Below are 54,227 nucleotides of genomic sequence, written 5' to 3' on the forward strand. Positions count from 1 at the left end.
GTCCTGCGTTCTTGAGTTGCTGTCCGGCTTGGACCAACACATCCAGATCAGCACCAGGGCGCTGGGCTTTCTCCCCCAGCTCCCGCCGCCAGTGCCTTGCACCACGGACACCTTCCACGAGTTGCACCAGGTGACGGCAGAGGTCCCACAGCCGGCCCCCTCGTTCGAGATGAGCCTCTGCATGGGGAAGTAGACCCTCCACAACCTCTGACGCCAGGATCTGGCGTGACTCCTCCCCGAAAATCAAGGCATCGATGCTGGTCCAGCGCAGGGGATGGCTGTAGGCAGCTCGTCCCACCATGGCGCCATCGCACCCTTCCAGTGCCTCAAGGCAGTCTTCAGGGGATTCCAGCCCCCCGTTGAGTTCAATCACCAGATCTGGGCGGCGTTGTTTAAGAGCCACCACTCGGTCATGCTGCAGCGGAGGAATCGTTCGGTTCTGCTTGGGATCCAGGCCCTCTAGCCAGGCTTTACGGGCGTGAACTGCGAAGCGGCTGGCCCCTGCCAGAGCCACTCGATCCACGAAGTTCGTAAGCAGGCTATCGCTGTCGAGATCGTCTATGCCGATCCGATGTTTCACAGTCACAGGGAGTTCCCCTGCGTTCACCATGGCCTCCACGCAGCGGGCGACCAGATCCGGTTCCGCCATGAGGCAAGCCCCGAAATTCCCGGCCTGCACCTTCTGGCTGGGGCAACCCACATTGAGGTTGATTTCGTCGTACCCCCAGTCCTGCGCCAGTCGTGCCGCCTCGGCCAGCAGGGCTGGATCGTCTCCCCCAACCTGCAGGGCGATGGGATGTTCCACCGGATCGAAATCCAGCAACTTGTTGCGTCGTTTGCTGTGGTGCAGCGCCTGGGCTACCACCATTTCGCTGTAGAGCAGGGCTCTACGGCTGATCTGTCGCATCAGCACCCTGAAATGGCGGTCGGTGCAATCCAGCATCGGCGCCACACTGAAGCGGTAGGCAGTGGTGGATCCGGCGGCAGTCATCAATCCATTAGAACCGCCCGTGATTCCTGCTTCAGCGTCGATGAGCTTGAGTGCCGCCGTTCTGTCCCGACGATCGCTGTTGTTGGCAGCAATGGCAGGGGTGTTTGGCAGTCTTTGGAGACCTCAGCCTGTGTTGGCGGCGTCCAACGCTGGTGATCCCTCTTGGGATCTCAAACCCGAGCAGTGGCGTGAGCGTTTGTCTCCTCAGGCCTATGACGTGTTGCGCAATGAGGGAACGGAACGTCCCTTCACGAGTCCGCTTAATGGAGAGAAGCGTTCCGGTACCTATCACTGCGCCGGTTGTGATGCAGCGTTGTTTTCGTCAGAGGCCAAATTCGACAGCGGCACCGGCTGGCCCAGCTTCTGGCAGCCCCTAGATGGTGCCATCGCCACGAAAGTAGATTTCAAATTGATCCTGCCGCGCACGGAATACCACTGCAGCCGTTGTGGTGGGCACCAGGGCCACGTTTTCAATGACGGACCACGACCCACTGGCAAGCGCTACTGCAACAACGGTGTCGCCCTCCGCTTCCAGCCCGCTTGATCTGATTGTTGTTGGTGGTGGTCCTGCCGGGTACATGGCAGCAATCACTGCAGCCGAGCAGGGGGTTCGGCATGTGCTGGTGCTGGAAGGCACCCCTGAGCCCCTCCAGAAGGTACGTATCAGCGGTGGCGGTCGCTGCAATGTGACCCATGCCTGTTGGGATCCCCGTGAACTGGTAACCCATTACCCCCGTGGCAGTCGACCCTTGCGGGGGCCTTTCAGTCGCTTCGCCTGCGGCGATGCGATCGCCTGGTTTGACGAGCACGGGCTCACCCTGGTGGAGGAACCCGATGGACGGATGTTTCCGCAGCAGAACCGTTCTGAGGTCGTGATTCAGTGCTTGCAGAGGGCGGCAAGGGCCTCAGGTGTAGAGCTGCGCACGAAGGCCATGGTCCAGCAGGTGCGCGTTCACCCGGAGGGGGGGTTTGTGCTCGAGGGCCGCGGCTTGGAGCCTTTGCATGGGCGCTGTTTGATGCTGGCCACGGGGGGGCATCCCAGTGGCCGAAAACTGGCGGAAGCCCTTGGTCACCACGTGGTGCCGCCGGTGCCATCGCTGTTCAGCCTCACGCTGCAGGCACCGGCCCTTACGGCCTGCAGTGGCATTGCCATCGACGATGTGGGCCTTGATCTGAAATTAGGCAACCAGCGCTTCCGTCAGACCGGGCGGGTGCTGATCACCCACCGCGGTCTGAGTGGTCCGGCCACGCTCCGGCTCTCAGCCTTTGCGGCTTGTGCCCTGCATCAGACCCGTTACCAGGGTGAACTGAACGTGGACTGGAGTGCAGGCCTGGGTCGTCAAGGGGTGGGGCAGCGGCTGCAGCAGTGGCGCCAGGAGCAGGCACGGCGAACCCTTTCAGCAGCAAAGCCATTCGAGCACTTGCCGCGGCGGTTGTGGCAAGCCTTTTTGACCATCGCTGGGGTGGAGCTAGAACGCCGTTGGGCCGATCTGCCGATCAAGGCGGAGCGTCGATTGGTCGAGCTGCTCTGCGCGCAGGGTCTGTCGATCCAGGGACGTGGGCCGTTCGGGGAGGAGTTCGTCACCGCCGGCGGTGTCGCCTTGGGGGATGTCAACCTGGTCACAATGGAGAGCCGCCGCTGTCCCGGTCTTTACCTGGCTGGTGAACTGCTGGATGTGGACGGGGTGACCGGCGGTTTCAACTTTCAGGCTTGCTGGAGCGGCGGTTGGTTGGCGGGCCAGGCCATTGCCGCAGTGCTCACTGGATCTGATCAAACACAGTGAAAATCGGCAGATACATCGCCAGCAGGATGGATCCCACGATTCCGCCCACCACCACGATCATCGCGGGCTCGAGCATCGATGTGAGTGCTTTGACCATGGCGCCGACTTCGTCTTTGTTGAAGTCGCCACCTTGCTGAGCATTTTGTCCATCTCACCGGTTTCCCCGCCGATGGCCAGCATGTTCAGAGCTATGTCGGGCAGCACCTTGTGGCGAATCTCGTGGTGGCGCTGGGTTCCCGTCGGCATGCAAGGTCCGCTGCAGATCCGCTTCGATGGCAGGGTGCAGGCGGATCGTGCGGTGTTGGTCCGGCAGCTGATCGATTAGGTGTTGCCATTCCTGGTCTCGCCATTGGCTGGTGATCGCGATGTCCAGGTGGTCAGCACCGACTGCGATCGGCATGGCCTGGAGCGAACGCCACTGATCTGGGCCCACCTCCGGCAGAGCGTTGTTGAGCAGTTTGCGACTTGCCAGCAGCAGCTCAGGCCCCGGAACCGACTGCTGCAACAGCAATTCAAGGGCGAAACGCTGCCGTGCCGTGTCGCCGGCATCGGGGGTGAGCAGCGTCTGAGTCATGGGTTGCGACCGAGGTGCGGGCTTCCGCAGCTTGTGGGAGGTAAGCGTTGCCCTTCAACATGTCTAGACAGCAATCCCTGAGCGGTCAGCATGAGCGGCGACGCCTCCACCCCAGAGCAGGACCAGACCGTTGAGTCCGGTGCTGTTCCAGCCACGCCGGAGTCTGCTTCTGATGCGCCAGAGGTGACGTCTGAACAGGCTCCTGCAGCGGTGGATCCGGCGGAGCGGATGCAGCAACTTGAGCAGGAGTTGAGCTCGCTGAAGCAGGAGCACGAGACGCTCAACAGCCAGTACATGCGCATTGCGGCGGATTTCGACAACTTCCGCAAGCGGCAGAGCCGCGACCAGGACGACATGCGTCAGCAGCTGGTCTGCTCGACCCTCACGGAGATTCTCCCTGTCGTTGACAATTTCGAGCGGGCCCGTCAGCAGCTCAATCCCGAAGGTGAGGAAGCCCAGGCGCTGCATCGCAGTTATCAGGGTCTCTACAAGCAACTGGTGGAGGTGCTTAAGCAGCAGGGGGTAGCCCGGATGGAGGTGGTCGGTCAGGAGTTCGACCCGAACCTGCATGAGGCCGTGCTCCGGGAGGAAAGCAGTGAGTTCGCTGAGGATGTGGTGTGTGAGGAGCTTCAGCGCGGCTACCACCGCGATGGTCGTGTGCTGCGTCACGCCATGGTGAAGGTCTCGATGGGTCCAGGTCCATCCGATCCAGCGTCAGCGCCTGCTGAAGCAGCACCGGATCAGACGGCGGAGGAGGCCTGATGGCCGACTTCTACGACCTGCTTGGCGTCAGTCGAGATGTGGATCCCGACAGCCTCAAGCAGGCTTATCGGCGCATGGCGCGTCAGTACCACCCCGACATCAATAAGGATCCCGGCGCTGAAGACCGTTTCAAGGAAATTGGCCGCGCCTACGAGGTGCTCAGTGATCCCCAGACTCGGGCCCGTTACGACCAGTTCGGTGAAGCCGGTCTTGGTGGTGCGGCCGGTGCTCCGGATATGGGCGACATGGGCGGATTTTCTGATCTGTTCGAGACGTTTTTCCAGGGCTTCGGTGGACCCGGCGGTGCCGGGGGTGGGCGGCCGCGGCGTCAGGGCCCCCAGCAGGGGGATGACCTTCGTTACGACCTGACGATCGATTTCGAGCAGGCGGTGTTCGGTCAGGAGCAGGAGATCAAGATCCCGCATCTGGAGACCTGCGACACCTGCGGCGGCAGCGGTGCCAAAGCGGGAAGTGGGCCCACCACCTGCGGCACCTGTGGCGGCGCCGGGCAGGTACGCCGTGCCACGCGGACTCCCTTCGGCAGCTTCACTCAGGTCGCCGAGTGCCCCAACTGCGGAGGCACTGGCCAGGTGATTTCGGATCCCTGCGGGTCCTGTGGTGGCCAGGGTGTCAAACAGGTGCGTAAGAAGCTGCGGATCAACATTCCAGCCGGGGTAGACACCGGAACACGGCTTCGCGTGACTGGCGAAGGCAACGCGGGACCCCGAGGAGGCCCGTCCGGTGACCTTTACGTCTTCCTAACTGTTCGTAATCACCCGCGCTTGCAGCGGGATGGTCTGAACATCTTTTCGGAGGTCAAGGTCAGCTACCTCCAGGCGATTCTTGGCGACACCATCGAGGTGGAAACTGTGGACGGCAGTAAGGAGCTGGATATCCCTGCCGGCACACAGCCCGGCACGGTGCTCACCCTGCCGAACCTGGGCATTCCCAAGCTCGGGAATCCTGTGGCACGGGGTGATCAGCGCGTGACGGTCACCGTGGACTTGCCGAAGCGGATCAGCGAAGTGGAGCGTGAGCTGCTGGAGCAATTGGCGGGTCACCATTCCGCCCGCGGCAAGCAACACCACCATCACAACAGTGGTCTGTTCGCTCGCTTGTTCGGTCAGAAGGGATGAACAGGAGTTCCCTGGATCTGCGGGGAACGCCCTGTCCGGTGAATTTCATTCGCTGCAAGCTCACCCTCGAGCAGATGAGCCGCGGTGACTGTCTGGAGGTCTGTCTCGATCGGGGGGAGCCTGAGGCCATGGTGCTTCCAGGCCTGAGGGATGCAGGCCATCGTGTTGAGTGCATTGATCAGACGCCGGATTCCGTCACCATTAATGTGATCTGCGGTGGCTGACACCGGCAGTTCGGCGGCTTCCGGGATGGTGGTGGCGCTCCAGGCCAACTACTTGGAGGTTGAGCTGGATGCCGCACCTGACGGATGTCCAGGCCGGCTGCTCTGTACACGCCGCACTCGGCTCAGCCATCGGGGTGAAGTCGTTTACGTGGGCGATCGGGTTTGCGTCGAGGCGATTGATCCAGGCCAAGGGCGGGCTGTGGTGGCCGACGTAGAGCCACGCCAAAGCTTTCTCACACGCCCACCGGTGGCCAACGTTTCCTTGGTGGCTGTGGTGTTAGCGGTGGAACAGCCCAGCTTTGACCCTGATCAGGCCAGTCGCTTCCTTTTGACGGCGGAACGGACTGGGCTGGAGGTGATCCTTCTGCTCACCAAGACAGACCTCATCTCAGCCGCAGCGCTCGACAGGCTTGTGGCCCGGTTGCAGGGGTGGGGTTATGACCCGCTGGCGCTTTCGAGTGAAGCTGGAACAGGCATCGACGCTCTGAGGCAGCGCTTGGCTGGTGCGCAGCTGTCTGTGCTGTGTGGACCTTCCGGGGTGGGCAAGAGCAGCCTGCTGAACCAGCTGCGTCCTGATCTTCAACTGCGTACTGCTGCGGTGTCCGGTCGACTGCAGCGCGGGCGCCACACCACCCGCCACGTGGAGCTGTTTCCCCTGGGTCCGAGCGCGAGGGTGGCTGACACCCCCGGCTTCAATCGTCCAGATCTGCCAGATGACCCCCAGGAATTGGGGGTGCTTTTCCCGGAGCTCCGGCAGCAGCTTGATCCCTGGCCTTGTCGGTTCCGCGACTGCTTGCATCGCGGTGAGCCCGGCTGCGGTGTGTCCAGTGACTGGGAACGCTATGCCCTTTACAAGGCCGCATTGATCGAGCAGAGCGGCCTCAGCCGCCCATCCCGGGGAGGTTGAGGTTCAGGCCACCGGTGAGTTCTTCCATGCGGCCTTTCATCGTGGCTGTGGATTGCTCATAGGCTGCTTGCAGGGCTTCCAGGGTTGCCATTTCGCTGGCCTGTTGGCCCTCTTGCAGCAGGGCTGGGTCCAACCGCACCCGTAGGGGTTGCTGGTTGCCCGACAGCCAAACGCTGGCACGCCCATCACTGCTCTGGCCTTCGATCTCCATCCCATCCAGTTCGTCCTGCAGTGCCTGTGCGTTCTGCTGAATCTCCTGGGCTTTCTTGAAGGCTTCGGTGAGCTGGCCGAAATTGGGGAGTCCGAACCCTGCCATGGCGATCCTGTGGGAGCCGGAAGGTTAAGCCGCCGAAGCGAATCCTAGCCGCTTCACTTCGGGGTGCAGACGGATTCCGTGCTCGGTTTCGACGCGGTCCTGCACCAGGTGGATTAGCTGGGCTATGTCCTTCGCCTGGGCATGACCGGTGTTGACGATGAAATTGGCATGCACGGTTGAGATTTCAGCGCCGCCGATCCGGGTTCCCTTCAGCCCCTGCTCTTCGATCAGCCGTCCGGCCTTGAGCGGTTCGGGATTGCGGAAGACACTGCCGCAGCTGGGTTGTTGATAGGGCTGCGTGGTAGTGCGGTGGCTGAGGTTCGCGCTGGTGACCCGCTTCAGTTCATCCGGATCGTGACCGGGCTCCAAGCGGAATCGTGCGGACAACACCACGAGGTTGCCATCTTGCAGACGGCTGTGCCGGTAGGCGAAGTCCAGTTGATCCCTGTGCAGCTCAAAGCAGTCGCCCCCCTCCAGGGGCATGACCCGTACCGACTCCAACCATTCCGCTGTGCAGCCTCCCTGGGCTCCTGCATTCATCACAGCAGCACCGCCAGCGGTTCCCGGGATGCCAACCGACCACTCCAGACCATGCAAACCAGCGCGTGCAACGCGTCTTGCCAGTGATGGGATCGGTTCGCCAGCGAGCACCTCCACGGTCCCAGCGATTTCATCAAGCTGCAGCCCCTGAAGTTTGCGTAGACAGAGCGATAGCCCGGGCAGGCCGTCATCGTGAATCAGCAGATTCGACCCAGCTCCGATTACGCGGCAGGGCATGCCCTGTTGAGCGGCCCATTCGATCCAAGCCTGGGTTTCCTCAAGGCTGGCGGGTTCCGCAAGCCATTCGGCGGCTCCTCCAACACGCCAAGTGGTGTAGTCCGCCAGGTTGACTCCGGCCTGGGGCAGGCGGGCATCGCACTGGGTCATGACGTCAGCCTTGACCACAGTCCATTCACATCGCCAGCACCCATGGCCAGAACAAGATCGTTCTCGCGGCTGTGCTGGATTACCAGGTCGGTGAGTTGATCGAGGTTATCTGCGACGGCGATCTCAAGATCCGGTTTCAGGCTGCGCACCCGATCCGCCAGAGCGTTGCTGCAGATGCCCTGCAGCGGATGCTCTCCAGCGGAATAGACGGGAGCCAGCAGCAGCAGATCACAGTTCTGCAGGGCCTGGGCGAAGCCATCGAGGAACTGCTGGGTGCGGCTGTAGCGGTGCGGCTGGAACACCGCCAGGAGCCGTTCTGGTGCTGTAGGGAGCGGGCTGCGACCACTGCTCACCATCAGGCGTGCCATGTCCAGGGTTGCCTTCACCTCACTGGGATGGTGGGCGTAGTCATCAACGATGTGACGGCCATTCCATGTGCCCCGAAGATCGAAGCGGCGGCCCGGTGCCTTCAGGCCAGCGAGTCCCTCCACCAACTGGTCAAAGGGGAGACCTTCCATCCGGCAGGCGGCCATGGCGCCTGTTGCGTTGCTGAGGTTGTGCAGCCCTGCCATCGGCAGGGTGAAGTCACCGACGGGGTGGCCGGCTTCGTAAAAACGGGCGATGCAGCGATCCCCTTCAAGGCTCAGGGGCAGGGCCGCGAAGTCAACGGATTCGGCGCTTTGGTTGGACCACCAGGCCGTTGGCTGGAAGTGTTCCTGCAGGATCGGGCAGTCGTGATTGGCCAGCACGCGATCGCAACCCCCTGCGAACCGTTGCAGGGTGGAGATCAGGTCGTCGAGGCTGGAGTAGTGATCGGTGTGATCCAGCTCCAGGTTGGTGATCACCCCCAGGCTTGGACTGAACTTCACCAGGGACCCATCGGATTCATCCGCCTCGGCCACGAGCAGCTTCCCCTGGCCAGCGTGACCATTGCTGCCGAGGCTGGGAACGATGCCTCCAATCACAGCGGTTGGGTCTTGATCGGCCTCCAGCAGCAAGGTGGTGATCAAGGTGCTGGTGGTGGTCTTGCCGTGGCTACCGGCGACGGCAATGGAGGGTTGCTGCTCGATCAGAGCCGCCAGAAGATCGGAGCGATGCCAAATCTCCAGCCCCTGCTGTCGGGCCCGCTGCAGTTCGGGATTGTTCTCGGGGATGGCTGTGCTGATTACCACCACCGGTGAACAAGCGTCTTTCGCTGCTGAGACAGCGTCAATGCAGGTTGCGTCCTGCTGGCGGAAGACCTTCACCCCAAGGGTCTTCAGTTGTTGTGTTGTCGCATTTTCACGCGGGTCCGAGCCGCTGACCGAGTGACCGCGGTCAACGAGAATCCGAGCCAAAGCCGACATGCCAATTCCGCCGACACCGATGAAGTGGACTGGTGTCTGACGATCGAGCAGGCGCGACAACGTAAGGCTTCGGTCTGGAGAAAGATAAGTCAGTTGCCGCTGCTTGTCTGCCGTGCGGAGGGCAGGATCGAGCTGATTGATGCAGGGTCGAACGAGGTATTTCTGCTGATTTCTGTATGATCGGCGGCCAAAACCCCTGCGCGGCTTTGCCGCTTCTTCCATGACCCTGCGCGTTGCGATCAATGGATTCGGCCGGATCGGTCGCAATGTTTTGCGGGGATGGATCAGCCGGGGCGCTGACACTGGCTTGGAAATCGTGGGGATGAACTCCACCTCCGACCCCGCCACCAGCGCTCACCTGCTGACCTACGACTCCATCCTTGGACGCCTTGATCCCTCCGTGGACATCAAGACCACGGACAGCTCGATGTTCGTCAACGGCAAGGAGATCAAGTTCTTTGCTGACCGCAACCCCCTCAACTGCCCTTGGAAAGAGTGGGGCGTTGACCTAGTGATCGAGTCCACCGGTGTTTTCAACACCGATGAGAAGGCCAGCATGCACATCCAGGCTGGTGCCAAGAAGGTGATCCTCACCGCTCCTGGCAAGGGTGACGGCGTCGGCACATTCGTGGTGGGCGTCAACGACGATCAGTACCGCCACGAAGACTGGGACATTCTGAGCAACGCCAGCTGCACCACCAACTGTCTTGCCCCGATCGTCAAGGTTCTGGACCAGAACTTCGGCCTCGACTGGGGTCTGATGACCACCATTCACAGCTACACCGGCGACCAGCGGATCCTGGACAACAGCCACCGTGACCTGCGCCGCGCTCGTGCTGCAGCCCTGAACATGGTCCCAACCACCACCGGTGCGGCCAAGGCTGTGGCACTTGTTTATCCCGAGGTGAAAGGCAAGCTCACCGGTTTCGCCATGCGCGTTCCCACCCCGAACGTCTCCGCTGTTGACCTCACCTTCGGCCCGTCCCGTGGCGCCAGCGTTGACGACATCAAGGCCGCGATCAAGTCGGCTTCCGAGAACGGCATGAAGGGGATCATCAAGTACAGCGACCTGCCCCTGGTGTCCACCGACTACGCCGGCACCAACGAGTCCACCATCTTCGATGCCGACCTCACCTATGCGATGGGCGACAAGGCTGTGAAGATCCTGGCCTGGTACGACAACGAGTGGGGCTACAGCCAGCGTGTTGTTGACCTTGCCGAGGTGGTGGCCAAGAACTGGAAGTGATCGTCAGCTGATAGCCCTTTTTGATCCCTCCCGGCCTGGGGGGGATTTGTTTTGCACAGGCTCCGTCGCTTTGGGCTGCTCAGGGCTGGCCGAAGTGCTCAAATCCGCTTGTGACCACTGGCTTGTGGTTGTGGCCCCAGCGGATGACGCCCGCTTCAGTATTGATCTGGCCGATGCGCTGGCTTTCGGGGACGCATTGCTGCCAGACATCGGCCCAGTCTTCGGGAAGGCTCAGCACCAACTCAAAGTCCTCTCCTCCGGAGAGGCACCAATCCATCCATGGAGCTCCATCAGGCCAGCCTTCGGCCGTTGGAAGCTGATCGTTCCGCAGCATCGCTCCACAGCCGCTGCTGCTGCAAAGGCCTGCGATAGCAGCGAGCAGTCCGTCGCTGCTATCGGTTCCTCCGGCCCGCCAGGGCAGATGCTTCGGTTTGCAGGCCAGCAGCTGTTGGACTTCCTTCAGCCGAGGTGTCGGTCGTTGGTGGCGTGCGATCGCTTGGTCCCGCAAGGTTGAGCGCAAAGCGATGTCACGCAGGCTTGGGTCGTCCTGCAGCAGGGCGAGGCCCATTCGGCTGAGCCCATGGGGCCCACTGGTGACCAGCACATCGCCAGGGCGGGCTGCATTGCGATGCAGACGCAGGGGTCCGAGACGGCCGAGCGCTGTGATCGAGAGCAATCTTTGCTCTCCTTTGGAGCAGTCACCCCCCAGCAGAACGCCGCCGTACCGCCCCAAGGCGGCACTGATGCCTTGATACACCCCGTCCACCCAGTCCCAACTGGTGTGACCTGGGGCGACAAGGGCCACGGTGATCCCGTCGATGTCGACAGCACCACTCGCGGCCAAGTCGGACAGGTTGGCGGCAACGGCACGCCATCCCACATCCATTGACGTTGTGGTGGCATCGCTGAAATGGACGCCATCCACGAGAACGTCGGTGTTGATCAACAGCGGCCGGGCGTCGGCGGCCAGGGCTGCGGTGTCGTCACTGAGCTGATTGGGCGGAGCGAAGCGAGCCAGCCGCCTGAGCAGCTCCGCTTCAGTTAGCTCCGCCAGGGTTGGGCTCATGCGTGGGGTTTGAGTTGCTCCGCTCCCTCAACCACCTTCACGGCGGTGATCCGGTCATCGACGCCCAATTCCTCTAGAACATCGAATCCATCCACCACGTAGCCGAAAGCTGCATTGCGGCCATCCACGAGGTTCAGACCAGCCGGGGTGAGCTCCGCCTCGTAGAGAAACATGAAGAACTGAGAGGATCCGTCGTCGAGGTCCTGGTCTGAATGGGCCCAGCCAAGGGTGCCCAGGGTTGCGAACGGAAGGGTTGGTGTGGCCATGAACAGGCCTACGTCTTCAAAGGTTTGGTTGTAAATAGTGTCGTCTTCGCTCGGCACGCGTATCTCAAGGGGGACGTGGCGCTCCTGCTTGGTCTTCGGATCCACGTAGCCAATTTCCGGCCCTTCAGGATCACCGCTCTGGAGCACGTAGAAGTCCTCGGCTCGGATGAAGGGCAGTCCGTCGTAGAAACCCTTAAGGGCGAGATCGACGAAGGCACCTGCGGTGAGTGGGGCGTTGAAGCCATCCACCACGGAGATTAGCTCCCCCTGGGTGGTGCTCACGCTGAGGGTGGCTCTTCCCTGCAGCCGTGGCAGGGCATCGAACTCTGCGGGGATTTCCCGTTCAAAGCCGTCGGGCACCAATAGAGCTTCCACATCACCGATGGAGCGCAACGTCCGGCGTCGATCGGCGATGAAGCCTGGTTTGTCAGTGGCTTTGACTTTCTCTTTGAGTTCTTCAAGCCCCTGATCCACGCTCTCAAACAGCGCTTCAGCCGTACCGCGCTTGGCTTCAGGGACCGCGTTCAGGATGGTGTTGCGGCGGGTGTTGAGCAGTGCTTCAGTGCGCGACACCGTCTTGCCGAGAGCTGTCCAGCGTTTGGCCCGCAGATCGTCACTGGTGAGTTCCAGCCGATGCTGCAGTTCCCTGATGTCGTCCTGATTGAAGGGAAGCGCGTCCCGAAGAATCGCGGCTGGGTCCTTCACAGCATTGCCCTGGGGCAAGGCGGCCCAGGCAGGGGCGGCGATTGTGATCAGAGCAAAGCTGATCAGAGCAGCAAGGACGGCGCTTAAACGCTGATGAACCAAGGGGGAACCCCAGTGCTGACGGGACTTTGGCACAGCCGTATAGTCCGGTGAACCGTTCGGTGGGAATGATCTCCAGTAACGACTTCCGCACCGGCACCACGATTGAGATCGATGGGGCCGTTTGGCGCGTTGTCGAGTTCTTGCACGTCAAGCCCGGCAAGGGATCTGCCTTCGTGCGCACCAAGCTCAAGGCCGTGAAGTCCGGCAACGTTGTGGAGAAAACCTTCCGCGCTGGGGAAATGCTTCCCCAGGCGATGTTGGAGAAATCCTCTCTTCAGCACACCTACATGGAAGGTGAGGACTACGTCTTTATGGACATGGCCACCTACGAGGAGACCCGCCTTAGCGCTGCCCAGATCGGAGAGAGCCGCAAGTACCTCAAGGAAGGCATGGAGGTGAATGTGGTGTCTTGGAATGACAATCCCCTCGAGGTTGAACTTCCCAACTCCGTGGTTCTGGAGATCAAAGAAACTGACCCTGGTGTCAAAGGCGACACCGCCACGGGTGGCACCAAGCCCGCCATTCTGGAGACCGGCGCACAAGTGATGGTTCCGCTCTTTCTTTCTGTGGGAGAAAAGATCAAAGTGGATACCCGCAACGACAGTTACCTCGGACGCGAAAACGGATGACCATGCAGCTGGATCACGAACAACTGCACCGCTTGCTGGAGGCACTCGGTGAGAGCGACATCCAGGAGTTCCGGTTGGAAGGGGATGATTTCCGTCTGGAAATCCGTCGCAACATGCCGGCCCAGGCCGTCATGGCTCCGGTCATGCCCGCTCCCGTTGCTGCGCCCGCTCCCGTTGTGCCCGCCGAGCCTGCATCTGCGCCGCCTGCATCCACCGCAACGCGCAGCGACCTGCTTGAAGTCACGGCCCCCATGGTGGGCACCTTCTACCGTGCTCCCGCTCCTGGCGAACCTTCTTTTGTTGAAGTGGGCAGTCGGATCAATGTCGGCCAGACGGTCTGCATCCTCGAGGCGATGAAGCTGATGAATGAGCTGGAGTCGGAGGTTGGCGGTGAAGTGGTGGAGATCCTGGTGGACAACGGCACGCCCGTTGAATTCGGTCAGGTGCTGATGCGAGTCAAGCCGGCCTGAGTCAGCTCAGGTCCCAGGCGGCCTGAATCGCTGCAGTCGTGCTCTCAGGGCTGGCGATTCCTTCGGCTGCGATGTCGAAGGCGGTGCCGTGGTCGGGGGAGGTGCGTAGGAACGGCAGTTCCAAGGTGGTGTTCACCGCAGCGTCGAAGGCCAGCAGCTTCACTGGAATGAGCCCCTGGTCGTGATACAGGGCCAAAATCCCGTCAGGACCTGGCTGGTTTTGGGTCTGCCAAGCCCGAGCAGCGCTGATCCAGCAGGTGTCTGGAGGAACGGGGCCCTCCAGCTGCACCTGAGGATGGTCCTTTCGCCATTGATCCAGTAGCGGCAGCAGCCATTCGGCTTCTTCGCGGCCCAGCTGACCGGCTTCGCCGGCATGGGGATTGAGCCCGGCGATGCGCAGATGTGGTTTGGTTGTGAATCGTCGACAGAAGACTTCCAGCACGTTCAGTTTGTGGTGCACCAGGTCTGGGGTCAGCGCATCAGGGATCTTGCTCAGGGGGATGTGGGTGGTGGCCAGCAAGGTATTCAGGCGCCAACCGCTGGTTGGAGAGACGGCGGTGAACAGCATTGAGGAGCGCTGTCGTCCAGCCAATTCAGCCAGCCGTTCGGTCTGCCCGGGATAGCGATGGCCGGCCGCATGCCAGAGATGTTTGGCGATGGGGGCGGTGACCAGGGCGCGGGACCCCCTTTCCTGCAGCAGTTCGACGGCGCGGGTGAGCCAGCGAAACCCTGCATCGGCTCCGCTGGTAGTGGGTTGTCCTGGATGAACACCGGCCTCCAGCGGTTGGTCGTCGATCCTGAGTGCTGCAGGGTCGGCAAGGGGGTGGCTCGTTTGCTGCCGCAGTCGCGCGTGGGTGCTGATCAGCGTGCGTCGGCAACACACCAGCAGGGGTTGGAGCTCTGGGGGGAGCGTGGGTGAGGCGAGGGCCTTCAGCACCACTTCCATGCCGATGCCCGCGGGATCGCCAAGAGCGATCACCAGCTCATGCCTAGGGTTCGTGGAATCGTGGGGGCCCATCGCTGTGCTGCGCTTGCTGCTGCTGGGGTGACTGTTGGTGGGTTTGGCCTCTGGCTTGAGCAATGGCTGGATCGAACTGAACCTCTCCCGTTTCCTTGAGGATGTCAGGGTTTCCCAGCCTGAAGACGAGGCTTCGATTTCAACCGTTGGCTGATCGAGGGGGAGAACGCAGGTCAGATGTAGTGAGTTTGTCCTGGTTCAAGCAATCCTGCAGCCCGACGCGGTAGTTCGGATGCAGCAACGCGTAACCGAGCTCGTGGCAGAGCTTGTGGTTGCTGACGCGGCGGTTCTCGCTCCAGAACGACTGAGCCATCGGACTCATGCTGTCCACGATCTGGGCGAACGGCTCCAGTGGCGGCAGGGTACAACCCAATAGGGCTGCCGCATGTCGCATCAGCTCGGCTGTGGGAGCCGGGAGATCATCCACCACATTCACTACGGCTGTTTTCAACACAGTCCCGTCTCGCATGGTCGCTGGAGCTCCCTGCTCAGCGCGATGCATGAGGTGCCAGCAGGCTCCGGCGATGTCCTCCACGTGGATGCGACAGAACACCTGGCCGGGCTTGTCGATCAAGCGCGCACGCCCTTGCTTTAAGCCGTTGAGCACCGATCGGCCTGGGCCATAAATGCCGGGCAGACGCAGAATCTGGATCGGCAGACCTGATCGCAACCAAGTTTTTTCGCAGTTGAGGCGGCGCATGCTGCGGTCCAGCGCCGGCGCTGGATCGTCCTGCTCCGACACCCAACCACCCTGACGATCGCCGTAAACCCCGGTGGTGGAGAGATAGCCCGCCCAACGCAGCGGCAGGCTTCTGAGCGCTGGCAGCAGCTTTGACAAGACCGGATCGTTGCCTTCGTGATCCGGGGGGATGGTGGACAGCAGATGGGTCACGCCCTCCAGGTCAGCCGGGTCGAGCTGCTCTTGACCGTTGCTATCGAAGAGCAGATCAGCCTCGGCAGAGTCGAGGGAGCGGCGGGTGCAGAGCACTGGTGTTCCCAGGGCCAGGGCTAGGCCGGCTAGACAACGTCCGCTGTATCCGCCGCCCAGCACCAGCAACTTGGACTCAGCCGCCAGCGGCTGCGACCGCTTGACAAGATCGGCAAGCATCAGTACACCTGTATTAGATCAAATGTACTGTTGTGACGTCGTCCTTTCTCCATCGCTCCCGCTCCGGGGCCATTGTGCTCCGAGCCATCCTGACGGCTGCCCTGCTCGCCAGTGCCATCGTGCTGGCACCTGAAGACCCAGGTGTTCAGGCCTCCATTTGTCAGAGGCACCACTCGTCAGATGTCTGCCGAGTTTGGTGAAACTTAGGCGGCTTGAGCAGCGATCGGGAATTCGTCGGGATCATTGATGGGGTGATCCGGTTGGGCCCACTGCAGAAGGCGAAGGGCGAGTCGTAAGTCACCATCCATCCAGGCTCGAATCGCCATGGCGCGACGTGGGTCATAGAAGCGCTGTCGCCGGTACCAGTCGAAAACGTCGGCGTCAGATTTTCGGCCGTTGCAAGACAAACAGGCCGGTACACAGTTTTCAGTAACGCTTGCCCCCCCTTTAGCCTGCGGGTGAATGTGATCTATTGATTCAGAAGGTTTGCCGCAGTAAATGCAACTTTGACCGGTAAATGTGTGAAGGGACTGTCGCCATCTTCGGACACGCAATTTGGGGCAGAGTTCGTCGAGAAAAACTGCGTCCCTGCTATGCATCCGAATGCATCAGTTGGTGCAATTCTGCCTTGAACGAAAAGACAGTCAATGTGTCGAGCGCTGCATTTTTGACAATTTTTTGGCCTGAGATGTGAATCTTGATCTCGGTGCTTGCGTGTTGATCTGAGTTCACTAAAGTGACTGTTTGTGGGGGGGCTTTAGGTGCCATCAAATCCCACATTGACTTGCTGCCTGGATCTCTCTCCAGCAGGTCTGATTCGCGTGGTCAGCCCGTTTGATGCGGTGACCCAGTCCCAGTTGCGTCGGATTAAGCCCAGGGGGCGTTGGATCGGCCCCGGCCATGGCTGGGATTTTCCCTTGGCCGCAGCCGATGCACTTCAGCAGGCCCTCGGGCGCCGTTTCTTTGTCACCTCTGCTTTGCAGCAGTGGCTTGATTGGTGCCAGCACCCCCTGCCCCCGCTGCCCCCGCACCGGACCCTTGTGGCCGCAGCAGATCTTGACGAAGCTCTGCAGGATGGTCGTCGTCCTCTGCGCCATCAACGCTCCGGTGTCCGTTGGCTCCTGGCACGTCGCGGCGCCGTTCTGGCCGATGAGATGGGGCTAGGAAAGACCCTTACAGCTCTGTTGGCGGCCCGTGCCCTGATGCGTTGCGCTGAGGTGCGGTTGCTTGTGGTGGCTCCCGTTGGTCTGCATCCCCACTGGCGGCGGGAATCAGAGGCCCTTGGGGTTGAGCTTGAGTTGGTGAGTTGGGCTCGCCTGCCCGACACCCTCCCGCCAGCGGGAACGCTTCTGGTGGTGGATGAAGCGCATTACGCCCAGTCACTGCATGCGCAGCGCACGGCTGCTTTGCTGCGTCTAGCCCGTCATCCCCGCTTGCGGGCGATCTGGATGCTCACCGGAACCCCAATGAAGAATGGTCGTCCGTCCCAGCTGTATCCCCTGCTTGCCGCCATGGACCATCCAATTGCGCGGGATCAACGCCAGTTCGAGGAGAGGTATTGCCAGGGGCACTGGCGGGAGGGTCGAACCGGCAAACGCTGGCAGGCTTCCGGGGCCAGTCAGCTGGAGGAGCTGCGTCGCCTGAGTCGACCGTTGATCCTTCATCGCCGCAAGCAGCAGGTGGTCGACCTTCCTCCCAAGCAGCGACGTCTTCACCCTGTGCTGCTGTCGGAGGCTGAGCTCACAGGCTTCGACCATCGTGTTGAGCTGGTGCTGGATGACTACCGGCGTCGGGCCCGTCTCGGAGAGGTGAGACGGGATGCTGAGCACCTGGCTCTCCTCACCTCCATGCGTCAGATCTCTGCGGAATTCAAATTGCCGGCGGCCCAGCAGCTGGTGGAGTCACTGCGCCGGCAAGGGGAGGCAGTGGTTCTGTTCAGTGGCTTTGTGGCCCCATTGCAGTTGTTGCAGCGAACCCTTGGCGGCGAGTTGTTAACTGGTCGCCAGCGCCCTGCTGAACGTCAGGAGAGTGTGGATCGGTTTCAGCAAGGTCAGAACGATTGTCTGCTGGCCACCTTCGGCACCGGTGCTCTCGGCTTCACCCTGCACCGGGCCCGTCATGTGGTGTTGTTGGAACGCCCCTGGACGCCAGGCGATCTCGACCAAGCCGAAGATCGCTGTCATCGTTTGGGTATGGGGGATGGCTTGACCTGCCATTGGCTGCAGCTCGGCGCAGCGGATCAGCTTGTGGATGGTTTGTTGGCGAGCAAGGCGGAACGGATCGAGGTCTTGCTGGGGCCTCGGCGCTTGTCGCTGCAACGTCAATCACTCTCCGCCATGGTGCGGGATTGTTTGCAGGTGCTCTGACGCACCTGGAGTTCGTGCTGCAGCATCGGGTCGACTGGCTGCCTCGACCGTTTCAGCAGCGACAGTGCCAACTCAACGTCCTCGCAGGCTTCGGCTTGATTGCCAAGCAGGGTCAAGACAAGGGCGCGGTCCCGATGCAGATCGGCCTGATCTGGTGTCTGCGCGATGGCCTCATCACAGCGTTCAACCATCAGCTTCAGGTCATCCATGCGGAAGTTGCCGAGGCAACTGGAGACGAGTGGCGTCGGTGTGTTGGCAGGTGTCGAGGGTTGTTTGCTTTGGCAGCCAGCCATCAACACAGCAGCCAGGAGAGTCAGACCCAAAAGCACTGAGGGATCAGTAGCTGTAGCGCGCGGTGTCTTCAGTGCTCTCGATGGTGCTTTCGGTGACGGAAGTGGAGGTTGCAAGGGCGGCAGCGGTGGCTGGTTGGGTGTTTCCGCCGAACAGATCACCAAGGAACTGGCCACAGTCGGGGAAATTACCGGGCTCCTGGACGACGGCTTCCGTAATCATCACCGAGGCATGCTCCGGGGATGTTTTGAACACGCCGCTGCGCTGGCGTTTGATCACGGCGTAGGCGGCTTTCCAGCTCACCTCGTGGTCGTTTCCGCTGGAGCGCATGTAGCAATAGATCCTGGCGCCCTTGTCTTCGGTGGCTTTGGCCGCTTGCAGAGGGTGAGCCACGCTACTGAGAGTGCCGATCAGGGCCGCGGCGGACAGAACCAGCGATGACCTGATGGGACCCATGACGTCAGTTGTGGAGTGGCCCCAAGGTATCGATCAGCTTCCGGCTGTCGAGGGGACGATTAGTCGTACCACCAATGGCAGCACCAGCAGCACGGTGATCAACCGAACGGCATGGAGAGCGGCCACCGCGGCACCGACGCCGAATTCTGCGCCCACAAGGCTCATGCCACTGATGCCACCTGGGGCAGCGCCCAGCAAGGCCACGATCGGATCAATGCCGAGCAAGCGGCTGGTCCACAGTCCGACGACCAGTCCCGTCAGCACCAGCGCCAGGGTGATCAGCACTGCTGGTTTCCAGAGGAGTTGCAGTTGTTCCAAGGACGCTCGCGTCAGGCCGGTTCCAATCACGGTGCCGATGCCGATCTCAAGAACGGTGCGCGTTCCCGCTGGCCATGTGGCTGGTTCCAGCTGGCCGCTCATGCTGACAATGCCTGCACCCAGCAGAGCACCTGCTAGAGGTGCAGCGGGAATGCCGCTGAACAGAGCCAGCAGTCCGATGGCGGTTCCAGCCAACAGGTATAGCGCCAGCGTTCCCAAGGAAGGCATCGGTCTCGATCGCGTCATGTCAGCTTGATCTTGAGACAGCGGCGCTCCTGTGCTGTCATCAGCGCAACCACCAGCTTTTCGGTGATGACGTCCTCCGTGTCCTTTCGGATCACCCGCACTGCGGAAGATCTCGCCCAAACCATCACAGCTCTATCCCAGCGCTTGGTGAAAATGGAACAGCGTCAGGAAGCTCTTGAGCTCCAACTGCGCCAGCACCAGAAGGATCTGAATGCTGTCCCGGACGAAGAGATCTCCACTCTCGAAGGCGTTGAAGCTCTGTTGAGAGAAACGCGGGAGCTGTTGGAGAGCACAGCTCCGATGCCTGAGGCTGAAATGCCTGAAGAGTCCTCCCAGAACCATGCTTGGGGTCAGGAGGACGAAACAGAAGCGAGTCGCGATGTCGCGTAGGGGTGGCGCGCGGTGCCAAAATGAGAAGAAAGGCAACTATGGCGATCACCATCCCTGCCTCTAGTGCTTGCGCTTCACGCACATTGCACGGCATGACCATCTGGACCCGTTCAGGTTTCCTTGAAGGTGGGCATCAGCTCGAAAAGTTGGAGTTCGCGCTCGCCCTCGCTGAAGCCAAAGGCGATCAACGCCGCTGCTCTCAGTTGAGGGATCGGATTGCGGATCTGGGGGGCAACGCTGAAGAACCTGGTACCTGAACTGATCCCAAGGAATTGAACAGTTGTTGTTCGGCAACTCCGCAGATAGCGTGTTGTGTAGTCTAAATATCAATTAGAGCTACTATTTTGTTGATAAGGGAACTCAAACGTTGACCCTGACGCTTACGAAAACAAAACAATCTGAGACGGCTGCTCAACAACGTCAGGATCACGAATCAGCTGCGCAAGCCTTGTTCGCCAGGGCTCGCCAGTGTGCTGAGGATGGTCGAATCAATGAAGCAGGTTCGTTGATCTTGCAGGCCTTGAGTCATGAACGCCGTGCTGGATCTGCCGGCCCCCAGGTTCTTCAGCTCATCAAGCCTCGCACTTGATAAGCGATTGAAATTTGCTCAAGCGGGTGACCGGATTCGAACCGGCGACGTTCAGCTTGGGAAGCTGACATTCTACCACTGAATTACACCCGCAAAGAGGCGAGATCGCTCTCACCACTTGTGTTTTAGCCAAGAGCAGCGGAGGCTGCAGCGACCCCTGCTCCCATGCTGGCTTTGTGCAGGCCAAGGGACTGAAGGGTGGATTCAATCGCAGCGACGGCGGTCAGAACATCCCGGTCGCAGACATAGCCGAGATGGCCGATGCGGAACACCTGACCTTTCAGGTGGTCTTGTCCTCCAGCCAGAAGAATGTCGAATTTCTCCTTGACGGCTTTGCGCAACTGTTCTGCATCGATGCCTTCGGGGGCCACTGCGGTGATCGCCGGGCTGCCGTAACCCTCGGCAGCAAACAGGGGCAGGCCCATTGCCTTCATGCCCGCCTGGGCGGCGGCGCGATGGCGGGCGTGGCGGGCAAAAATCGCCTCCAGGCCTTCCTTCTGCATCATCTCCAGAGCAGCTTCCAGGCCGAAGTAGAGGTTCACTGCCGGTGTAAAGGGGTTGCTGTCCTTCGCAGCTGTTTTCCGATAGGGGCCCAAATCCAAATAGAACTTGGGCAGATCGGAGCGCTCGTAGGCCTCCCAGGCCTGTGCGCTCATGGCCACAAAACTCAGGCCTGGGGGAAGCATGTAGCCCTTCTGTGCACCTGAAGCCACCACATCCAGTCCCCACTCGTCCATCGGCACGTTGGTGGCACCAAGGCTGGTGACGCAGTCCGCCAGGGTCAGCGCTGTGCCGTGGGCCTTCACGTGACTGGCAATGCTTTCCAGGTCATTGATCACCCCTGTCGAGGTTTCCGAGTGAGTGAGGATAACGGCCTTGATCGCTTTGGCGCTGTCGGCTTCCAACGCCGAGCGGAAGGCCTCCGGATCGAGGGGCTGGCCCCACTCCGCCTTGATCACCTCAACATCGAGTCCGTAGGCGCGGGCCACCTTGACCCAGCGTTCGCCGAACTTGCCGTTGTCACCGCAGAGCACCTTGTCGCCGCGGCTGAGGGTGTTGATGATTCCCGCTTCCATGGCGGCGGTACCGCTGCCGGTGATCACCAGCACGTCGCTCGTCGTCTGGTGCAGCCACTTCAATTGTTCGGTGGTGCGCCGCACGATGGCCTGGAATTCCCCGCTGCGGTGGCCAATGGGGTGACGACCCATGGCCTTTAACACCGTTTCCGGCACCGGGGTGGGGCCCGGAATCATCAGGGTGAGCTTGTCCTGCATGGCGCGGGGGATGCCAATCGGCGACTCTAGAAAACAGCTTGTCTGGTTCCATCGCCCCCTCCAGCTCTGGATTGACCCTGCCGGTGTGGGTGGCGGCGGCGGCCAAGGCGGCCCTGCAGGTGTTGCTTGGTGGGCCGTTTAACGCTGAGCAGCAGTTGAATCAGGGGTCGGATCGACCCTCTTTGCAAGTGCCTGTTAGCTCGGCAGCCCCCTTGGCGGATGGCCAAGCCCTGGGCATCAGCCGTTGTGATCCAGGGCCAGGCCTTGATCTGACGCGGGATCTTGAGGTTTGGGTTCGGGTTGCCTGGATCGCCGCAACACAGCCGGTGCTCGAGCTGCAGGCCGGAGAAGGGGTGGGCCGTTTTGGGCCTGAGGGCGACGTTTGCCTCTCAGGTTTTGCCCGTGAGCTGTTGGAGCGGAACCTGCTGCCTCTATTGCCGCCCGGTCGGGGCTTGCTGGTGCAGCCGATTCTTCCGCAGGGCCGCACCCTGGCCGAACGCACTAGCAATGCCGCCTTCGGGGTTGTGGATGGTCTGGCTTTGATCGGCACCCAGGCGGAGGTGCAACGCAGCGCTGCACCGGATCAATTGCAACAGGTGTTGGCGGACCTGAGGGCGCTCGCTGCGGATCACGCGTTTCAGGGACGCCTCGTTCTGGTGATTGGTGAGAACGGCTTGGCTCTGGCCCGCCAGCAGGGTCTCGGGCCCGTGCTGAAGGTGGGGAACTGGGTGGGGCCGGTGTTAGTGGCCGCGGCGGAGGCTGGCGTTCAAGATCTGCTGCTACTGGGTTACCACGGCAAATTGATCAAGCTGGCCGGCGGAATCTTTCACACCCATCACCACCTGGCCGATGGCCGTCTGGAGGTGTTGGTGGCCCTGGGATTGGATGCTGGCTTGTCGGCACCCCAGTTGTTGCAACTGCGCGGCGCCGCCTCTGTTGAGGAGGCCTTTCAGGTAATGGATGCTGATCAAGCCAGGGCCATCGGGCAGCATCTGGCCGCGATGGTGGAGCTGCGCAGCCAGTCTTATGTGGCCCGCTACGGCGCGTGGCCGATGCGAATTAGTGCTGCCCTGTTCGACCGCAACCGCACCCTGCGCTGGTGGGGACGGGAGGGGGAGAAGCGCTTCTTTACATTGAGGGATTGACGCTCGTCAGCGAGCGATACCTCCCAGGATCGATGTCCCAGCCCTCGTCCGACACTCAGCGTCAGCCGGCCATCGTCATTCTTGATTTCGGCTCCCAGTATTCGGAGCTGATTGCCCGACGCGTGCGCGAAACCGAGGTGTTTTCTGTGGTGCTCGGCTACAGCACTTCGGCGGAGGAGCTGCGACGCATGGCTCCGAAGGGAATCATCCTCAGCGGTGGCCCGAGTTCCGTATATGCCGAACATGCACCCTTGTGCGATCTCGGCATATGGGATCTGGGCATTCCCGTGCTGGGGGTTTGCTACGGGATGCAGCTGATGGTGCAACAGCTCGGTGGAGTTGTTGAGGCCGCCACGGGTAAGGCCGAATACGGCAAGGCGCCCCTCGAAGTGGATGACCCGACGGATCTGCTCACCAATGTCGACAACGGTTCGACGATGTGGATGAGCCATGGCGACTCGGTGAAAGCGCTGCCGGAGGGGTTTGTGCGCTTGGCCCACACCGCCAACACGCCGGAGGCGGCGGTGGCGCACCTTCAGCGCAAGCTTTATGGCGTGCAATTCCATCCCGAGGTGGTGCATTCCACCTGCGGCATGGCTTTGATCCGCAATTTCGTCTATCACGTTTGCGGTTGTGATCCCGATTGGACCACCGCGGCTTTCATCGAGGAGGCCGTAGGCTTAGTTCAGGAGCAGGTGGGCGACAAGCGTGTCCTGCTGGCTCTATCAGGAGGAGTTGACTCCTCCACCCTCGCCTTTCTGCTCAAGAAGGCGATCGGTGATCAGCTCACCTGCATGTTCATCGACCAGGGCTTCATGCGGAAAGGTGAGCCCGAGTTCCTCATGGACTTCTTCGATCGGAAGTTCAACATTCATGTGGAGTACATCAATGCTCGCCAGCGGTTCATCGGCAAGCTGAACGGCATCACCGATCCAGAAGAGAAGCGCAAGATCATCGGCACCGAGTTCATCCGGGTGTTCGAAGAGGAGAGCAAGCGGCTCGGACCCTTTGATTACCTGGCCCAGGGCACGCTTTACCCCGATGTGATCGAAAGTGCTGGCACCAATGTTGACCCCAAGACGGGCGAACGGGTTGCCGTGAAGATCAAGAGCCACCACAACGTGGGTGGTCTTCCCAAGGATCTTCAGTTCAAGCTTGTGGAGCCCCTGCGCAAGCTGTTCAAAGATGAAGTTCGCAAGGTGGGCCGCAGCCTCGGCCTGCCCGAGGAGATCGTGCGCCGCCATCCCTTCCCGGGGCCTGGTCTGGCCATCCGCATCTTGGGTGAAGTCACCGATGAGAAGCTGGATTGCCTGCGTGATGCCGACTTGATTGTTCGCCAGGAAATCAAGGAGGCAGGGCTTTATCACGACATCTGGCAGGCCTTTGCTGTGCTGCTGCCGGTGCGTTCTGTCGGTGTGATGGGGGACAAACGCACCTATGCCTGGCCGATCGTGCTGCGATGTGTGTCCAGTGAGGACGGCATGACCGCCGATTGGTCCCGCATTCCCTACGACTTGATGGAGACCATCTCCAATCGGATCGTGAATGAGGTGAAGGGGGTGAATCGGGTGGTGCTTGACATCACCAGCAAGCCCCCCGGCACGATCGAGTGGGAGTGATTCACGGCTGGCGACGGCCCTGCATCACCGATACCTTGGGCCATCGGCCTTTGGGATATGACGGCGACACAACAGCAGGAAGTTCAGCTGCAGCGCCGGTTGCAGCAGGACAGCATTCAGCTGGGTGGCCGCACGATCTACCTGAACCCCTTCCTCTATTGGCGGCGGTTCGACAGCAACACCGATCGCTGGCTGCGGGAGCCTGGACAGCTGACGGAGGATCAGATCACCGCCAATCGCAGCCGGTTTTACCCCGAACTCGACTGGGGTCAGCTGGATGATCACGCCACCGCAGTCCACGATGGCGCTGTGGAGATGTTCCTCAAGAGTCTGGAGCTGATCAGCACCTTCCATCCCGAGCTGGGTTCCGGGCAGATGCTCGAGGTGGAACGCAAGATGACGATCACCAAGAAGCGGGCCTTCGAGCGTTGGGTGGATAAGGCGATTCGGCGGCGTCAGCGCGATGAAACCCGTGAGAATCGGCGCTTTGAGCGCAGCCGCTTCTGGCGTGCCTGGCGAGAGTGGATCCTGCTGGACACCACCCAGAAAGCCTTGGTGCCTATAGCGATGCTGATGGTGCTCAGTGGGGTGATGGGCTGGTCCCTGGCGGCGGACCGTTCCGCTTGTCCAACATTGGCGCTTCCTTCGGGACAGACTGGGGTTCGTTGATCTGGCCCCATGGCCGCTGATTCCAACTCAGACAACCCCCTCGACCAGTTGCGTCTGTCGTTGATGCAGGACGTGCTTCCTGTTGGGCTGGCCGTGCTTGAGAGGGCCCGGCAGGGGGGTCCCGGAAAAGTGGTGGAGGTATTTACAGCGGGATCGGAAGACCCCATAGCAGATTTGCGTCAGGAGGGTGAGCCCGTGGCGCGTGATGTGCGAGAACGGCTGGACACTGTGAGCCCCGGACTGGGCAATCCGGTGATGCCGGTCTCGGTCTCTGTTGATGAACCGGCAATGGTTGAACAGGACAGACCCGACGACTTGCTGCCAACCCTGAGGCGGATTGAAGAGCGTCTTGAGGAGTTGCGCCGTCGCTTGCCAGCGCAGCAGCAGGAATGACCCGTTCCTCACAGCAGCGTCAGACGGGTCTGCGTCAGCAACCCCTTGTGCTGCTGGTGTTGGTGCTGCTGTTCTGCAGTGCCATGGTCAGCCGCCTGGTCTGGATGCAGCTTCTGGAGGGGTCGCGCTTTCGCGAACTAGCGGACGAAAACCGCATCCGTCTGGTGCCCCGCTCGCCGATCCGCGGTCGGTTGCTCGATCGCAAAGGCCGGGTGCTGGCCACCAGCAAACTCACCTACTCCCTGTATCTCGAGCCGCGTCTGGTCAGCGATGACGACTGGCCTGATCTGCGGGATCGCCTGGCACGGCTGCTGAATTTGAAGCCTGATCTGCTCGATCAGCGCCGGCAGAAGGGCCTGGATCGGGATGGTTACCGCACCACGTTGGCCCTGGATCTCAAGCCCGAACAGGTGCTGCGCTTTCGTGAACAGGCTCTCGGGTTGCGGGGCGCCCAGGTGGATGTCGACATCCTCCGCTCCTATCCCAACGGAACTCTGGCGGCCCACGCCCTCGGTTACACCCAACCCATCACGGAAAACGAATTCGAAATCCTGGTGGAGAAGGGCTACAAGATCCGCGACAGGATTGGTCGCACGGGTGTGGAAGCCGCCTATGAGCGCCATCTGCGCGGCAAATGGGGCGGCCAAATGCTCGAGGTGAATGCCATGGGCGAAGTGCAGCGCAACCTGGGCGATCGACCTTCCCAAGCAGGAAAAGATTTGGTGCTCACCCTCGATCTGGATCTGCAGCGGGTGGCGGAGCAGGTACTGGCCGACAAGCCCGGTGGCGCTGTGGTGGCGCTTGAGGCCGCGACGGGTGCTGTGCTGGCCCTGGCTAGTCGTCCCAGTTTTGATCCGAACTTTTTCTCCAAGCTGATCACCACCCAGAAGGAGTACGACGCCCTCTTCTCCAATCCGAAGAAACCGTTGCTGTCCCGGGCCATGAATCCCTATGACCCTGGCAGCACCTGGAAGCCGGTGACGGCGATGGCCGGTATGGAGTCCGGCAAATTCCCGCCCGACACCAAGTTGCACACCATGGCCTGCCTCATCTACGGCGGCCACTGCTTCCCGGATCACAACGGGGCTGGGTTCGGCTACATCGGGTATGCCGATGCCCTGCGCTTTTCCAGCAATACTTTTTTCTACCAAGTGGGGGTGGGAGTTGGCTCCAAGGCCCTGAAACAAGCGGCTGATCAGCTCGGCTTTCAGCAGAAGACCGGCATTGAGATCGGTTGGGAAGAGAGCGTCGGGCTGGTGGGGGATGAAGACTGGGCGGCTCGAGGCCGCGGCTGGACTGATCCCGGCACCAGCCCCTGGATCCCTGAGGACATGGCCAGTGCCTCCATCGGTCAGTCCGTGGTGCAGATCACCCCCCTGCAGCTGGCCCGTGCTTATGCGGTGTTCGCCAATGGCGGGTGGTTGGTGACGCCGCATCTCGCCGCCGTTGACATTGACTGGCTGAGCCCTGAGTACCGCACCAAGGTGGTGATGAAGCCATCAACGTTGCAGACGATCCGGGAGGGCCTGCGCAAAGTGGTGGAGGCCGGCACCGGTGCTGGCCTTAATGGGCCTGGCATTCCTCTGGCGGCTGGCAAAACGGGAACAGCAGAGGACAGCACGGGAGGTACGGATCACGCCTGGTTCGGTTGTTATGCCCCCTATCCGGACGGCAAGATCGTGGTGGTGGCATTTGCACAAAACACCCCTGGAGGTGGATCGGTCCATGCTCTGCCGATGGCCAAGAAGGTGCTGGCGGAGTGGGAGAGGACCCGGTAGCGCTAGGCGGCCGTGAGTTGAGGAGTTGAAAGCACCGTGCGGTAGTAGGTCCGTAGTTGTTCGGTGGCACCCGCCCAGCCCCAGCGCTCGGCTTCGGCACGGGCTGCAGTGCGCAGAGCCTGTCGTTCTAGGTCGTTCCCCAGCAGACGGCGGGTGGCTTCGATCAGGCTTGCAGCGCCGCTATCCGCGCCGTCGGGTTCATAAAGGCAGCCGTTAACACCGTCGCTGATGATGTCGGGAATGCCGCCACGGTTGGCGCCGACCACGGGACAACCGGCCGCCATGGCTTCCAGCAGCACCAGCCCCAGCGTTTCTGTGCTGGAGGGGAAGAGGAAGGCATCGCCGCTGGCGTAGGCCCCTGCCAGGTCTTCCCCGGCGAGATAACCGACGAAGGTGGTGGCGGTTCCTTCGAAGTGCCTCTCCAGTTGTTGGCGGTGGGGACCATCCCCCACCAGGGCCAGCCGTGCATCGGGGAGGGCCTCCAGAACGGGGCGGATCCGTTCGATCTGCTTCTCTGCAGAAAGGCGGCCGACGTAGAGCAGCAGGGCACCGCGGTCGTCATGCCCCCCGAGAAGCCGCTGGCGCAGTTCCGGGCTGCGCAGTTCGGGACGGAACAATTCCGTGTCGACGCCTCTCTGCCACAGATCGGTGTGCTGAATGCCCTTGTCGCTGAGCTCCTTCACCATGGCGGTGGAGGTGCACAGATTCAGCAGGGCCTGGTTGTGGGCGGCCTTGAGCATTTCCCACAGGAGCGGCTCCAGCATGCCCAAACCGTAATGCTCGAGGTATTTGGGCAGATGGGTGTGATAACTGGCGACCAGAGGAATGCCCTTGTTCTTCGCGAGCCAGATGCCGCCGAGACCCAGCACCGCCGGATTCACAACGTGGATCAGATCGGGCTGAAATGAATCGATCGCCTCCGACACAGCTGGGCGTGGCAAGGCCAGTTTGAGCTCGGGATAGAGCGGCAGCGGCATTGCCGGCACGCCAATTAGGCGTGCACCCATGTACTGATCCGGACAGCCTTCCGGACAGAAGACCACCACCTCATCGCCGGCGTCCACCAGATGCTTCACCGTCTTGGTCAGACGGGTGACGATGCCATCGACCTTCGGCAGGAAGGTTTCGGTGAAGAAGGCGACTTTCAAGGATGAAGCTCGATCAGGACGCGGTGCCGATGGCCTGGGCCTGCGTTTTGGTCCAGGCGGAGGTGCAGAGGATGCGGTTGCGGTCGCAACGGTCGGCATAGCGGGTGGCAATCTCCACCACCTCCTTCAGCAGGCCGTCATCAAGGGTGGTGGGGTTGAGGCCCAGTTCGATGAAGCAGCGATTGTCAACGATCAGATCGTTCTCAACGGCCTCGTTACGGGGGTTGGGCAGGTTGTTGACCTGAGCACCGGTAATAGCGGCCACCTTTTTGGCCAGTTCGCCCACCTGATGGCTTTCGGTCATTTGGTTGAAGATCTTCACCCGCTCTCCTTGCTCCGGAGGGTTCTCCAGCGCCAGCTGAACGCAGCGCACGGAATCGCGGATGTGGATAAAGGCGCGCGTCTGACCTCCGGTGCCGTGAACGGTGAGCGGATAGCCGATGGCGGCTTGCATTAGGAAGCGATTCAGCACTGTGCCGTAATCGCCGTCGTAATCGAAGCGATTGGTGAGCCGCGGGTCACGGTCGGTGGCATCGGTGTTGGTTCCCCAGACGATGCCCTGGTGCAGGTCGGTGATGCGGACCTTGTCGTTTTTGTTGTAGTAGAGGAACAGGAGCTGATCGAGCGTCTTGGTCATGTGATAGACGCTGCCAGGGCTTGCCGGGTGGAGGATTTCCTCCTCGAAGCGGCTGCCGTCGGGCTGAGGCACTTCCACCTTCAGGTAGCCCTCTGGGATGGTGGCGCCGCGGTGGGAGCCATAGCCGTAGACGCCCATGGTTCCGAGATGCACTACGTGGATGTCCTGACCGCTTTCAACGATCGCGGCCAGCAGGTTATGGGTGCCGTTGACGTTGTTGTCGACGGTGTAGCGCTTGGTGGCGCTGCTCTTCATCGAATAGGGCGCTGCCCGCTGTTCCGCGAAGTGGACCACCGAATCCGGGCTTTCCTCCAGCAGTAGATCGAGCAACCTTTGGTACTCATGGGCGATGTCCATGTGGACAAACCGCATCGGCTTGCCGCCGGTCTCCTCCCAGGCTTTGAGGCGCTCGCCGATGCTCACGATCGGAGTCAGCGACTCAACTTCAAGGTCGATATCGATCTTGCGACGGCTGAGGTCATCCACGATCAGAACATCGTGGCCCTGATCCGCCAGGTTCACCGCACAGGGCCAGCCGCAGAAGCCGTCACCGCCGAGAACGAGAACTTTCACCCCAAACTCCTGCTGGAACGAGCGTGATGCTCAGTCTTGGCAAGCTACTACAGGGATTTTCAGTGTGAACTGTCTCAGCTGATGGCGACGGTCACCGCCACCATGGCAGCTACCAGCAATCCACCGGTCACCAGCATCATCATTGAGCTGCGGTTGCGGCTTTGGCTGGAGGCGAAGTCCATTACCTCCATACGTGGCTCTTTGGCGAAGGCGTTGAGACGACCGCCGTCTTCGGTGGTGACCGACATGGGTCCAATGCGACTGGTCGGACCTTATGAGTCCAAATGCTTATTGCCTGCCTTTGTGAAGCAGGCTTGACCACACTTCATTTCTCTTCACTTCATCGGGGTGACCGCACCATCCCCGTGGACGGTGAGCTGGCAGAGGCCTGATCCCTCCGCGGCAAGCGCCCGGAGAGGTGGGCTGTCCGCCCAGCCATCACCGCCTGGCCCATCGCCTCGGCCATGGCTGCGGGGTCGCCGGCCAGGGCGATGGCGCTGTTGACCAGGACGGCATCGGCGCCCATTTCGAGGGCCTGTGCCGCCTCGCTCGGAACACCAATGCCAGCATCCACCACCACAGGCACCTCGGCGTTTTCGATGATTAAACCGATGTTGGCGGCATTGTTGAGCCCCTGGCCCGAGCCGATCGGAGAGCCCAAAGGCATCACCGTGGCGCACCCCACTTCTTCCAGTCGTTTGGCCAGTAGGGGATCTGCATTGATGTAGGGCAGAACCGTGAACCCTTCCCTCACCAATTGTTCTGCAGCGTTCAAGGTGCCGATCGGATCTGGCAGAAGATGTCGGGAGTCAGGAATCACCTCTAGCTTCACGAAGGTGTTGTCCTCCTGCCCCGCCAGCTTGGCGAGCTCCCGTCCAAGCCTTGCGACACGCACCGCTTCTTCGGCATCGGTGCAGCCCGCCGTGTTGGGCAGCATCCATATCCGCTTCCAATCAATGGCTTCCATCAGGCCCTCATGGCCTGCTGCAACGGTCTGCACCCGGCGCACAGCCACGGTGACCATGTCGCAGCCGGATCGCTCGATGCTCTGCTGCATCGATTCCATTGATCGATATTTGCCTGTTCCCGTGAACAGGCGGCTGTTGAACTGACGCCCGCCAATGGTCAGGGGGTCGGAGTAGGGGAAGGGCGAATCCATGACGCGTCTGAGCAAAAGGGCCTACCGTTCCTTCATCATCCATCGTCTTCAATGCCGCTCCTGTTTGCCATGGATCTCCCGGTTGGCAGCCAGGTGCCGTTTCAGACCAATCCCCAGTCGCCCCTGGATCCGATTCAGCTGGCGGTTCCTCTGGAGCTCGATCAAATCGAAGTGGAGAGGTTCGACCCGGTCGCACGCGCTGCTGAACTGGCGGCATCTCTGCCCCGCCAATGGTGCGGTACTTTTGAGCCCTTTGATGGCAATCCCACCGTCGATGTGATGTTGGTCATCACTCAGATGACGGCCATTGGCCAGATGGTGAATCTCCGGGGAAAGATGACCCTTGGCTCCGTCATCACACCGGTTCAAGGCAATATCCATGCCAAGTCAGATCAGCTTGAACTCATCCCCTTGGCGGATTCTCTGATTGCGGGCCTTGAGCCTGGTGGCGTCTTCCTTGGCCTGCAAATGTTCAGTCCCACCAGCTGGCAGGCGCCTCGTCTCGTCAACATGGCCAACCCCAGCAGTGGAGTGGGCGGACGTCTGGCCATGACCAGCGGCTGTCAGGAGGAGCCTCCTGTTCAGCCGCTCTGGTGACCACATCTTTAATGGCATCAAAGGGTTTTTAAGAAACTCAGCTGTTCCGACGTTTGAGTTTCTTCAACCCTTTCTTCGCGGTCGAGTTGTTGGGTTCCAGTTGAAGTGTCTGCTCATAGAGGGAGATCGCTTCAGCGTCCTTCAGTAGCTTTTCCTGGGCAAAAGCCAGGTTGTTGAGGGCGACGGGGTAGTCCGCTTTCGCCTTCAGAGCCAGCTTGTAATGCTTGGTGGCACTGGAGTAATCCTTTTGTGCGGCCAGAGCAAAGCCGAGCGCATTTTCAATCAGCGCACGGGCTTCGTCAGGCTCACCACTCAAGCGTTTCAGTGCCTGCTTCAAGGTGGCAGCTGCCTGCGGATACAGCCGCTTACGTAGTTGAACTGATCCGAGCTCGTAGAGATCAGACGCCTGTCGCGAAGAGGCTGTGTCGGATTTCTCGAGTTCAATCAGCCGTGCTTCGTCACGGCGCACACGAAAAAATTGTCGGCCCACCACCACCGCAACGATGGCAAGCAGGCCGACCAGGCCCAGCAGGTAGGTCTGGGGCAGCAGGTTCACGGTTTGAAAATTCAGCTCTTGGCTGCAGTCACAACGTTGGTAAAGCTGCCGGGGTCTACGACCGCCAGTTGAGCCAGCATCTTGCGATTCAGGCGCACATCTGCCTTTTTAAGGCCGCCCATCAGACGGCTGTAGCTCACGCCATTCATTCGGGCAGCGGCGTTGATGCGTGCAATCCAAAGGCGACGGAAATCGCGCTTGCGACGACGACGATCGCGGTAAGCATTGCAGAGGGCTTTCATCACCCGCTGGTTTGCTGTACGAAACAGAGTTCCGTTGCCACCACGGAAGCCACGGGCCAGCCGCAGGATTTTGTTGCGGCGTTTACGGGCGACGTTGCCTCTCTTGACGCGGGCCATGAGGTTGGAAGGGTTGGATCAGGTCTTGTTGAACGGTCTCGTCTGAGCAGCTGTGCTCAGGCGTAAGGCATCATCAGGGTCACGCGCTCCTCATCCGTGCGGTCCACCACGGCCTTGGTGGCCAGATGACGCTTCTGCTTGGGAGTTTTGTGGTCCAGCAGGTGGTTTCGGAAGGCGCGACGACGCAGAAATTTGCCAGTGCCGGTTGCTTTGAACCGCTTCGCGGCAGCTTTGCGGGTCTTCAGCTTGGGCATTGGTCTGCTCGCTCGGACACAAACGACAACAATACGTCCCGACGTGCCCCCTGCTGAATGATTCGGCTCCTGACGCTCACATTGCTGCTTTGCATGGGTCTGGGCTGCCGTGCCCGCGAGCAGGTTGATGCTCTCCAACCCGCTGTGGTGGAACCGGCTCAACGGGTGACTCACCTTGCCGTCAATGAACCACCGCCGGTTGAGGGTCATGAACCGGTGCTCTGGGTAGCTTTGGAGGATCACCTCGGTGCCACGGCAACCGCCGCTCCCTTAAATCTGCGTGCCTTTGCTGGATCGCTCAGCCTTCGCGACGCCACTGGGGAGTTAGGCAGTGGTTCGGGTTTCGTGATCACCTGGCGAAACGTTACTTTGGCTCGTCCGCTGAAGTTGGCTCGCCGGATCGCAGGCCCCTACTCCAGCTTTGAATCGGCCGATCGTGTCGCCTCCCGTTGGGGTGCTCTTGGTGTTGCGGCCGAGGTGGCCCATCCCAAGGAATGGGAGGTGTGGGCGCCGGAGGGTTCGCCTGTGCCGGAGGGCTTGGCCGTGCGTGATTGGCAAGGCACCCTCACCAACACCGTCGAACCGGTGTTGCAGACGCCTGAGGGGGGACGCCCCCTGCAGGAGTATGTCTTGATTAAGGCGTCTGATGGTCTGCTTTGGGCTGGTGGACGCTTCGAAGGCCCCTTCCGCCTGCAACGGGATGCCTACGGCAGCTGGACCCTGGTGGAGCAGGTGCCGGTGGAGCGCTATCTGGAGGGGGTGGTTCCCCATGAGATCGGCGCCGGTTCACCGATGGCGGCCTTGCAGGCCCAGACCGTTCTGGCGCGCACCTGGGCCTTGGCCAACAGCCATCGCTTCAGCATCGATGGCTATCACCTCTGCAGTGACACCCAGTGCCAGGTCTACAGCGATCCCCGCCATGCGGGAGCTGCTGTGCGCGAGGCGATTGCAGGAACGCAGGGCAAGTTGCTCAGCCTGAACAACCAGCCGATCAGCGCTGTGTATCACGCCACCAATGGCGGGGTGATGGCTGCCGGGCCTGAAGCCTGGGCCATGCAACCCACCATCTATTTGCGTCCGAAACCGGATGGGGACGCGAGATGGAGCAACAGTCATCCCTTGCCACTGCAGCAGCGCCAGGCGGTGCTGGCGTTGCTGGCAGATCGCTCCGGGGCCTATGGCGCTCAGCATCCTCGCTTCCGCTGGAGCCGAACCCTTTCCGGTCCGGGCCTGCGTCAGGCCCTGGGAGCAGCGGCAGGGCCGCTGGTGTCTCCCTTGCAGTTGCAGGTTCTGGAGCGGGGTGCCAGTGGCCGTGTACTGGCGTTGCAGATTTCCGGAAGCGGAGATGCCGCACCGGTCGTCCTCAAGCTGGATGCCATCCGTCGCACCCTCCGCACCCTCCCCAGCACCTTGTTTGTGGTTGAACCTCAGGGGCCTGAACGCTGGTTGGTGGTTGGTGGTGGCTTTGGCCATGGGGCCGGTTTGTCGCAGGCTGGAGCCATTGATCTGGCCTGGCGTGGCTGGCCTGTGGAGCGGATCCTGAGCCATTACTACCCAGGGACTGTCTACAGCCAACTCTCAACACCAGCGCAGCCCCCTTAAAGTCCTCTCCACCTGGGCAGCTGGATGAGCTCGAACGCCACATCGGGTGATCACCGTCGGGTGAAATCGGCAGCGTTCCTGTTCGCCTGTGGATGTGCTGGTGCAGCTCCTCACTGGCTCGACCCCGCCCGTTCGCTCTGGCCCGCCATCAGCCTTGCCTTGATGCTTGGGGGCTATGGCCTTCGTTCCGTCATGCGTGGGCAGCTGAAGCCTGGGTCATCGGAGTCCACACCAGCGATCGATCCGGCGCAGCTTCCCAGCCTTGATGTGGTGGTGGCGGCTCGCGATGAAGAAGCGGTGGTATCGCGTTTGGTGGAACGGCTCACTTCACTGCGTTATCCGTCCGGACAGCTCACCACTTGGGTGATCGACGACGGCAGTCTTGATCGGACCGCTGAGTTGCTGGATGATCTGGCCACCCAGCACCCTGAGTTGAATGTCATTCATCGCCAGCGCAATGCTGGTGGTGGCAAGTCTGGTGCGCTCAACACCGCCTTGGATCGACTCAAGGGTGAATGGTTGTTGGTGCTTGATGCAGATGCCCAGTTACAGGACGACTTGCTCGAGCGTCTCGTCCCCTATGCCCTGGAGGGTGGCTGGTCGGCAGTGCAGCTGCGCAAGGCCGTGATTGATTCCGATCGCAATTGGTTGACTCGATCCCAAGCGATGGAGATGGCTCTGGATGCGGTGATCCAGTCGGGGCGACTGGCGAATGGAGGGGTGGCCGAGCTGCGGGGGAACGGACAGCTGATCAAGCGCTCGGTGCTCGAGTCCAGCGGCGGTTTCAACGAAGACACCGTGACCGATGACCTTGATCTCAGCTTCCGCCTGCTGACCCACGGTGCCTTGGTGGGATTGTTGTGGGATCCTCCGGTTCAAGAAGAGGCGGTCCCCGGTCTTCAGGCCTTGTGGAAACAACGACAGCGCTGGGCAGAAGGTGGATTGCAGCGCTTCTTTGATTACTGGCCGGTGCTTACTTCAGCCCAGCTCAGTCTTCGCCAGCGCTGGGATCTGACAGCATTTTTTCTGCTCCAGTACGTCCTGCCGGTGGTGTCTTTTGCAGATCTGAGCACGGCTTTGATCACCCGAAGCGTGCCGGTTTACTGGCCCTTGTCTGTGGTGGCCTTCAGCGTTTCGGGTCTGGCCTATTGGCGCGGCTGTCACGGTGGCAGCGAGGGGCCTGAGATCCCCCCTGCGAGCTTGGCCAATCTCCTGGTAGCGATTGCCTATCTGGGCCACTGGTTTGTGGTAATTCCTTGGGTGACGCTGCGGATGTCACTGTTCCCCAAACGCTTGGTCTGGGCCAAAACCAGCCATGGTCAGGAGAATCCGGTTCAAGCCTGAAGCTGTTTCCTTTTTGATTGCACCACCAGGTAGAGGTCCGATCGTTGGACCTTCCCTTAATTGGTTTCGTCAACGTCGAGTACCTGACCGTTGAAGAAGTCCGCCAGGTTGCGGGCTTGACGGTCCAGCCCTGAGGGGGGATTGGGTTGAGTGCTTGGTTCTGCTGGTGCAGGTGCTGGATTGGCGTCCACCGGTTTGGCTTGGGTGCGCGGCAGTTCTGGCGCTGGCACTGGAGCTGTTGTTGCTGCAGGTGCCGACATCGCTGCTGGAGTTGGCGCTGGAGTTGGTGTGGGGGGCTCGACCGCTGCTGGGGCTGTTCCAAGCGGAGGAGGCATGGCGCTGTTGCTGGCCTCAAGTAACAGCTGCCTTGAGCCGCCGAGAGCTTTGGCCACCGCCTGTTCGAGTAGGGACGCCCGGCTCTGAACCATGCCCATCCAGTTGCCAGCCACCTGCACAACAGCGCGGTTGGCATCCAGGCGCACCAGTTGGGCCTGTTGCGACAGCAACATCCGGGTGGAGGGCAGTTCAAGGCTGCCCAGGATCTGTTGCCACAGCTCGGGCAGGTTCGTGCTGGGTGCCGGCGCAGGGGTGGAGACCGTCGGTAGTTCCGGTGATGTTGCCGGTGCAGGTTTTGGACTGGGGGCGGGGGCCTCTGTTGCTGGGGCTGCGGCGGCAGGAGCAGGAGGGGCGACTGGGGTTGTAGCTGGTTGTCTTGGGACTGGGGCTGCCGTTGTGGGTTGAGCCGCCACCGCTTCCGCTAGCAACCCTAAGAGCAGCACTTCCAGCCACAAGCGCGGCTGCACGCTTTGGCGCAGTTGTTGCTCGGTGCCGCGCAGCTGGGCCTGCCATTGCAGCAAGCGGGCCCTGCCGATCGCTTTCGCGAGGGTGGGCAGTTGATCACGGAACTGGGGTGAAACGCTGGTGAGCTCCAGTCGGTCTGGAGCGGCGGCCATCAAGACCAGATCCCGCAGCATCCCGGCCAGACCCTGCAGCACGGCCCCGGGATCCCGACCTCGGTCCAGCAGGTTGCGTGTGGCCTCGAGCAGTTGCACCGGTTCGGCGCTGCTCATCGCCCCCACCAGCTCCAACAGCTCCTGTTCGGGCACGGCTCCCAGCAGATCCCACACAGCAGCGGCTTCAATCGGTGGTGGCAGCAGACTCAGTTGATCCAACAGGCTTTCCGCATCCCGCAGTCCTCCCTGGGATCGCTGGGCCACCACATGAATGGCTTCAGGCTTGATCTCGATCGCTTCCTGTTCGGCGATCCAACTCAGATGTTGGTTCAGGGCATCGAGCGGAATGCGCCGGAAATTAAAGCGTTGGCAACGGCTGAGGATCGTCGGCAGCACCCGTTGCGGGTCGGTGGTGGCGAGTACGAACACCACCTGCGGTGGTGGTTCTTCAAGAGTTTTCAGCAGGGCGTTGAACGCTGCGGTGGAGAGCATGTGGCACTCGTCCACCACGTACACCTTCCAGCGGGCCTGCACCGGTGCGAAGCGAGAGCGTTCGATCAGTTCACGGATGTTGTCAACACCGGTGTTGGAGGCGGCGTCGATCTCGATTACATCGAGCGCGGTTCCGGCGGCAATTGTTTTGCACAGCTCGCAGGTGCCGCAGGGCTCTGGCGTCGGCCCCTCGCTGTTCAGGCAATTGAGCGAGCGGGCCAGGATGCGGGCGCTGGAGGTTTTGCCGGTGCCGCGGGGGCCACTGAACAGATAGGCCGGGGCAATCCGATTGCTGGTGAGGGCGTGGCACAGGGTGGCGGCGATCGCCTCCTGCCCCACCAGCTGATCAAAGCGCTGGGGCCGGTATTTGTGATGCAGCGGCTGGTAGGCCGAACTCATGCGCCGCGAGCGTTGAAAGGAGATTACTCAGAGGATTCGGAGCTTGGAAGGGCGGGGTGCTGTTGGAGCAGGGCATCAATCCGCTGTTTCAGGTCTTCGACGGCGGCCAGTTCATCGGCCAGGCTCTGGCCCGCGAGCAACAGCCGGCGATCGGTTCCCTCGCCTGCACCTTCCAGCAGACCCTCCAACTTGTGCAGCAGCGAGAGGCGCAGACGTTCCAATTTCTCGACCCCCCGTATGGCCATCGTGCGGGCGTCGTCATCGAGCAGGCCCTGTTGCACCAGGAGTTCCAGTCCCTTCAGCAGGGCTGATGGCATCAGGCCGCTCCAGTTGCGGGCCCGATCCAGGAATGAATCCACCTGCTCGCTGCGATGGCGCCCGGTTTTGCACCAGGTGGCGAAGTGCTCGCAGTTGTTGAACAGCAGGTTGTAGTCCTGTTCCCCCAGGCGTCCCATGGCCCGGCGCAAGGTGACACCCACCGGAGAAGCTTCGATATGGCTGATCACCTGCAGTGGTTGCCCCTGGCTGAACTCCTCCAATGGGCTGCGCAGAATTTCACGCCCCTCCAAGTAGTGGGCGACTGTCCCATCGCCGAGGTCGATGCCGTGGTGGTTGAACAGGCCGTGCTGACGCGGCACCTCCAAGTGGTCAGCGGCAGCCAAGACCTCAGGCCGTTTTTTGTTGTTCCGTGCCAGGCAGGGGGAGCACCTTCCCACCGGTGTGTTCTTCCACCATCGCTCGGGTGACTGTGAACTCCTTCACCGACGTCTGCGATGGCAGGTCGTACATCAGATCCAGCATCAGTTCCTCAACGATGCCTCGCAGGGCGCGGGCACCGGTCTTGCGCCGGTGGGCTTCCTGGGCGATCGCTTCAATGGCGTCATCGGCGAACTGCAGTTGCACATTGTCCATGCTCAGCAGGGTGCGGAACTGCTTCACCAGGGCATCGCGGGGTTCTGTGAGGATCGACTGCAAGGCACTTTCGTCCAGGGGCTCCAGCACGGCACTCACCGGCATGCGGCCGATGAATTCTGGGATCAGGCCGTAGCGCACCAGATCGTCTGGCTCCAGGTGCCGCAGTACTTGGGCGGCCTGAAGGTCGCGGTTGGTGCGACTGCGTCCACGGCCGTCGCTGGGCATGAAGCCGATGGCGTTGCGGCCCATCCGTTTCTGAACCACGTCTTCTAAGCCGACGAAGGCACCACCGCAGATGAACAGGATCTGGCTGGTGTCGATCTGGATGCAGTCCTGATAGGGGTGCTTACGGCCTCCCTGGGGCGGCACGTTGGCCACCGTGCCCTCGAGCATTTTCAGCAGTGCCTGCTGCACACCTTCGCCGGACACATCTCTTGTGATCGAGGGGTTTTCGCTCTTGCGGGCGATTTTGTCGATTTCATCGATGTAGATGATGCCCCGCTGGGCCTGGTCCACATCCATGTCGGCCTTCTGCAGCAGCCGCAGCAGGATGTTTTCCACGTCCTCACCCACATAGCCTGCTTCCGTGAGGGTGGTGGCATCGGCCACGGCGAAGGGCACATCCAGCATCTCCGCTAGGGTCTGAGCCAACAGCGTCTTGCCGCAGCCGGTGGGTCCGATCAGCAGGATGTTGCTCTTGTGCAGGCGGGTGGCGGTTTCCTCGGTCTCGCCGTTGCCATCCCCCTGCCAGGCCAGACGTTTGTAGTGGTTGTAGACCGCCACCGACATCACCTTTTTGGCGGCGTCCTGGCCGACCACCTGCTGATCTAGGAAGCTTTTGATGTCCTGGGGCCGGGGAATGGAGGCCAGGGTCGGGGCCGGTTTGCTGCTCTTGCGAGCAGCTGGTGTGGCCTTGCGGCTGGGTTCGTGGCTGTGGCGTGGGTTGCCCTGGCCATCCACCAGCTCCTCATCCAGGATCTCGTTGCAGAGATCGATGCATTCGTCGCAGATGTAAACGCCGGGTCCGGCGATCAACTTGCGCACTTGATCCTGGGATTTCCCACAGAACGAGCACTTCAGATGGGCGTCGAACTTGGCCATCGAACGCTGGGCACCACACAGGAGAACAACTCAGGAATCAACCGATGGGGCCTCCCTGAACACACAGGATCGAGAACGGAAGGGCGTCTGTCAGCCTTCCGTAATGATTCCTTCGTCCCCGGAACTGTCCACCACACGATCGATCAAGCCATATTCAACCGCTTCTTCGGGCGAAAGGAAGTAGTCGCGGTCAGTGTCTTCCGAGATCTTGTCGAGGGGCTGGCCGGTGTGGTCGGCCATCAGCCCGTTCAAGGTTTCCTTGAGGTAGAGGATCTCCTTTGCCTGGATCTCGATGTCCACCGCCTGGCCCTGGGCACCACCGAGGGGTTGGTGAATCATGATCCGGGCATTGGGCAGTGCGAGACGCTTGCCTTTGGTTCCTCCGGAGAGCAGAAAGGCGCCCATGCTGGCGGCTAGGCCGTAGCAGATGGTCACCACGTCAGGGGCGACCTGCTGCATCGTGTCGTAGATCGCCAGGCCAGCGGTGACGGACCCTCCCGGTGAGTTGATGTAGATCTGAATGTCCTTCTCAGGATCCTCGGCTTCGAGGAACAGCATCTGCGCCACCAGGGCATCGGCAACGGCGTCATCCACACCCGTGCCGAGGAAAATGATTCGCTCCCGCAGCAGGCGAGAGTAGATGTCGAAGGCGCGGTCTCCGCGACCGGACTGTTCCACAACCGTGGGCAGTGGCCCCGGTGCCGAGACGGGCATGGCGGCCCGCCAGCGGTTCTGGATGGGGTGGTGACTGCGGGCTTCGATCACGCGATCGGTGTGCGGTGAAGTTTGGTCAATCTATGGGCGTTGCTCAGTCCTTGGCGTCCGCCTTGGACTTGCTCTCGGCCGAGGTCTTCTTGGCGGAAGGCTTTTTTTTGGCTTCAGCCTTGCTGTCGTCAGCTGCCGGAGCCTTTTCGGTGAGGGTGCTGTTCTCCTCGAGCCAGCCCATCAGACGATCCTGCATGAGGTCATCCATCACGGCTTGACGCAGGCGCTCGGGATCGATCTTGGCGTCGGCGGAGAGCTCTTTCTTTACATCTTTGATCTTGGCGTCCACGTCCTTGTCGTCGAGCTTGATGTCCTCCGCTTCGGCCAGGGCGGTGAGAGCAAAACTTCGGCGCAGACGCTCTTCAGCCTCGGGGCGGGAGTTCTGCATCAAGTTGCGCACCAGGTCAGGGGTGAACAGTGACTTCACATCCATGCCCTGCTGGGCGAACTGGGCTGCGGTCTGTTCCAGCAGGTTGCGGCTTTCCTGTTGGATCAGGGCTTCTGGCAATTCCACCTCGAGCTGCTCCACCAGTGCGGCGACGAGGGCATCGCGGCGGTTGCTGGTCTGACGCCGGTCAGCGTCGTCCTTGAGCCGTTGCTCCAAGTCCTTGCGCAGGTCCGCAAGGGTTTCCTGTTCGCTGGCCTGCTTGGCGAAGGCGTCGTCCAGCTGGGGCAGTTCGCGGGTTTTGAGGTCTTTCAGTTCGATCTCAAAGGTGGCCTTGCGTCCGCGGGCGTCTTCCTTTGGGTAGTCGTCGGGGAACTGGCACTCCACGGTTTTGTTGTCGCCGACCTTCATGCCGATGACCCCTTCGATGAAGCCAGGGATCATCCGGCCGTTCTCCAGGTCGACATCCATGGAATCGGCACTGCCGCCCTCGATTTCGCTGCCGTCATCGCTGTAAGTGCCTTTGAAGCCCAGTACCGCGATGTCGCCATTCTTGGCAGCGCGACCTTCCACTGGAACGACCGTGGCCATCTGCTTGCGGGAGTCCTCGAGCATCGCGTCGACCCTGGAGGCGTCGTAGGCGACGGTTTCGAATTCCGCCTTCAGCCCCTTGGTGCTCTTCAGTTTCGGCGTAGGAGCGACATCGGCTTCCAGGGTGAAAGTGAGCTCCTTGCCAGGCTCAAAGCTCTCCAGCAGGCCGTCGAAACCACTGCTCAGGTCGGGCTGGCTGATCGGTTCCAGTGATTCCTGCTTAATAGCGTCGCGCCAGGCGTTGTCGATCAGCTTTTCCAGTGCCGTGGCCTTGATCCGCACGCCACCCAGCTGCTGCACCAGCACCGTGCGCGGCACCTTGCCCTTGCGGAAGCCCGGCAGGTTGATGCTGCGGCTGAGGCTGGTGATCGCGTCTTCGTAACTCGTCTTGCAGCGCTCCCCAGGAACTGTGACCGTCACCGACAGGCGGCTGCTGGGGCGGGCTTCGGTGGTCACCTTCAGGGCTGCAGCGCTCATGAGGGAAGGAAAAGGGCAGCCCAGCACTTTATGCAATCAGTGAATTGAGGCTGGATCGGTAAGCTGAGCCCGTCGCATCGCGACATCACGATCTCTGCACAGTGATGTCGGTTTCGAGAAACGACAAGTTTTCGTTCAGATCGTTCACTTCACCGCTTGTCTTCGACTCTTCCCAACCGTCCTCTCAACGTTGCTGTTCTGGGTGCCAGTGGTGCTGTTGGCCAGGAACTGCTGCTGCTGCTTGAGGAGCGCCATTTCCCCGTTGGTGAGTTGAAGCTGTTGGCGTCGGCCCGTTCGGCCGGTCAGACCCAAGCCTGGAACTGCCGCAACCTCACGGTAGAAGAGGTCTCGGCCAAATCTTTTGAAGGGGTCGATCTGGTGCTGGCGTCGGCCGGTGGTTCTGTTTCTAAGCAATGGCGCGAGGCCATCACCGCTGCAGGTGCGGTGATGGTGGATAACTCCAGTGCCTTCCGGATGGAGGACGGTGTGCCTCTGGTGGTGCCCGAGGTCAATCCCGATGCGGCCTTTGCCAACTCCGGAGTGATCGCGAACCCGAATTGCACCACGATCCTGCTCACCTTGGCTTTGGCTCCCCTGGCAGCGAAGCGGGCAATGCGCCGTGTGGTGGTGAGCACGTACCAATCAGCCAGCGGTGCAGGTGCCCGGGCCATGGAAGAGCTGAAAAATCTTTCGCAGACGGTTCTGGACGGCGGCACTCCCAAGGGAGAGGTGCTGCCTTACTCCCTGGCTTTCAACCTCTTTCTGCACAACTCTCCCCTGCAGACCAACAGCTATTGCGAAGAGGAGATGAAGATGGTGAACGAGACCCGCAAGATCATGGATCTTCCGGATCTGCGCTTCACCGCCACTTGCGTGCGGGTGCCCGTGCTGCGGGCTCATTCCGAAGCGGTGAACATCGAGTTCGAGAGCCCCTTCCCAGTCGATGAAGCGTGCGAGCTGCTTTCGGCTGCCCCCGGTGTTGAGTTGATTGACGACCCGGCTGCGAACCGTTTCCCGATGCCAACGGATGTGACCGGTCGTGACCCGGTGGCGATCGGACGGATCCGTCAGGACATCAGTGACCCCAATGCTCTGGAGCTCTGGCTGTGTGGTGATCAGATCCGTAAGGGAGCGGCGCTTAACGCTGTTCAGATCGCTGAACTGTTGATTCAAAAGTGATGACCCAGGCCGCCACCCTTTCGCCAACGCCCTTCGGCCGTGTCGTCACCGCGATGGTGACTCCCTTTGATGCCACCGGTGCTGTGGATCCCACCGTCGCCGCACAACTTGCTCGGCATCTGGTGGATCAGGGCTCTGATGGACTGCTGGTGTGCGGCACTACCGGCGAATCGCCAACCCTCAGCTGGGACGAGCAGCTGCAACTGCTTCATGCGGTTCGAGAGGCGGTGGGCAGCGATGCCAAGGTGTTGGCGGGTACCGGCAGCAATTCCACAGCTGAAGCGGTGGAGGCCACAAAGAAAGCAGCAGCCGCCGGCGCGGATGGAGCTCTTGTGGTCGTGCCCTATTACAACAAGCCTCCTCAGGGGGGCCTAGAGGCCCATTTTCGGGCCATCGCTGAGGCCGCTCCTGAGCTGCCCCTGATGCTCTACAACATTCCTGGGCGCACCGGCTGCAGCATCGCTCCGGCCACAGTGGCGCGGCTGATGGACTGCCCCAATGTGGTGAGTTTCAAGGCCGCAAGCGGCACCACTGAAGAGGTCACGGCGCTGCGCCTGGCCTGCGGTTCGCAGTTGGCGATCTATAGCGGTGATGATGGTCTCACCTTGCCGATGCTTGCGGTGGGTGCCGTGGGCGTGGTGAGTGTGGGCAGCCATGTGGCAGGCCCTGAGATCCGCGCCATGATCGAGGCCTATCTGAACGGCGATGGTGCTTCAGCACTCGCCTTGCACGACTCGTTGATCCCCCTGTTCAAGGCCCTGTTCGCCACAACCAATCCGATTCCCGTCAAGGCTGCCCTGGAACTCAACGGCTGGTCTGTAGGTGCGCCCCGTCCACCTTTGTGCCCTTTATCTGATGACATGAAACGTTCGCTTTCCAATGCCATGGCCGCCTTCCGTCAGACCTAGCTCGGTCCGGCTTATCGGCTTACGCAACCCGTTCTTTACACATCGTTTTTAATGGCCAACAACGCGCGTTCCAGCAAGGGTCAGGAGCCCTGCCTTCGGGTGATTCCCCTGGGTGGTCTGCACGAGATCGGCAAGAACACCTGCGTGTTCGAGTACGGCGATGACCTGATGCTTGTGGATGCCGGTCTGGCCTTCCCCAGCGACGGTATGCACGGAGTGAATGTGGTGCTGCCCGACACCAGCTTCCTGCGTGAGAACCAGAAGCGGATTCGCGGCATGATCGTCACCCATGGTCATGAAGACCACATTGGTGGTATCGCCCACCACCTCAAGCATTTCAACATTCCGGTGATCTACGGGCCGCGGCTGGCCCTCTCGATGCTCACCGGCAAGATGGATGAGGCCGGGGTCCGCGATCGCACCACCCTGCAGACCGTCGGTCCGCGTGATGTGGTGAAGGTGGGTCAGCACTTCTCCGTGGAGTTCATCCGCAACACCCACTCGATGGCTGACAGCTTCTCGCTGGCCATCTCCACACCGGTGGGAACCATCATTTTTACGGGAGATTTCAAGTTCGACCACACCCCAGTTGATGGCGAAAACTTCGACATGGCCCGCCTCGCCCACCACGGCGATAAGGGCGTCTTGTGTCTGTTCAGTGATTCCACCAACTCCGAGGTTCCTGGCTTCTGCCCACCGGAGAGATCGGTATTCCCCAACTTGGATCGCCACATCGCCAATGCCGAAGGGCGGGTGATCGTCACCACCTTCGCAAGCTCGATTCATCGGGTGTCGATGATTCTGGAGCTGGCCCTGAAGAACGGCCGCAAGGTGGGGTTGCTGGGCCGCTCCATGCTCAACGTGATCGCCAAGGCCCGGGAACTGGGCTACATGCGCGCGCCAGATGAACTGTTTGTGCCGATTAAGCAGATCAACGATGTGCCAGATCGCGAAACGCTGCTGCTGATGACCGGCAGTCAGGGAGAGCCGCTGGCTGCCCTAAGCCGCATCTCCCGCGGTGAGCATCCCCAGGTGAAGGTTAAGACCACCGACACGATCATTTTCTCGGCCAGCCCGATCCCTGGAAACACGATTTCCGTGGTCAACACCATCGACAAGCTGATGATGCTGGGCGCCAAGGTGGTCTACGGCAAGGGTGAAGGCATTCATGTCTCCGGCCATGGCTTCCAGGAAGATCAGAAACTGATGCTGGCCCTCACCCGGCCTAAGTTTTTTGTGCCGGTGCATGGCGAACACCGGATGCTGGTCCAGCACTCCCGCACCGGCCATTCGATGGGTGTTCCAGTGGACAACACCCTGATCATCGATAACGGTGATGTGGTGGAGCTCACCCCGGATTCGCTCCGCAAAGGCAGTGCGGTGAAGGCGGGCATAGAGCTGCTGGATCAATCCCGCAACGGCATCGTCGATGCCCGGGTGCTCAAGGAACGCCAGCAATTGGCGGAAGACGGCGTGGTGACAATCCTGGCCGCCATCAGCACCGATGGCGCCATGGTGGCTCCGCCGCGGGTGAATCTTCGCGGTGTGGTCACCACAGCCGATGCTCGCAAGATGTCGTTGTGGGTGGAGCGTGAAATCAAGTGGGTGCTCGAAAACCGCTGGAAGCAGCTCTGCCGCAATACCGGTGACAAGGCACCGGAGGTGGACTGGATGGGTGTGCAGCGTGAAGTGGAGGTTGGCCTTGGCCGCCGGATGCGTCGTGAACTGCAGGTGGAGCCGCTGATCCTCTGTCTGGTGCAGCCGGCTCCTGGCGGCACACCGGTTTACAAGGGTCGTGCCGATGCCGAGCCCGATGACCGTCCGGCTCCCCGTGGTCGAGGTGGTCGTGGCGGTGGCTCTCCCTATGGCCGTCGTAACGGTGGTGGTGGTGGAACCCCTGCTCCGGTGCGGAACGCTCAGGGCAACGTCCGTTCTGGCTCGGCAACCCCTGCCCCCGTTCGTGCAGCGGCGGCAACGGCAGTGGTGGAGAAAATGGCTCCTCAACCGGTTGCTGAAAAGTCGGCCCCGGCTTCTCAGGAGCCGGAGATGCCTGCAGGCCGTACTCGTCGTCGTCGTTCAGCGGCCAGCTGAGCGGGCGATCGCTCCTTTGATCCTTTTGATCAGCCCCATCGGCTCACTCGAGTCGGTGGGGTTTTTGATTGCAGGTTGAAGTTGTCTGCGGAGCCTGAATCCTCCAGGAGATCCTTGGCTGCAGGCTCCTGGGGTGTGGGCTCGACAGCGTCTAGGGGTGGTTCTTCTTCTCTGAGTACTGGTTCCTTGTTCGCCATCTCCAGGTCTGAATGCGCTTCAGGGCTGAGCGTTTGCTTAGGACTTGGGACCGGAGCCGAAGTTGGAGCGGGAGTAGCCGGGGGTTCATCGACACTGGACAACCACGGCATTGCGGTGACCACATCAGCCAGTGGTGGCTTGGCTTGAGCGGAATCTGTGCTCAGGAAGGGATCCTTCAGCAGATCCGGGATGGCGCCATCGGTTGCGGGCGTCGCGCCTGCTTTGCTGGAGATGTGTTCTGACCGGTAGTGCTCCAGCCCCTGTTCCCCCAGTGCTGCTCGAAATCGGCGTCCACGCGTTGGGGGGCTAGTCCCCGTTGTAGACCGTTAGTCGGGGTCGTGCGGTGAAGCGGTGCCTTGGGCGGTGTGACGCTCTTCACCTCCCAGTCCGAATCCGGCGTGCACCACCTGGAGGGCCTGAACCCCAGCATCTTCCGCCACCACACAGCTGGTTCTGATTTCGCTGGTGGCGATCAGGCCGATGTTGATGCCCGCATCTGCCAGCGCGCGGAACATGCGCCCCGCTGTGCCTGGCGTTGCCGGCATCCCCGCGCCCACAGCACTCACCCGGGCAATGGCCTCACCATCCTCCAGCGCTGCACCGGGCCACTGGGCCAGCAGGGGGGCCAGGGCAACATCGGCGCGGGCGCGGTCGTCTTTGCGCAGGATGAAGGTGATGTCGCGCGATCCGTCGTTGTGCTGACGTTCCGATTGAACGATCGCATCCAGGCTGATGCTGTTGTCTGCAAGGGCTGAACACAGCGCCGCTGCGGTGCCGGGTCGATCGGGCACGTGGCGAACACTCAGTTGCACCTGGTAGCGGTCGAGGGCGACGCCGCGCACTTCAGGTTCCCCGCTGCCGTTGTCGGTGGGATTGATGCGGATTTGCGAGTCCTCCAGGTCGAAGGCCTCCTGCACGGCTTGAACCGCTTTGCTGCCGGTGCCGGAGTCAATCACGCAGCTCACCTTCACCTCACTGGTGGCGATCAGGCGGAGGTTGATGCCTTGTTGACACAGGCAGTTGAACAGGCCGGCGGCAATCCCAGGGCGCCCCATGATTCCGGCCCCGCTGATGCTGAGCTTCGTCAGCCCTGCCTCGGATGCCAGATCGCCGCCCAGTTGATCCAGAACCTTCTGGCTCACAGCGCGGGCCAGCTCGAGATCCGCTTCCGCCACCGTGAAGGTGATGTCGTTGCTGCTGCCCTCGTGGGTGGCCTGAATGATCAGGTCCACATTGATTCCCGCCTCGGAGAGGGTTTCAAACAGTCGTGCGGCAATCCCGGGTTGATCGGGAATGTGGGAGAGGGCGAGCACGGCCTGTCCGTCCACTTCCTCCATCCCATCCACAGGACTACCGAGCTCCAGGCCGCTGCTGCTGATTGGACGGGCTGAACGGCTGGTGATCCGGGTGCCGGGGGCATTGCTCCAACTGGAGCGCACTACAAGGTTTACGCCGTAATTACGAGCGATCTCAACGGCCCTGGGATGCAGCACAGAGGCCCCAAGGCTGGCGAGTTCCAGCATTTCGTCGCAGCTGATCGTCTCCATCAGCTGGGCATCGGGCACCTTGCGGGGATCGGTGCTGAGAACACCTGGGACGTCGGTGTAGATCTCGCAGGAATCGGCACTCAGGGCAGCCGCCAGCGCTACAGCGGAGGTGTCGGAGCCCCCGCGCCCGAGGGTGGTGATTTCGCTAAGGCCATCACTGCTAGTGCTGGTGCCCTGGAAACCGGCGACCACTACTACCTGGCCAGCAGCGAGGCGGTTGTTGATTCGGTCGGTGCGAATCCCGAGGATCCGGGCCCGCCCATGGGTGGATTCCGTGGCGATGCCTACCTGTGGACCAGTCATCGATGTCGCACTGACCCCTTGGGCGTTCAAGGCCATCGCCAGCAAGGCGATCGACACCTGTTCGCCACTGGCCAGCAGCATGTCCATCTCCCGCTGGGTGGGGGCAGAGGTGATGGCGTTGGCCAGACCCGTCAATTCATCGGTGGTGTGGCCCATGGCGGAGACCACCACGACCAAGTCGTGCCCCTCCTCACGGCAACGTCCGATCCGATCGGCCACCGCCTTGATGCGTTCCACGCTGCCGACGGAGGTGCCCCCGAATTTCTGCACCAGGAGGGCCATGGACTTTTATCCAATGCGACATGATCTCATTTTGCCGCTTCACGAGCCTGAACAAGCATGATTTAAGTTGTAAATAAGCCATCTATATTTTCAATCGATAGTCATTATCGCCAATATCTAAATTTTTTAAATCAAGTCGTTGATGATGTTTGAGTATTTTTGAAAGCGCTCGGGCCCAGCTCCTGCAAGATGCAAAAAGTGGCTTTTATTGAAGATTTGACGAATAAAATCATCCTCATAGTTTGTGTTGTTTATTGCATCTAATAATGCATTGGTAATTTTTTTGGTTTTTGGTGAGCTCCACGCGCAGCTCCAGGGAAAAGCAAGTCTGTTGTATTTAGGATCAAGTATTTGGTATTGACTTGCTTGAATTGCAAGGTTGACTGGAATCATTTCGCCCCAAAGTGTGTCAGCGCCACCTTCCTCCCAAAAGGCATAAATATCCTGAAAAAATTTTGAATGTATTTTTGGCGAGAAGCCAACTAATCCAGTATTGAATAAAGGTCGTTTTTGACTGTTGAAACCCCAGCTTTCAAAATAGCCTCTTTTCTCCCAAGAAATATTATTGTTGGACGCTTTGTACGCCTCAAGCCAGCTTTGTTTAATGGCATATGGCTCTTGTGAGTATGGGCTGCCCGTCTCGATCGTGACGCTTATTTTAGTTGTATCTATGTTTTTGGTTGGATCTGGAGCCTTTGGATTGATGAAAATATCTGCGTCGATCCAGTAGCAATAGTCAAAGCCTTGTGACTGGGTGCTTGCCATCGCTAAAAGTTTTTGCCAAGCATGCGATCTATGTTTTGCACGATCCGAGGTATCTAGTTCATTCTTAAAGCGAATTATTGAATAGTTATTTTTTGTCGCCCATTTGCCCCATGAGCTTGAGCAAGAATGTTCCCAAATCTCATTGTAATGCTGAGTTGTAAGTGTTATCAGTGCTTTTTTCATGATTCGAGTAAGACGTTTTTTGGATTAGTGGATAAAGAATTGTTCGGCTTTAGTCGTAGATTGTTGCCGCCGACTATTGAATACGTTGATATTCGACTGTTTTGAAACTTGGCTTCTTGTTCTGCAGTCTTAGCGGCTGGTTGGTCGCTCTTTTATTGAAGTAGCCCGTCGCGGAAAGCATCGCCTGGCTGGACGCCGCGTTTTAGCTGTGCTTCTACTGTAAGTATTCGGTCGAGAAGTGAGAGGAGGCGCTTGGGCGGGCGACCCTGCAGCTGCTTGCGCATCACATATATGCGTTTGGGATTGCTGATCCCAGCGGCCTTGGCGATCACCGCCACATCCCGTTCCCCTTGCTGTTCCAGCAGGCTCACCCAGAGCCAGCCCCGGATCTGACCGGTGAGGGTGGCCACGATGCGCAGGGTTGGTTCCCCCGCTTCGATTAGGGCATCCCAGCGGGCAATCGCTTCGCCGGGGTCGCCCTCCAGCAACGCATCGCCCACGGCCAGGGCGTTGGTAGAGCGTCCTTCCACCAGCTCCTGCACTCGAGCGGCGGAAATCCTGGTGTCCCGCAGGGATAGCTTGCGCAGTTCCGATTCGAGCCTTGCGCTGTCGGTACCGATGGCCTCTACCAGCGCATCGATGGCATTCGGCTCGACCTTTAGGCCCAGAGCCTCCGCCGTGCGTTGCACCAGCTGGCGCTGGCCGTTTCCATCCCAGGCCGCGGGCAGCGGGAAGCTCTGTTCTTGATCGACCCCGTTTTTGATCCGTTTCTGCAGTGCTTTGGTGGTGCGCAGGCGACCATCCGGTTTGGCTGGGTTCACCAGCACCAGGTGGCTGGTGTCGGGGATGAGCTCGAGGGCAGCTTCAAACCGGTCGGCCAGTTCACTGGGGCAGCCATTGCAGAACGGACTGCGCTGCAGCAGCACCAGCCGTTCGCCAATGGCGAAAGGAGGGGTACGCGCCTCCTCGAGGGCCTGCAGGGCCTGACCAGCATCCGCCCCATCCAGGCGGCTGAGGTTGAGGCTGCTCCAGCTGGGGTCGACAACCTGGCCGATCAGAGCATCGATGGCCCGGTTACGCGCAGCGGCGTCATCACCCCAGAGCAGATGGATCGGCATGGGTCGATGATGGCGTGGATGGCCCAGGACCACCCGATCTTCACTGAAAGCATCCGGCGGATCCGTGCGGCGCTGGGGGATACGGGCCTGCCGCCGCTGCAACAGAAGGTGCTGGAACGGCTTGTGCACAGCAGCGGGGATCTCTCCCTGGGAACACAGCTGCGGTTCAGCGAGGGGGTCTGTGAGCAGGGTTTAGAAGCGCTCAAGAAGGGGGCGCCGATCCTGACGGACACTGCGATGGCCGCGGCTGCGGTGGCCCCGATGGCACAGCGCACCCTCGGCAGCGCCGTGTACACGGTGCTGGACTGGGCACCTGAGACGGTGCCGTCGGGTTCAACGCGTACGGCGGCGGGAATGCAGAAGGCCTGGCGCAGGCTTGCTGTGGTGTCACCTGCTCCCGTGGTGTTGATCGGCAGTGCGCCGACCGCCCTCGAGGTGCTGTTGCAGCAGGTGGCCGCTGGAGCCCCGGCACCCAGCCTGGTGATCGGCATGCCGGTGGGTTTTGTGGGGGTGGCGGAAAGCAAGAAGCATCTGGCGGACAGCGGCCTGCCCCAGATCCGTTTGGAAGGCAGCAGGGGTGGGGCCGGCCTGGTGGCTGCGGCGGTCAATGCTTTGCTTCGCGCTGCTGCAGCATCAGCTCCCCCCCTTTCCAGCTGACTTGCCAGCCCCCGGCAAGATCGGCAGCACCGCCGGAAGCACCCTTTTCAAGTCTCCGGCTGAGCTCGTCCAGCTGACTAGCCGATAGGGCAGACACTCCTCGATGCTGCAGCCACTGCGCTAGCAGCAGTCGGCGGCTGGCTGGGCTTAATGCACCCAGGCCGCGGCGGTCAAGGCCAGCTGGGGTTTGCAGAACCCCCAGGACCATCTCGCTGAGTTCCTTCTGACTGTCCCGCACTTGGGACACTCGTTCGGCCAGATCACTAAACCGCCCAGTGCAGCCTGGGTGCAACTCTTCCAGTACCGGTAGCACCTCTTGGCGAATCCGGTTGCGGGCGAACTCAGACGATTGGTTGCTGGGGTCCTTCCAGATGGGCAAGTCCAGCTCCTGGCAGATTTGGAGGGTGTCGTCGCGCTGCAGGTGCAGCAGCGGCCTGCGCAGAAGGGGCCCTTCTGGACTGAGGGGGCGGACGCTGGGCATAGCCGCCAGGCCAGCTAAGTCGCTGCCGCGGGCCAGCTGAAGCAGCATCGTTTCGGCCCTGTCGCTGGCGGTGTGGCCTGTCACTACATCGGCGCCTGCTTCGCGGCCCCTTTGTTCCAGTCGTTGGTAGCGCCATTGCCGGGCTTCGGCTTCGCTGGGCACCTGTCCCGGCGCTGATTGGTCCACTTGTAGGGGAAGCTGCCGCTGCTGGCACCAGGCTTTCAGTTCCGCGGCGATCCGGCTGGAGTCCTCGTGCCAGCCGTGATCGCCGTGCCACAGGTTCAGGCCCCAGCCATGCAAGGGCGCAAGATCCTGCAGCAATGCCAGCAGGGCCATTGAGTCTTGTCCGCCGGACACCGCCAGCAGAAGGGAGCTGCCCTGGGGCAGCAGCTGCGGCTGCATCAGCAGGCGCCGATGCAGGCGGTTATGCCAGGACGTCCAGTCCAAGGAGTAGGGGTGCGTTTCCCCCACGGTGTGAGAATCAGGGCATCGCTGTCCAGTCCCCCATGACCCGTCTTCAGCAGCTGCCCGTTTCTCTGCAGCGCAGCCTTGAGCAGCGCTCTGCGCTCAAGGTGATCGCTGGCTTGATGAATTTCGATGCCGCCAGTGTGGAGCGGATCGCCCGTGCAGCAGGGCGTGGCGGTGCTGATCTGATCGACGTGGCCTGTGACCCTGCTCTGGTGCGTCTGGCGATCGAGGCCTCCGGTGGCGTGACCGTTTGTGTGTCGTCGGTGGAGCCTGATCAGTTTCCCGCTGCGGTTGAAGCCGGTGCGCTGATGGTGGAGATTGGCAACTACGACGCTTTCTATCCCCAGGGCCGGATCTTTGATGCGGCTGAGGTGCTGGAGCTCACCCGCCGGACCCGCAAACTGTTGACCAACGTGGTGTTGAGCGTCACCGTGCCCCACGTGTTGCCTATGGATGAGCAGGAGCAGCTGGCTATCGATCTGGTAACGGCCGGTGCCGATCTAATCCAGACCGAGGGTGGCACCAGTGCCAAGCCTTTCAGTGCTGGTCACCTGGGCCTGATTGAGAAGGCTGCTCCCACTCTGGCGGCGGCCCACAACATCAGCCGCGCCGTCGATGTGCCCGTTCTTTGTGCTTCGGGCCTGTCCGCGGTGACTCTGCCGATGGCCATCGCGGCTGGTGCGGCCGGAGTTGGTGTTGGTTCTGCCGTGAATCGCCTGCAGGACGAGCTGGCGATGGTGGCGGTGGTGCGTGGTTTGCGTGACGCCCTCGGCAGCGCTGTCGCAACCCGTGTCTGAACCTGAATGATCCGCTGAGCGGAGGTCTCTTCCCCTTCATGGTGTGAAGAGTGCTTCGCTCGCTCGCGGGAGCATCATCCCGCGTGTGAAAATCGACCTCTGACTTCCAGCTCCATGCAGTTCATCAACACGCTGACCGTTCTGGCCCTGGTGGTGGCGTCCTTTGCCTTGATCGTTGCAGTGCCGGTGCTGTACGCCTCCAGTGAGGACAGTGGCCGTTCCAACCGTCTGATCCTGCTGGGCAGTGCTGTGTGGGTGGCGCTCGTGCTGCTCAACTGGGGTGTGAGCTTTTTTGTCGTCTGAGCTCAGCTCTCAGCGCGAACCTGGCGGGTGCCACGATGGCTAAGATTCAGTCGGCACCCCAATGGCCACGTTCGAAGGACGTTTCTCTGATGCAGCTGGGCTGCACGTCGGTGTCGTAGTGGCCCGTTTCAATGATCTCGTCACCGCCAAGCTGCTGAGCGGTTGTCTCGATTGCCTTAAGCGCCACGGCGTAGATGTGTCGGAGACCAGCTCACAGCTCGATGTGGCCTGGGTGCCTGGGTCGTTTGAACTGCCGATCGTGGCCCAGCAGATGGCCCGCTCCGGTCAGTACCAGGTGCTGATCACCCTCGGGGCGGTGATCCGCGGGGACACGCCCCATTTCGATGTGGTGGTGGCGGAGGCCAGCAAGGGCATTGCGGCTGTGGCTCGCGACACTGCTGTGCCCGTGATCTTCGGGGTGTTGACCACTGACACGATGCAGCAGGCACTGGAGCGGGCGGGCATCAAGAGCAACCTCGGCTGGAGCTACGGGCTGGAGGCCTTGGAGATGGGAAGTCTGATGAAGGCTTTGCCCTGACTTCGGGATGTCATGGAACGGATGTTTGCTGCCACTGGCGTTCCCGCTGAGCGTGTTGGTGATTTGCACCTGGCGTTTGGCAGTACTCGACCTTGTTCCTTTACCGCAGCCAGCGTTATCGGGTTCCGCTCAAGCCCAAGGCCCTGACTACAGCCAAGCTCCTCCTGGGACCTATCCCAATTGCCAACAGGATCCGGCCTTGGCTGATTTGCTCCTTGTCGAAGGCCGTCGACTGGGAGTCACTCTGAAGGCTGCACAACCAGAGCTACCAGGAAAGGACGCCACCTATCGGGCCGAATCTGGTCGGTTGGGTTCAATCACTATCAAGCAACGACCTATGAGCCCTGCAGTTGCTGTGTGTTGATCAACCATGAATTCATTCATGTGCTGCAGCATCTTCAGGGGGATTTGCGGGGAGTTCCGCTTCTGGGCTGGACGACTGAGCATCCCGATCAGATCCCGCAGGAGTCAGAGGCCTATGGGCATCAGCAGCGGGCGAGGTATGTGCTGTGCTTGCTGAAGCAGACGGAGAGGCCGAGTAGATTTTGGCTGATTTTGTGCCGGACTTGGATGTTGTGATGAGCCTTGAGATTCTTTAGGTTTTTGAGGATTCAGCTTGCTGGGGTTAGCATTTTCGTGCCCTCTCGGACAACAGTTGTTTTGCATCCAATACTGCACTGATAGGTCATTTGAATGGGAAAAGCCTTTTGTTTTGGCAAAAGTTGATCGTTAATACTTGCGTTCGGAATGGGTCAAATTCTCTCAATGCTGGTGTGGATGAGTAATGGTTGATTTTCAGGGTTTCTGGCTCAATCTCGATCGATGTGAGGAGCGTGCGATCTGGGTGCAGAGTCGTTTGGCCGAATTGCATTTGTCGGACCAATATCTACGCATTTCTGGAGTGGAAGGAGACGCTAAGGAGGCTGCTTCCCGAGGTTTGAAACCAGGAGAGTGGGGTGCTTGGCAGGGCTGGATTCGAATGCTCGATCAA

The 54,227-nt window shown here is 61.0% G+C and carries 59 protein-coding genes, 1 tRNA gene and 1 pseudogene (1 of these 61 running past the window's edge); 29 read left to right on the forward strand and 32 right to left on the reverse strand.

Annotated elements, in window-relative coordinates:
• A partial coding sequence (gene dusA, locus FZZ85_RS09615; RefSeq protein WP_226414561.1) for a tRNA dihydrouridine(20/20a) synthase DusA occupies positions 1-991 on the reverse strand: 991 nt, incomplete at its 3' end.
• A 40-nt stretch (positions 992-1,031) separates the two neighbouring features.
• Here dusA and msrB point away from each other — a divergent pair.
• A complete protein-coding gene (gene msrB / locus FZZ85_RS09620; protein ID WP_226414562.1) occupies positions 1,032-1,535 on the forward strand; it encodes a peptide-methionine (R)-S-oxide reductase MsrB in 504 nt (167 codons plus the stop codon).
• Positions 1,507-2,775, forward strand: a complete 1,269-nt coding sequence (locus FZZ85_RS09625; RefSeq protein WP_226414564.1) for an NAD(P)/FAD-dependent oxidoreductase — start codon at positions 1,507-1,509, stop codon at positions 2,773-2,775. The genes msrB and FZZ85_RS09625 overlap by 29 nt, the downstream gene beginning before the upstream one ends.
• Here FZZ85_RS09625 and FZZ85_RS09630 read toward each other — a convergent pair.
• Positions 2,750-2,988 (reverse strand): annotated as a pseudogene (locus FZZ85_RS09630) (type II secretion system F family protein); the annotation flags it as partial. The gene FZZ85_RS09625 and the pseudogene FZZ85_RS09630 overlap by 26 nt on opposite strands.
• Positions 2,927-3,349, reverse strand: coding sequence for a hypothetical protein (locus FZZ85_RS09635; RefSeq protein WP_226414566.1), 423 nt, complete (start codon positions 3,347-3,349; stop codon positions 2,927-2,929). The pseudogene FZZ85_RS09630 and the gene FZZ85_RS09635, both read right to left, overlap by 62 nt.
• 90 nt (positions 3,350-3,439) lie before the next feature.
• Between FZZ85_RS09635 and grpE the strand changes: the two genes are divergently transcribed.
• The 4 genes from grpE to rsgA are packed head-to-tail and all read left to right on the forward strand — an operon-like array spanning position 3,440 to position 6,378.
• Positions 3,440-4,111 (forward strand): nucleotide exchange factor GrpE, encoded by a 672-nt coding sequence (gene grpE, locus FZZ85_RS09640; protein ID WP_226414568.1) that lies wholly within the window; start codon positions 3,440-3,442, stop codon positions 4,109-4,111.
• Positions 4,111-5,247 carry a molecular chaperone DnaJ gene (dnaJ, locus tag FZZ85_RS09645; RefSeq protein ID WP_226414570.1) on the forward strand — a complete coding sequence of 379 codons (1,137 nt, stop codon included), beginning with the start codon at positions 4,111-4,113 and terminating at the stop codon, positions 5,245-5,247. Before grpE ends, dnaJ begins: the two co-directional genes overlap by 1 nt.
• Complete coding sequence (locus FZZ85_RS09650; RefSeq protein WP_226414573.1) at positions 5,244-5,471, forward strand: sulfurtransferase TusA family protein; 228 nt, start codon at positions 5,244-5,246, stop codon at positions 5,469-5,471. Before dnaJ ends, FZZ85_RS09650 begins: the two co-directional genes overlap by 4 nt.
• A complete protein-coding gene (gene rsgA / locus FZZ85_RS09655; RefSeq protein WP_370631178.1) occupies positions 5,464-6,378 on the forward strand; it encodes a ribosome small subunit-dependent GTPase A in 915 nt (304 codons plus the stop codon). Before FZZ85_RS09650 ends, rsgA begins: the two co-directional genes overlap by 8 nt.
• Here rsgA and FZZ85_RS09660 read toward each other — a convergent pair.
• The 3 genes from FZZ85_RS09660 to murC are packed head-to-tail and all read right to left on the reverse strand — an operon-like array spanning position 6,353 to position 9,027.
• On the reverse strand, positions 6,353-6,694 hold the full coding sequence (locus FZZ85_RS09660) for a YbaB/EbfC family nucleoid-associated protein (protein ID WP_226414576.1): 342 nt from the start codon (positions 6,692-6,694) through the stop codon (positions 6,353-6,355). The two genes, rsgA and FZZ85_RS09660, sit on opposite strands and share 26 nt — an antisense overlap.
• Before the next feature lie 24 nt (positions 6,695-6,718).
• The gene (murB, locus tag FZZ85_RS09665) at positions 6,719-7,621 is read right to left on the reverse strand and encodes a UDP-N-acetylmuramate dehydrogenase (protein ID WP_226414579.1); all 903 of its coding nucleotides are present in this window, start codon (positions 7,619-7,621) and stop codon (positions 6,719-6,721) included.
• Positions 7,618-9,027, reverse strand: a complete 1,410-nt coding sequence (gene murC, locus FZZ85_RS09670; protein ID WP_226414582.1) for a UDP-N-acetylmuramate--L-alanine ligase — start codon at positions 9,025-9,027, stop codon at positions 7,618-7,620. Before murC ends, murB begins: the two co-directional genes overlap by 4 nt.
• Positions 9,028-9,187: 160 nt before the next feature.
• Here murC and gap point away from each other — a divergent pair, with 160 nt between their 5' ends.
• Complete coding sequence (gene gap / locus FZZ85_RS09675) at positions 9,188-10,213, forward strand: type I glyceraldehyde-3-phosphate dehydrogenase (protein ID WP_226400533.1); 1,026 nt, start codon at positions 9,188-9,190, stop codon at positions 10,211-10,213.
• 79 nt (positions 10,214-10,292) lie between these two features.
• Here the strand turns inward: gap and thiL are convergent, their stop codons facing one another.
• Positions 10,293-11,279 (reverse strand): thiamine-phosphate kinase, encoded by a 987-nt coding sequence (thiL, locus tag FZZ85_RS09680; RefSeq protein ID WP_226414585.1) that lies wholly within the window; start codon positions 11,277-11,279, stop codon positions 10,293-10,295.
• Positions 11,276-12,385: a peptidylprolyl isomerase gene (locus FZZ85_RS09685; protein WP_226414588.1), complete on the reverse strand. Its 1,110-nt coding sequence runs from the start codon at positions 12,383-12,385 to the stop codon at positions 11,276-11,278. The genes thiL and FZZ85_RS09685 overlap by 4 nt, the downstream gene beginning before the upstream one ends.
• A 32-nt stretch (positions 12,386-12,417) precedes the next feature.
• Here FZZ85_RS09685 and efp point away from each other — a divergent pair, with 32 nt between their 5' ends.
• Entirely contained in the window at positions 12,418-12,981 is a 564-nt protein-coding gene (gene efp / locus FZZ85_RS09690) for an elongation factor P (RefSeq protein WP_226414710.1), read from the forward strand.
• Entirely contained in the window at positions 12,978-13,451 is a 474-nt protein-coding gene (gene accB, locus FZZ85_RS09695) for an acetyl-CoA carboxylase biotin carboxyl carrier protein (RefSeq protein ID WP_226414591.1), read from the forward strand. Before efp ends, accB begins: the two co-directional genes overlap by 4 nt.
• A 1-nt stretch (position 13,452) precedes the next feature.
• On the opposite strand, the gene pdxA is transcribed toward accB, so the two are convergent.
• The 3 genes from pdxA to FZZ85_RS09710 form a co-directional block, all read right to left on the reverse strand.
• A complete protein-coding gene (gene pdxA, locus FZZ85_RS09700) occupies positions 13,453-14,469 on the reverse strand; it encodes a 4-hydroxythreonine-4-phosphate dehydrogenase PdxA (protein ID WP_226414712.1) in 1,017 nt (338 codons plus the stop codon).
• Positions 14,470-14,608: 139 nt separating this feature from the next.
• Entirely contained in the window at positions 14,609-15,577 is a 969-nt protein-coding gene (locus FZZ85_RS09705) for an SDR family oxidoreductase (RefSeq protein ID WP_226414593.1), read from the reverse strand.
• A gap of 203 nt (positions 15,578-15,780) precedes the next feature.
• The gene (locus FZZ85_RS09710; protein WP_226414596.1) at positions 15,781-16,176 is read right to left on the reverse strand and encodes an HNH endonuclease; all 396 of its coding nucleotides are present in this window, start codon (positions 16,174-16,176) and stop codon (positions 15,781-15,783) included.
• Between the two features lie 216 nt (positions 16,177-16,392).
• On the opposite strand from FZZ85_RS09710, the gene FZZ85_RS09715 reads away from it, so the two are divergent.
• Complete coding sequence (locus FZZ85_RS09715; protein WP_226414714.1) at positions 16,393-17,943, forward strand: DEAD/DEAH box helicase; 1,551 nt, start codon at positions 16,393-16,395, stop codon at positions 17,941-17,943.
• Here the strand turns inward: FZZ85_RS09715 and FZZ85_RS09720 are convergent.
• From FZZ85_RS09720 to FZZ85_RS09730, 3 genes are read right to left on the reverse strand one after another with little or no spacing between them, the layout of a single operon-like run.
• Positions 17,898-18,266, reverse strand: a complete 369-nt coding sequence (locus FZZ85_RS09720) for a hypothetical protein (RefSeq protein ID WP_226414599.1) — start codon at positions 18,264-18,266, stop codon at positions 17,898-17,900. The genes FZZ85_RS09715 and FZZ85_RS09720 overlap by 46 nt on opposite strands.
• A gap of 13 nt (positions 18,267-18,279) precedes the next feature.
• Positions 18,280-18,690: a DUF6554 family protein gene (locus FZZ85_RS09725; RefSeq protein WP_226414602.1), complete on the reverse strand. Its 411-nt coding sequence runs from the start codon at positions 18,688-18,690 to the stop codon at positions 18,280-18,282.
• A 33-nt stretch (positions 18,691-18,723) separates the two neighbouring features.
• A complete protein-coding gene (locus FZZ85_RS09730; protein ID WP_226414605.1) occupies positions 18,724-19,236 on the reverse strand; it encodes an AbrB family transcriptional regulator in 513 nt (170 codons plus the stop codon).
• A gap of 84 nt (positions 19,237-19,320) precedes the next feature.
• Here FZZ85_RS09730 and FZZ85_RS09735 point away from each other — a divergent pair, with 84 nt between their 5' ends.
• The 3 genes from FZZ85_RS09735 (at position 19,321) to FZZ85_RS09745 (ending at position 20,233) form a co-directional block, all read left to right on the forward strand.
• Positions 19,321-19,644, forward strand: coding sequence for a chemotaxis protein (locus tag FZZ85_RS09735; protein WP_226414608.1), 324 nt, complete (start codon positions 19,321-19,323; stop codon positions 19,642-19,644).
• Between the two features lie 38 nt (positions 19,645-19,682).
• On the forward strand, positions 19,683-19,901 hold the full coding sequence (locus FZZ85_RS09740; RefSeq protein WP_226414611.1) for a hypothetical protein: 219 nt from the start codon (positions 19,683-19,685) through the stop codon (positions 19,899-19,901).
• A gap of 110 nt (positions 19,902-20,011) precedes the next feature.
• Complete coding sequence (locus FZZ85_RS09745; RefSeq protein WP_226414614.1) at positions 20,012-20,233, forward strand: hypothetical protein; 222 nt, start codon at positions 20,012-20,014, stop codon at positions 20,231-20,233.
• 21 nt (positions 20,234-20,254) lie between these two features.
• On the opposite strand, the gene FZZ85_RS09750 is transcribed toward FZZ85_RS09745, so the two are convergent.
• A tRNA-Gly gene (locus tag FZZ85_RS09750) sits at positions 20,255-20,326 on the reverse strand.
• A gap of 32 nt (positions 20,327-20,358) precedes the next feature.
• Positions 20,359-21,507 (reverse strand): alanine--glyoxylate aminotransferase family protein, encoded by a 1,149-nt coding sequence (locus tag FZZ85_RS09755; RefSeq protein WP_226414616.1) that lies wholly within the window; start codon positions 21,505-21,507, stop codon positions 20,359-20,361.
• A 38-nt stretch (positions 21,508-21,545) separates the two neighbouring features.
• Between FZZ85_RS09755 and cbiD the strand changes: the two genes are divergently transcribed.
• Genes cbiD through mrdA form a run of 5 tightly spaced genes read left to right on the forward strand, consistent with a single transcriptional unit; the run spans position 21,546 to position 27,111 of the window.
• Entirely contained in the window at positions 21,546-22,652 is a 1,107-nt protein-coding gene (cbiD, locus tag FZZ85_RS09760) for a cobalt-precorrin-5B (C(1))-methyltransferase CbiD (RefSeq protein ID WP_226414619.1), read from the forward strand.
• 32 nt (positions 22,653-22,684) lie between these two features.
• Entirely contained in the window at positions 22,685-24,271 is a 1,587-nt protein-coding gene (guaA, locus tag FZZ85_RS09765; protein ID WP_226414622.1) for a glutamine-hydrolyzing GMP synthase, read from the forward strand.
• A gap of 57 nt (positions 24,272-24,328) precedes the next feature.
• Complete coding sequence (locus FZZ85_RS09770; RefSeq protein WP_226414624.1) at positions 24,329-24,940, forward strand: hypothetical protein; 612 nt, start codon at positions 24,329-24,331, stop codon at positions 24,938-24,940.
• A 9-nt stretch (positions 24,941-24,949) separates the two neighbouring features.
• Entirely contained in the window at positions 24,950-25,333 is a 384-nt protein-coding gene (locus FZZ85_RS09775) for a hypothetical protein (protein WP_226414626.1), read from the forward strand.
• Positions 25,330-27,111: a penicillin-binding protein 2 gene (mrdA, locus tag FZZ85_RS09780; RefSeq protein ID WP_226414628.1), complete on the forward strand. Its 1,782-nt coding sequence runs from the start codon at positions 25,330-25,332 to the stop codon at positions 27,109-27,111. Before FZZ85_RS09775 ends, mrdA begins: the two co-directional genes overlap by 4 nt.
• A 2-nt stretch (positions 27,112-27,113) precedes the next feature.
• Here the strand turns inward: mrdA and FZZ85_RS09785 are convergent, their stop codons facing one another.
• The 4 genes from FZZ85_RS09785 to FZZ85_RS09800 form a co-directional block, all read right to left on the reverse strand.
• The gene (locus tag FZZ85_RS09785; RefSeq protein WP_226414630.1) at positions 27,114-28,259 is read right to left on the reverse strand and encodes a glycosyltransferase family 1 protein; all 1,146 of its coding nucleotides are present in this window, start codon (positions 28,257-28,259) and stop codon (positions 27,114-27,116) included.
• Between the two features lie 13 nt (positions 28,260-28,272).
• Positions 28,273-29,469 (reverse strand): NAD-dependent epimerase/dehydratase family protein, encoded by a 1,197-nt coding sequence (locus FZZ85_RS09790; RefSeq protein ID WP_226414632.1) that lies wholly within the window; start codon positions 29,467-29,469, stop codon positions 28,273-28,275.
• A 74-nt stretch (positions 29,470-29,543) separates the two neighbouring features.
• Positions 29,544-29,717 (reverse strand): photosystem II assembly protein Psb34, encoded by a 174-nt coding sequence (psb34, locus tag FZZ85_RS09795; protein WP_226414634.1) that lies wholly within the window; start codon positions 29,715-29,717, stop codon positions 29,544-29,546.
• Between the two features lie 92 nt (positions 29,718-29,809).
• Positions 29,810-30,628, reverse strand: a complete 819-nt coding sequence (locus tag FZZ85_RS09800; protein WP_226414636.1) for a thiazole synthase — start codon at positions 30,626-30,628, stop codon at positions 29,810-29,812.
• A 51-nt stretch (positions 30,629-30,679) separates the two neighbouring features.
• Here FZZ85_RS09800 and FZZ85_RS09805 point away from each other — a divergent pair, with 51 nt between their 5' ends.
• Positions 30,680-31,225, forward strand: a complete 546-nt coding sequence (locus FZZ85_RS09805) for a hypothetical protein (RefSeq protein ID WP_226414638.1) — start codon at positions 30,680-30,682, stop codon at positions 31,223-31,225.
• A gap of 37 nt (positions 31,226-31,262) precedes the next feature.
• On the opposite strand, the gene FZZ85_RS09810 is transcribed toward FZZ85_RS09805, so the two are convergent.
• Genes FZZ85_RS09810 through rpmI form a run of 3 tightly spaced genes read right to left on the reverse strand, consistent with a single transcriptional unit; the run spans position 31,263 to position 32,394 of the window.
• Positions 31,263-31,781, reverse strand: coding sequence for a hypothetical protein (locus tag FZZ85_RS09810; RefSeq protein ID WP_226414640.1), 519 nt, complete (start codon positions 31,779-31,781; stop codon positions 31,263-31,265).
• 11 nt (positions 31,782-31,792) lie between these two features.
• Positions 31,793-32,140: a 50S ribosomal protein L20 gene (gene rplT / locus FZZ85_RS09815; RefSeq protein ID WP_226414642.1), complete on the reverse strand. Its 348-nt coding sequence runs from the start codon at positions 32,138-32,140 to the stop codon at positions 31,793-31,795.
• Between the two features lie 56 nt (positions 32,141-32,196).
• The gene (gene rpmI, locus FZZ85_RS09820) at positions 32,197-32,394 is read right to left on the reverse strand and encodes a 50S ribosomal protein L35 (protein ID WP_006852081.1); all 198 of its coding nucleotides are present in this window, start codon (positions 32,392-32,394) and stop codon (positions 32,197-32,199) included.
• Positions 32,395-32,451: 57 nt separating this feature from the next.
• Between rpmI and FZZ85_RS09825 the strand changes: the two genes are divergently transcribed.
• Positions 32,452-33,996, forward strand: a complete 1,545-nt coding sequence (locus FZZ85_RS09825; protein WP_226414644.1) for a SpoIID/LytB domain-containing protein — start codon at positions 32,452-32,454, stop codon at positions 33,994-33,996.
• A 24-nt stretch (positions 33,997-34,020) separates the two neighbouring features.
• Entirely contained in the window at positions 34,021-35,340 is a 1,320-nt protein-coding gene (locus tag FZZ85_RS09830; protein WP_226414647.1) for a glycosyltransferase family 2 protein, read from the forward strand.
• Positions 35,341-35,396: 56 nt separating this feature from the next.
• Here the strand turns inward: FZZ85_RS09830 and FZZ85_RS09835 are convergent, their stop codons facing one another.
• The 5 genes from FZZ85_RS09835 to tig form a co-directional block, all read right to left on the reverse strand.
• The gene (locus FZZ85_RS09835) at positions 35,397-37,184 is read right to left on the reverse strand and encodes a DNA polymerase III subunit gamma/tau (RefSeq protein WP_226414650.1); all 1,788 of its coding nucleotides are present in this window, start codon (positions 37,182-37,184) and stop codon (positions 35,397-35,399) included.
• A 23-nt stretch (positions 37,185-37,207) separates the two neighbouring features.
• Positions 37,208-37,846 (reverse strand): lecithin retinol acyltransferase family protein, encoded by a 639-nt coding sequence (locus FZZ85_RS09840; RefSeq protein ID WP_226414652.1) that lies wholly within the window; start codon positions 37,844-37,846, stop codon positions 37,208-37,210.
• Positions 37,847-37,850: 4 nt separating this feature from the next.
• Positions 37,851-39,200, reverse strand: a complete 1,350-nt coding sequence (clpX, locus tag FZZ85_RS09845) for an ATP-dependent protease ATP-binding subunit ClpX (protein WP_226414655.1) — start codon at positions 39,198-39,200, stop codon at positions 37,851-37,853.
• A gap of 90 nt (positions 39,201-39,290) precedes the next feature.
• Positions 39,291-39,965, reverse strand: a complete 675-nt coding sequence (gene clpP, locus FZZ85_RS09850; RefSeq protein WP_226414658.1) for an ATP-dependent Clp endopeptidase proteolytic subunit ClpP — start codon at positions 39,963-39,965, stop codon at positions 39,291-39,293.
• A gap of 43 nt (positions 39,966-40,008) precedes the next feature.
• The gene (gene tig / locus FZZ85_RS09855) at positions 40,009-41,418 is read right to left on the reverse strand and encodes a trigger factor (protein ID WP_226414662.1); all 1,410 of its coding nucleotides are present in this window, start codon (positions 41,416-41,418) and stop codon (positions 40,009-40,011) included.
• A gap of 156 nt (positions 41,419-41,574) precedes the next feature.
• Here tig and FZZ85_RS09860 point away from each other — a divergent pair, with 156 nt between their 5' ends.
• From FZZ85_RS09860 to FZZ85_RS09870, 3 genes are read left to right on the forward strand one after another with little or no spacing between them, the layout of a single operon-like run.
• Positions 41,575-42,597 carry an aspartate-semialdehyde dehydrogenase gene (locus FZZ85_RS09860; protein WP_226414665.1) on the forward strand — a complete coding sequence of 341 codons (1,023 nt, stop codon included), beginning with the start codon at positions 41,575-41,577 and terminating at the stop codon, positions 42,595-42,597.
• Positions 42,597-43,505, forward strand: a complete 909-nt coding sequence (gene dapA / locus FZZ85_RS09865) for a 4-hydroxy-tetrahydrodipicolinate synthase (RefSeq protein WP_226414668.1) — start codon at positions 42,597-42,599, stop codon at positions 43,503-43,505. The genes FZZ85_RS09860 and dapA overlap by 1 nt, the downstream gene beginning before the upstream one ends.
• Before the next feature lie 51 nt (positions 43,506-43,556).
• Complete coding sequence (locus FZZ85_RS09870) at positions 43,557-45,596, forward strand: ribonuclease J (RefSeq protein WP_226414671.1); 2,040 nt, start codon at positions 43,557-43,559, stop codon at positions 45,594-45,596.
• Between the two features lie 524 nt (positions 45,597-46,120).
• On the opposite strand, the gene FZZ85_RS09875 is transcribed toward FZZ85_RS09870, so the two are convergent.
• The 3 genes from FZZ85_RS09875 to holA all read right to left on the reverse strand — a co-directional run bounded on the left by FZZ85_RS09875 (position 46,121) and on the right by holA (position 49,992).
• Entirely contained in the window at positions 46,121-47,926 is a 1,806-nt protein-coding gene (locus tag FZZ85_RS09875; RefSeq protein ID WP_226414673.1) for an aspartate kinase, read from the reverse strand.
• Between the two features lie 126 nt (positions 47,927-48,052).
• The gene (locus tag FZZ85_RS09880) at positions 48,053-48,874 is read right to left on the reverse strand and encodes a hypothetical protein (RefSeq protein WP_226414676.1); all 822 of its coding nucleotides are present in this window, start codon (positions 48,872-48,874) and stop codon (positions 48,053-48,055) included.
• A 152-nt stretch (positions 48,875-49,026) separates the two neighbouring features.
• Positions 49,027-49,992, reverse strand: a complete 966-nt coding sequence (gene holA / locus FZZ85_RS09885) for a DNA polymerase III subunit delta (RefSeq protein ID WP_226414679.1) — start codon at positions 49,990-49,992, stop codon at positions 49,027-49,029.
• Between the two features lie 9 nt (positions 49,993-50,001).
• Between holA and FZZ85_RS09890 the strand changes: the two genes are divergently transcribed.
• Positions 50,002-50,649: a precorrin-8X methylmutase gene (locus FZZ85_RS09890; RefSeq protein WP_226414717.1), complete on the forward strand. Its 648-nt coding sequence runs from the start codon at positions 50,002-50,004 to the stop codon at positions 50,647-50,649.
• Here the strand turns inward: FZZ85_RS09890 and tilS are convergent.
• Positions 50,597-51,601, reverse strand: a complete 1,005-nt coding sequence (gene tilS / locus FZZ85_RS09895) for a tRNA lysidine(34) synthetase TilS (RefSeq protein ID WP_226414682.1) — start codon at positions 51,599-51,601, stop codon at positions 50,597-50,599. The genes FZZ85_RS09890 and tilS overlap by 53 nt on opposite strands.
• Before the next feature lie 35 nt (positions 51,602-51,636).
• On the opposite strand from tilS, the gene FZZ85_RS09900 reads away from it, so the two are divergent.
• The 4 genes from FZZ85_RS09900 to FZZ85_RS09915 all read left to right on the forward strand — a co-directional run.
• Positions 51,637-52,395 (forward strand): DUF561 domain-containing protein, encoded by a 759-nt coding sequence (locus FZZ85_RS09900; protein WP_226414685.1) that lies wholly within the window; start codon positions 51,637-51,639, stop codon positions 52,393-52,395.
• 114 nt (positions 52,396-52,509) lie between these two features.
• On the forward strand, positions 52,510-52,698 hold the full coding sequence (gene psbZ / locus FZZ85_RS09905) for a photosystem II reaction center protein PsbZ (RefSeq protein WP_006850156.1): 189 nt from the start codon (positions 52,510-52,512) through the stop codon (positions 52,696-52,698).
• A 61-nt stretch (positions 52,699-52,759) separates the two neighbouring features.
• Positions 52,760-53,236: a 6,7-dimethyl-8-ribityllumazine synthase gene (gene ribH, locus FZZ85_RS09910; protein WP_226414688.1), complete on the forward strand. Its 477-nt coding sequence runs from the start codon at positions 52,760-52,762 to the stop codon at positions 53,234-53,236.
• A 784-nt stretch (positions 53,237-54,020) separates the two neighbouring features.
• On the forward strand, positions 54,021-54,227 hold the 5' end (the start) of the coding sequence (locus FZZ85_RS09915) for a hypothetical protein (protein ID WP_226414690.1). It continues 582 nt past the right edge of the window; only the first 207 of its 789 coding nucleotides appear in the window; its start codon is at positions 54,021-54,023; its stop codon lies beyond the right edge, outside the window.

This window comes from Synechococcus sp. MU1642, from assembly GCF_020514115.1.
Lineage (GTDB): Bacteria > Cyanobacteriota > Cyanobacteriia > PCC-6307 > Cyanobiaceae > Parasynechococcus.

What these genes read in the sequence shown, in the direction of transcription:
- FZZ85_RS09875 (WP_226414673.1), bottom strand. Translation starts at nt 47,926, where the DNA reads ATGGCCCTCCTGGTGCAGAAATTCGGGGGCACCTCCGTCGGCAGCGTG.
- rplT (WP_226414642.1), bottom strand. Translation starts at nt 32,140, where the DNA reads ATGGCCCGCGTCAAGAGAGGCAACGTCGCCCGTAAACGCCGCAACAAA.
- FZZ85_RS09775 (WP_226414626.1), top strand. Translation starts at nt 24,950, where the DNA reads ATGGCCGCTGATTCCAACTCAGACAACCCCCTCGACCAGTTGCGTCTG.
- FZZ85_RS09650 (WP_226414573.1), top strand. Translation starts at nt 5,244, where the DNA reads ATGAACAGGAGTTCCCTGGATCTGCGGGGAACGCCCTGTCCGGTGAAT.
- psb34 (WP_226414634.1), bottom strand. Translation starts at nt 29,717, where the DNA reads ATGTCGGTCACCACCGAAGACGGCGGTCGTCTCAACGCCTTCGCCAAA.
- FZZ85_RS09900 (WP_226414685.1), top strand. Translation starts at nt 51,637, where the DNA reads ATGACCCGTCTTCAGCAGCTGCCCGTTTCTCTGCAGCGCAGCCTTGAG.
- efp (WP_226414710.1), top strand. Translation starts at nt 12,418, where the DNA reads ATGATCTCCAGTAACGACTTCCGCACCGGCACCACGATTGAGATCGAT.
- grpE (WP_226414568.1), top strand. Translation starts at nt 3,440, where the DNA reads ATGAGCGGCGACGCCTCCACCCCAGAGCAGGACCAGACCGTTGAGTCC.
- gap (WP_226400533.1), top strand. Translation starts at nt 9,188, where the DNA reads ATGACCCTGCGCGTTGCGATCAATGGATTCGGCCGGATCGGTCGCAAT.
- FZZ85_RS09725 (WP_226414602.1), bottom strand. Translation starts at nt 18,690, where the DNA reads ATGGGTCCCATCAGGTCATCGCTGGTTCTGTCCGCCGCGGCCCTGATC.
- ribH (WP_226414688.1), top strand. Translation starts at nt 52,760, where the DNA reads ATGGCCACGTTCGAAGGACGTTTCTCTGATGCAGCTGGGCTGCACGTC.
- accB (WP_226414591.1), top strand. Translation starts at nt 12,978, where the DNA reads ATGACCATGCAGCTGGATCACGAACAACTGCACCGCTTGCTGGAGGCA.
- dnaJ (WP_226414570.1), top strand. Translation starts at nt 4,111, where the DNA reads ATGGCCGACTTCTACGACCTGCTTGGCGTCAGTCGAGATGTGGATCCC.
- pdxA (WP_226414712.1), bottom strand. Translation starts at nt 14,469, where the DNA reads ATGGGCCCCCACGATTCCACGAACCCTAGGCATGAGCTGGTGATCGCT.
- tig (WP_226414662.1), bottom strand. Translation starts at nt 41,418, where the DNA reads ATGAGCGCTGCAGCCCTGAAGGTGACCACCGAAGCCCGCCCCAGCAGC.
- FZZ85_RS09870 (WP_226414671.1), top strand. Translation starts at nt 43,557, where the DNA reads ATGGCCAACAACGCGCGTTCCAGCAAGGGTCAGGAGCCCTGCCTTCGG.
- FZZ85_RS09800 (WP_226414636.1), bottom strand. Translation starts at nt 30,628, where the DNA reads ATGGATTCGCCCTTCCCCTACTCCGACCCCCTGACCATTGGCGGGCGT.
- clpX (WP_226414655.1), bottom strand. Translation starts at nt 39,200, where the DNA reads ATGGCCAAGTTCGACGCCCATCTGAAGTGCTCGTTCTGTGGGAAATCC.
- psbZ (WP_006850156.1), top strand. Translation starts at nt 52,510, where the DNA reads ATGCAGTTCATCAACACGCTGACCGTTCTGGCCCTGGTGGTGGCGTCC.
- FZZ85_RS09635 (WP_226414566.1), bottom strand. Translation starts at nt 3,349, where the DNA reads ATGACTCAGACGCTGCTCACCCCCGATGCCGGCGACACGGCACGGCAG.
- FZZ85_RS09705 (WP_226414593.1), bottom strand. Translation starts at nt 15,577, where the DNA reads ATGCTTGCCGATCTTGTCAAGCGGTCGCAGCCGCTGGCGGCTGAGTCC.
- dapA (WP_226414668.1), top strand. Translation starts at nt 42,597, where the DNA reads ATGACCCAGGCCGCCACCCTTTCGCCAACGCCCTTCGGCCGTGTCGTC.
- FZZ85_RS09830 (WP_226414647.1), top strand. Translation starts at nt 34,021, where the DNA reads ATGAGCTCGAACGCCACATCGGGTGATCACCGTCGGGTGAAATCGGCA.
- FZZ85_RS09805 (WP_226414638.1), top strand. Translation starts at nt 30,680, where the DNA reads ATGCCGCTCCTGTTTGCCATGGATCTCCCGGTTGGCAGCCAGGTGCCG.
- FZZ85_RS09825 (WP_226414644.1), top strand. Translation starts at nt 32,452, where the DNA reads ATGATTCGGCTCCTGACGCTCACATTGCTGCTTTGCATGGGTCTGGGC.
- FZZ85_RS09735 (WP_226414608.1), top strand. Translation starts at nt 19,321, where the DNA reads ATGACGTCCTCCGTGTCCTTTCGGATCACCCGCACTGCGGAAGATCTC.
- FZZ85_RS09755 (WP_226414616.1), bottom strand. Translation starts at nt 21,507, where the DNA reads ATGCAGGACAAGCTCACCCTGATGATTCCGGGCCCCACCCCGGTGCCG.
- murB (WP_226414579.1), bottom strand. Translation starts at nt 7,621, where the DNA reads ATGACCCAGTGCGATGCCCGCCTGCCCCAGGCCGGAGTCAACCTGGCG.
- FZZ85_RS09835 (WP_226414650.1), bottom strand. Translation starts at nt 37,184, where the DNA reads ATGAGTTCGGCCTACCAGCCGCTGCATCACAAATACCGGCCCCAGCGC.
- FZZ85_RS09740 (WP_226414611.1), top strand. Translation starts at nt 19,683, where the DNA reads ATGGCGATCACCATCCCTGCCTCTAGTGCTTGCGCTTCACGCACATTG.
- FZZ85_RS09890 (WP_226414717.1), top strand. Translation starts at nt 50,002, where the DNA reads ATGGCGTGGATGGCCCAGGACCACCCGATCTTCACTGAAAGCATCCGG.
- FZZ85_RS09730 (WP_226414605.1), bottom strand. Translation starts at nt 19,236, where the DNA reads ATGCCTTCCTTGGGAACGCTGGCGCTATACCTGTTGGCTGGAACCGCC.
- rpmI (WP_006852081.1), bottom strand. Translation starts at nt 32,394, where the DNA reads ATGCCCAAGCTGAAGACCCGCAAAGCTGCCGCGAAGCGGTTCAAAGCA.
- FZZ85_RS09770 (WP_226414624.1), top strand. Translation starts at nt 24,329, where the DNA reads ATGACGGCGACACAACAGCAGGAAGTTCAGCTGCAGCGCCGGTTGCAG.
- holA (WP_226414679.1), bottom strand. Translation starts at nt 49,992, where the DNA reads ATGCCGATCCATCTGCTCTGGGGTGATGACGCCGCTGCGCGTAACCGG.
- mrdA (WP_226414628.1), top strand. Translation starts at nt 25,330, where the DNA reads ATGACCCGTTCCTCACAGCAGCGTCAGACGGGTCTGCGTCAGCAACCC.
- msrB (WP_226414562.1), top strand. Translation starts at nt 1,032, where the DNA reads ATGAGCTTGAGTGCCGCCGTTCTGTCCCGACGATCGCTGTTGTTGGCA.
- FZZ85_RS09710 (WP_226414596.1), bottom strand. Translation starts at nt 16,176, where the DNA reads ATGCATAGCAGGGACGCAGTTTTTCTCGACGAACTCTGCCCCAAATTG.
- FZZ85_RS09880 (WP_226414676.1), bottom strand. Translation starts at nt 48,874, where the DNA reads ATGAAAAAAGCACTGATAACACTTACAACTCAGCATTACAATGAGATT.
- FZZ85_RS09660 (WP_226414576.1), bottom strand. Translation starts at nt 6,694, where the DNA reads ATGGCAGGGTTCGGACTCCCCAATTTCGGCCAGCTCACCGAAGCCTTC.
- thiL (WP_226414585.1), bottom strand. Translation starts at nt 11,279, where the DNA reads ATGAGCCCAACCCTGGCGGAGCTAACTGAAGCGGAGCTGCTCAGGCGG.
- guaA (WP_226414622.1), top strand. Translation starts at nt 22,685, where the DNA reads ATGTCCCAGCCCTCGTCCGACACTCAGCGTCAGCCGGCCATCGTCATT.